This window comes from Halorubrum shenae (genome assembly GCF_051194165.1).
In the GTDB taxonomy this organism is placed as follows: domain Archaea; phylum Halobacteriota; class Halobacteria; order Halobacteriales; family Haloferacaceae; genus Halorubrum.
In genome coordinates this window covers 1-53,816 of the sequence record NZ_JBLZNI010000001.1, presented here as the reverse complement: position 1 = coordinate 53,816, position 53,816 = coordinate 1, and the positions used below count along the sequence as shown (strand labels likewise).

59 protein-coding genes are annotated in these 53,816 nt (G+C 66.4%); 29 read left to right on the top strand and 30 right to left on the bottom strand.

The annotated features are described in order from the left end of the window. Positions 1-2 precede the first annotated feature (2 nt). Complete coding sequence (locus ACNS88_RS00295; protein ID WP_435092777.1) at positions 3-1,487, bottom strand: sodium:solute symporter family protein; 1,485 nt, start codon at positions 1,485-1,487, stop codon at positions 3-5. Further along, entirely contained in the window at positions 1,484-1,738 is a 255-nt protein-coding gene (locus tag ACNS88_RS00290) for a DUF3311 domain-containing protein (RefSeq protein ID WP_435092776.1), read from the bottom strand. The genes ACNS88_RS00295 and ACNS88_RS00290 overlap by 4 nt, the downstream gene beginning before the upstream one ends. 175 nt (positions 1,739-1,913) lie before the next feature. Between ACNS88_RS00290 and dnaG the strand changes: the two genes are divergently transcribed. Then, positions 1,914-3,380 (top strand): DNA primase DnaG, encoded by a 1,467-nt coding sequence (gene dnaG / locus ACNS88_RS00285; RefSeq protein ID WP_435092775.1) that lies wholly within the window; start codon positions 1,914-1,916, stop codon positions 3,378-3,380. 285 nt (positions 3,381-3,665) lie between these two features. Here the strand turns inward: dnaG and ACNS88_RS00280 are convergent, their stop codons facing one another. Then, positions 3,666-4,406, bottom strand: coding sequence for a hypothetical protein (locus ACNS88_RS00280; protein WP_435092774.1), 741 nt, complete (start codon positions 4,404-4,406; stop codon positions 3,666-3,668). A 445-nt stretch (positions 4,407-4,851) separates the two neighbouring features. Here ACNS88_RS00280 and ACNS88_RS00275 point away from each other — a divergent pair, with 445 nt between their 5' ends. From ACNS88_RS00275 to ACNS88_RS00255, 5 genes are all read left to right on the top strand, one after another. Beyond that, positions 4,852-5,298, top strand: coding sequence for a PepSY domain-containing protein (locus ACNS88_RS00275; protein WP_435092773.1), 447 nt, complete (start codon positions 4,852-4,854; stop codon positions 5,296-5,298). 160 nt (positions 5,299-5,458) lie between these two features. Then, the gene (locus ACNS88_RS00270) at positions 5,459-5,692 is read left to right on the top strand and encodes a hypothetical protein (RefSeq protein WP_435092772.1); all 234 of its coding nucleotides are present in this window, start codon (positions 5,459-5,461) and stop codon (positions 5,690-5,692) included. A gap of 42 nt (positions 5,693-5,734) precedes the next feature. Next, positions 5,735-6,274 (top strand): winged helix-turn-helix transcriptional regulator, encoded by a 540-nt coding sequence (locus ACNS88_RS00265; RefSeq protein WP_435092771.1) that lies wholly within the window; start codon positions 5,735-5,737, stop codon positions 6,272-6,274. A gap of 363 nt (positions 6,275-6,637) precedes the next feature. Then, complete coding sequence (locus tag ACNS88_RS00260; protein ID WP_435092770.1) at positions 6,638-7,015, top strand: hypothetical protein; 378 nt, start codon at positions 6,638-6,640, stop codon at positions 7,013-7,015. Positions 7,016-7,124: 109 nt separating this feature from the next. Next, positions 7,125-7,706 carry a hypothetical protein gene (locus ACNS88_RS00255; protein ID WP_435092769.1) on the top strand — a complete coding sequence of 194 codons (582 nt, stop codon included), beginning with the start codon at positions 7,125-7,127 and terminating at the stop codon, positions 7,704-7,706. Between the two features lie 314 nt (positions 7,707-8,020). On the opposite strand, the gene ACNS88_RS00250 is transcribed toward ACNS88_RS00255, so the two are convergent. The 4 genes from ACNS88_RS00250 to gatD all read right to left on the bottom strand — a co-directional run bounded on the left by ACNS88_RS00250 (position 8,021) and on the right by gatD (position 11,676). Further along, positions 8,021-9,001, bottom strand: coding sequence for an A24 family peptidase (locus ACNS88_RS00250; RefSeq protein WP_435092768.1), 981 nt, complete (start codon positions 8,999-9,001; stop codon positions 8,021-8,023). Between the two features lie 84 nt (positions 9,002-9,085). After that, positions 9,086-9,301 (bottom strand): hypothetical protein, encoded by a 216-nt coding sequence (locus tag ACNS88_RS00245; RefSeq protein WP_435092767.1) that lies wholly within the window; start codon positions 9,299-9,301, stop codon positions 9,086-9,088. A 24-nt stretch (positions 9,302-9,325) separates the two neighbouring features. Continuing rightward, positions 9,326-10,393 (bottom strand): GNAT family N-acetyltransferase, encoded by a 1,068-nt coding sequence (locus ACNS88_RS00240; RefSeq protein WP_435092765.1) that lies wholly within the window; start codon positions 10,391-10,393, stop codon positions 9,326-9,328. After that, positions 10,390-11,676, bottom strand: coding sequence for a Glu-tRNA(Gln) amidotransferase subunit GatD (gene gatD, locus ACNS88_RS00235; protein WP_435092764.1), 1,287 nt, complete (start codon positions 11,674-11,676; stop codon positions 10,390-10,392). The genes ACNS88_RS00240 and gatD overlap by 4 nt, the downstream gene beginning before the upstream one ends. Positions 11,677-11,806: 130 nt before the next feature. Between gatD and deoC the strand changes: the two genes are divergently transcribed. After that, complete coding sequence (gene deoC, locus ACNS88_RS00230) at positions 11,807-12,478, top strand: deoxyribose-phosphate aldolase (protein ID WP_435092763.1); 672 nt, start codon at positions 11,807-11,809, stop codon at positions 12,476-12,478. A gap of 91 nt (positions 12,479-12,569) precedes the next feature. Beyond that, complete coding sequence (locus tag ACNS88_RS00225; protein ID WP_435092762.1) at positions 12,570-12,800, top strand: hypothetical protein; 231 nt, start codon at positions 12,570-12,572, stop codon at positions 12,798-12,800. 108 nt (positions 12,801-12,908) lie between these two features. Here the strand turns inward: ACNS88_RS00225 and ACNS88_RS00220 are convergent, their stop codons facing one another. Both ACNS88_RS00220 and ACNS88_RS00215 read right to left on the bottom strand, forming a co-directional pair. Then, complete coding sequence (locus tag ACNS88_RS00220; protein WP_435092760.1) at positions 12,909-13,313, bottom strand: helix-turn-helix domain-containing protein; 405 nt, start codon at positions 13,311-13,313, stop codon at positions 12,909-12,911. Positions 13,314-13,426: 113 nt separating this feature from the next. Continuing rightward, positions 13,427-14,314: a universal stress protein gene (locus ACNS88_RS00215; RefSeq protein ID WP_435092759.1), complete on the bottom strand. Its 888-nt coding sequence runs from the start codon at positions 14,312-14,314 to the stop codon at positions 13,427-13,429. A gap of 162 nt (positions 14,315-14,476) precedes the next feature. Between ACNS88_RS00215 and ACNS88_RS00210 the strand changes: the two genes are divergently transcribed. Then, on the top strand, positions 14,477-14,650 hold the full coding sequence (locus ACNS88_RS00210) for a hypothetical protein (protein ID WP_435092757.1): 174 nt from the start codon (positions 14,477-14,479) through the stop codon (positions 14,648-14,650). 47 nt (positions 14,651-14,697) lie between these two features. Here the strand turns inward: ACNS88_RS00210 and ACNS88_RS00205 are convergent, their stop codons facing one another. Genes ACNS88_RS00205 through ACNS88_RS00195 form a run of 3 tightly spaced genes read right to left on the bottom strand, consistent with a single transcriptional unit; the run spans position 14,698 to position 17,320 of the window. Further along, positions 14,698-15,498, bottom strand: a complete 801-nt coding sequence (locus ACNS88_RS00205) for an ABC transporter ATP-binding protein (protein ID WP_435092756.1) — start codon at positions 15,496-15,498, stop codon at positions 14,698-14,700. Next, positions 15,486-16,289 (bottom strand): ABC transporter permease, encoded by an 804-nt coding sequence (locus ACNS88_RS00200; RefSeq protein WP_435092754.1) that lies wholly within the window; start codon positions 16,287-16,289, stop codon positions 15,486-15,488. Before ACNS88_RS00200 ends, ACNS88_RS00205 begins: the two co-directional genes overlap by 13 nt. Continuing rightward, positions 16,289-17,320, bottom strand: coding sequence for an ABC transporter substrate-binding protein (locus ACNS88_RS00195; RefSeq protein WP_435092752.1), 1,032 nt, complete (start codon positions 17,318-17,320; stop codon positions 16,289-16,291). The genes ACNS88_RS00200 and ACNS88_RS00195 overlap by 1 nt, the downstream gene beginning before the upstream one ends. A gap of 281 nt (positions 17,321-17,601) precedes the next feature. On the opposite strand from ACNS88_RS00195, the gene ACNS88_RS00190 reads away from it, so the two are divergent. Together ACNS88_RS00190 and ACNS88_RS00185 are read left to right on the top strand one after the other, a co-directional pair. After that, complete coding sequence (locus ACNS88_RS00190) at positions 17,602-18,513, top strand: 1,4-dihydroxy-2-naphthoyl-CoA synthase (protein WP_435092750.1); 912 nt, start codon at positions 17,602-17,604, stop codon at positions 18,511-18,513. 33 nt (positions 18,514-18,546) lie between these two features. Next, complete coding sequence (locus tag ACNS88_RS00185) at positions 18,547-18,846, top strand: tyrosine-type recombinase/integrase (protein WP_435092748.1); 300 nt, start codon at positions 18,547-18,549, stop codon at positions 18,844-18,846. Between the two features lie 362 nt (positions 18,847-19,208). Here ACNS88_RS00185 and ddfA read toward each other — a convergent pair whose 3' ends face one another. From ddfA to ACNS88_RS00170, 3 genes are read right to left on the bottom strand one after another with little or no spacing between them, the layout of a single operon-like run. After that, complete coding sequence (gene ddfA / locus ACNS88_RS00180) at positions 19,209-19,493, bottom strand: DdfA family disk-determining factor (RefSeq protein ID WP_435092746.1); 285 nt, start codon at positions 19,491-19,493, stop codon at positions 19,209-19,211. 39 nt (positions 19,494-19,532) lie between these two features. Continuing rightward, a complete protein-coding gene (locus ACNS88_RS00175) occupies positions 19,533-20,813 on the bottom strand; it encodes an RNA-guided endonuclease InsQ/TnpB family protein (RefSeq protein WP_435092744.1) in 1,281 nt (426 codons plus the stop codon). Beyond that, entirely contained in the window at positions 20,814-20,939 is a 126-nt protein-coding gene (locus ACNS88_RS00170; RefSeq protein WP_418284163.1) for a hypothetical protein, read from the bottom strand. Positions 20,940-21,192: 253 nt separating this feature from the next. Between ACNS88_RS00170 and ACNS88_RS00165 the strand changes: the two genes are divergently transcribed. Continuing rightward, positions 21,193-21,510 carry a DUF7344 domain-containing protein gene (locus ACNS88_RS00165; RefSeq protein ID WP_435092742.1) on the top strand — a complete coding sequence of 106 codons (318 nt, stop codon included), beginning with the start codon at positions 21,193-21,195 and terminating at the stop codon, positions 21,508-21,510. A gap of 90 nt (positions 21,511-21,600) precedes the next feature. Here the strand turns inward: ACNS88_RS00165 and thiL are convergent, their stop codons facing one another. Next, entirely contained in the window at positions 21,601-22,494 is an 894-nt protein-coding gene (gene thiL / locus ACNS88_RS00160; protein ID WP_435092740.1) for a thiamine-phosphate kinase, read from the bottom strand. 273 nt (positions 22,495-22,767) lie between these two features. Here thiL and ACNS88_RS00155 point away from each other — a divergent pair, with 273 nt between their 5' ends. From ACNS88_RS00155 to aceA, 3 genes are read left to right on the top strand one after another with little or no spacing between them, the layout of a single operon-like run. After that, positions 22,768-23,097 (top strand): hypothetical protein, encoded by a 330-nt coding sequence (locus tag ACNS88_RS00155; protein WP_435092738.1) that lies wholly within the window; start codon positions 22,768-22,770, stop codon positions 23,095-23,097. Further along, entirely contained in the window at positions 23,094-23,219 is a 126-nt protein-coding gene (locus ACNS88_RS00150) for a hypothetical protein (protein WP_435092736.1), read from the top strand. The genes ACNS88_RS00155 and ACNS88_RS00150 overlap by 4 nt, the downstream gene beginning before the upstream one ends. Before the next feature lie 5 nt (positions 23,220-23,224). Beyond that, on the top strand, positions 23,225-24,268 hold the full coding sequence (aceA, locus tag ACNS88_RS00145) for an isocitrate lyase (RefSeq protein ID WP_435092734.1): 1,044 nt from the start codon (positions 23,225-23,227) through the stop codon (positions 24,266-24,268). Positions 24,269-24,319: 51 nt separating this feature from the next. On the opposite strand, the gene ACNS88_RS00140 is transcribed toward aceA, so the two are convergent. Then, the gene (locus tag ACNS88_RS00140) at positions 24,320-25,597 is read right to left on the bottom strand and encodes a CaiB/BaiF CoA transferase family protein (RefSeq protein ID WP_435092733.1); all 1,278 of its coding nucleotides are present in this window, start codon (positions 25,595-25,597) and stop codon (positions 24,320-24,322) included. A 178-nt stretch (positions 25,598-25,775) separates the two neighbouring features. Between ACNS88_RS00140 and ACNS88_RS00135 the strand changes: the two genes are divergently transcribed. From ACNS88_RS00135 to ACNS88_RS00120, 4 genes are all read left to right on the top strand, one after another. Beyond that, on the top strand, positions 25,776-26,570 hold the full coding sequence (locus ACNS88_RS00135) for an SDR family oxidoreductase (RefSeq protein ID WP_435092731.1): 795 nt from the start codon (positions 25,776-25,778) through the stop codon (positions 26,568-26,570). Between the two features lie 86 nt (positions 26,571-26,656). Further along, positions 26,657-27,580, top strand: a complete 924-nt coding sequence (locus ACNS88_RS00130) for an AEC family transporter (protein WP_435092729.1) — start codon at positions 26,657-26,659, stop codon at positions 27,578-27,580. A 99-nt stretch (positions 27,581-27,679) separates the two neighbouring features. Further along, positions 27,680-28,027, top strand: a complete 348-nt coding sequence (locus ACNS88_RS00125) for a cupin domain-containing protein (protein ID WP_435092727.1) — start codon at positions 27,680-27,682, stop codon at positions 28,025-28,027. After that, positions 28,027-28,896, top strand: a complete 870-nt coding sequence (locus ACNS88_RS00120) for a fumarylacetoacetate hydrolase family protein (protein WP_435092725.1) — start codon at positions 28,027-28,029, stop codon at positions 28,894-28,896. Before ACNS88_RS00125 ends, ACNS88_RS00120 begins: the two co-directional genes overlap by 1 nt. Before the next feature lie 63 nt (positions 28,897-28,959). Here the strand turns inward: ACNS88_RS00120 and ACNS88_RS00115 are convergent, their stop codons facing one another. Then, positions 28,960-29,124, bottom strand: a complete 165-nt coding sequence (locus tag ACNS88_RS00115; protein ID WP_435074622.1) for a DUF7838 family putative zinc beta-ribbon protein — start codon at positions 29,122-29,124, stop codon at positions 28,960-28,962. Between the two features lie 445 nt (positions 29,125-29,569). After that, complete coding sequence (gene arcS, locus ACNS88_RS00110) at positions 29,570-31,372, bottom strand: archaeosine synthase subunit alpha (RefSeq protein WP_435092723.1); 1,803 nt, start codon at positions 31,370-31,372, stop codon at positions 29,570-29,572. An 89-nt stretch (positions 31,373-31,461) separates the two neighbouring features. Between arcS and ACNS88_RS00105 the strand changes: the two genes are divergently transcribed. After that, positions 31,462-31,908, top strand: a complete 447-nt coding sequence (locus ACNS88_RS00105; RefSeq protein WP_435092722.1) for a pyridoxamine 5'-phosphate oxidase family protein — start codon at positions 31,462-31,464, stop codon at positions 31,906-31,908. A 31-nt stretch (positions 31,909-31,939) separates the two neighbouring features. On the opposite strand, the gene tgtA is transcribed toward ACNS88_RS00105, so the two are convergent. The 6 genes from tgtA to ACNS88_RS00075 all read right to left on the bottom strand — a co-directional run bounded on the left by tgtA (position 31,940) and on the right by ACNS88_RS00075 (position 39,287). After that, positions 31,940-33,448 (bottom strand): tRNA guanosine(15) transglycosylase TgtA, encoded by a 1,509-nt coding sequence (gene tgtA, locus ACNS88_RS00100; RefSeq protein WP_435092720.1) that lies wholly within the window; start codon positions 33,446-33,448, stop codon positions 31,940-31,942. A gap of 61 nt (positions 33,449-33,509) precedes the next feature. Further along, on the bottom strand, positions 33,510-34,292 hold the full coding sequence (locus ACNS88_RS00095; RefSeq protein ID WP_435092718.1) for a Nif3-like dinuclear metal center hexameric protein: 783 nt from the start codon (positions 34,290-34,292) through the stop codon (positions 33,510-33,512). 50 nt (positions 34,293-34,342) lie between these two features. Beyond that, entirely contained in the window at positions 34,343-35,323 is a 981-nt protein-coding gene (locus ACNS88_RS00090; RefSeq protein ID WP_435092716.1) for a carbohydrate kinase family protein, read from the bottom strand. 98 nt (positions 35,324-35,421) lie between these two features. Further along, a complete protein-coding gene (locus ACNS88_RS00085) occupies positions 35,422-36,693 on the bottom strand; it encodes a DHH family phosphoesterase (RefSeq protein WP_435092714.1) in 1,272 nt (423 codons plus the stop codon). A 77-nt stretch (positions 36,694-36,770) separates the two neighbouring features. Further along, on the bottom strand, positions 36,771-37,235 hold the full coding sequence (locus ACNS88_RS00080; protein WP_435092712.1) for a universal stress protein: 465 nt from the start codon (positions 37,233-37,235) through the stop codon (positions 36,771-36,773). 456 nt (positions 37,236-37,691) lie between these two features. After that, positions 37,692-39,287: a heme-binding protein gene (locus ACNS88_RS00075; protein WP_435092710.1), complete on the bottom strand. Its 1,596-nt coding sequence runs from the start codon at positions 39,285-39,287 to the stop codon at positions 37,692-37,694. A gap of 148 nt (positions 39,288-39,435) precedes the next feature. On the opposite strand from ACNS88_RS00075, the gene ACNS88_RS00070 reads away from it, so the two are divergent. Then, positions 39,436-40,626, top strand: coding sequence for a lycopene cyclase domain-containing protein (locus tag ACNS88_RS00070; protein ID WP_435092708.1), 1,191 nt, complete (start codon positions 39,436-39,438; stop codon positions 40,624-40,626). 33 nt (positions 40,627-40,659) lie between these two features. Here the strand turns inward: ACNS88_RS00070 and ACNS88_RS00065 are convergent, their stop codons facing one another. Beyond that, on the bottom strand, positions 40,660-41,475 hold the full coding sequence (locus tag ACNS88_RS00065) for an SDR family NAD(P)-dependent oxidoreductase (protein ID WP_435092706.1): 816 nt from the start codon (positions 41,473-41,475) through the stop codon (positions 40,660-40,662). Positions 41,476-41,597: 122 nt separating this feature from the next. Between ACNS88_RS00065 and ACNS88_RS00060 the strand changes: the two genes are divergently transcribed. Further along, positions 41,598-41,804 carry a DUF8149 family protein gene (locus ACNS88_RS00060; protein WP_435092704.1) on the top strand — a complete coding sequence of 69 codons (207 nt, stop codon included), beginning with the start codon at positions 41,598-41,600 and terminating at the stop codon, positions 41,802-41,804. A 163-nt stretch (positions 41,805-41,967) separates the two neighbouring features. Here the strand turns inward: ACNS88_RS00060 and ACNS88_RS00055 are convergent, their stop codons facing one another. Together ACNS88_RS00055 and ACNS88_RS00050 are read right to left on the bottom strand one after the other, a co-directional pair. Then, positions 41,968-42,198 (bottom strand): hypothetical protein, encoded by a 231-nt coding sequence (locus tag ACNS88_RS00055; RefSeq protein ID WP_435092702.1) that lies wholly within the window; start codon positions 42,196-42,198, stop codon positions 41,968-41,970. Positions 42,199-42,302: 104 nt separating this feature from the next. Further along, positions 42,303-43,076, bottom strand: a complete 774-nt coding sequence (locus ACNS88_RS00050) for a GTP cyclohydrolase III (protein WP_435093635.1) — start codon at positions 43,074-43,076, stop codon at positions 42,303-42,305. A 136-nt stretch (positions 43,077-43,212) separates the two neighbouring features. Here ACNS88_RS00050 and ACNS88_RS00045 point away from each other — a divergent pair, with 136 nt between their 5' ends. Continuing rightward, positions 43,213-44,004, top strand: coding sequence for an HAD-IIA family hydrolase (locus tag ACNS88_RS00045; protein ID WP_435092701.1), 792 nt, complete (start codon positions 43,213-43,215; stop codon positions 44,002-44,004). Positions 44,005-44,313: 309 nt separating this feature from the next. Here the strand turns inward: ACNS88_RS00045 and ACNS88_RS00040 are convergent, their stop codons facing one another. Next, the gene (locus tag ACNS88_RS00040; protein WP_435092699.1) at positions 44,314-45,558 is read right to left on the bottom strand and encodes an RNA-guided endonuclease InsQ/TnpB family protein; all 1,245 of its coding nucleotides are present in this window, start codon (positions 45,556-45,558) and stop codon (positions 44,314-44,316) included. A gap of 247 nt (positions 45,559-45,805) precedes the next feature. Here ACNS88_RS00040 and ACNS88_RS00035 point away from each other — a divergent pair, with 247 nt between their 5' ends. The 4 genes from ACNS88_RS00035 to ACNS88_RS00020 all read left to right on the top strand — a co-directional run bounded on the left by ACNS88_RS00035 (position 45,806) and on the right by ACNS88_RS00020 (position 49,208). Continuing rightward, entirely contained in the window at positions 45,806-47,155 is a 1,350-nt protein-coding gene (locus ACNS88_RS00035; RefSeq protein WP_435092697.1) for a DUF92 domain-containing protein, read from the top strand. Between the two features lies 1 nt (position 47,156). Beyond that, a complete protein-coding gene (locus ACNS88_RS00030; protein ID WP_435092695.1) occupies positions 47,157-47,621 on the top strand; it encodes a GNAT family N-acetyltransferase in 465 nt (154 codons plus the stop codon). A gap of 61 nt (positions 47,622-47,682) precedes the next feature. Next, complete coding sequence (hisI, locus tag ACNS88_RS00025) at positions 47,683-48,066, top strand: phosphoribosyl-AMP cyclohydrolase (RefSeq protein WP_435092693.1); 384 nt, start codon at positions 47,683-47,685, stop codon at positions 48,064-48,066. Next, a complete protein-coding gene (locus ACNS88_RS00020) occupies positions 48,066-49,208 on the top strand; it encodes a DUF7118 family protein (RefSeq protein ID WP_435092691.1) in 1,143 nt (380 codons plus the stop codon). Before hisI ends, ACNS88_RS00020 begins: the two co-directional genes overlap by 1 nt. Before the next feature lie 35 nt (positions 49,209-49,243). On the opposite strand, the gene ACNS88_RS00015 is transcribed toward ACNS88_RS00020, so the two are convergent. Then, positions 49,244-50,746, bottom strand: coding sequence for a lipopolysaccharide biosynthesis protein (locus ACNS88_RS00015; RefSeq protein ID WP_435092690.1), 1,503 nt, complete (start codon positions 50,744-50,746; stop codon positions 49,244-49,246). Between the two features lie 481 nt (positions 50,747-51,227). On the opposite strand from ACNS88_RS00015, the gene ACNS88_RS00010 reads away from it, so the two are divergent. After that, positions 51,228-52,373, top strand: a complete 1,146-nt coding sequence (locus ACNS88_RS00010; protein WP_435092688.1) for a glycosyltransferase family 4 protein — start codon at positions 51,228-51,230, stop codon at positions 52,371-52,373. Positions 52,374-52,728: 355 nt separating this feature from the next. Then, complete coding sequence (locus ACNS88_RS00005) at positions 52,729-53,571, top strand: glucosamine inositolphosphorylceramide transferase family protein (RefSeq protein WP_435092686.1); 843 nt, start codon at positions 52,729-52,731, stop codon at positions 53,569-53,571. Positions 53,572-53,816 lie beyond the last annotated feature (245 nt).

Genomic DNA, 53,816 nt, shown 5'->3' with positions numbered 1-53,816 from the left:
GTTCAGTCGCCGGCGACCGCGAACCGCGAGGCGTCGCTGTCGGCGGTCGGCGCGGTGACGAGCGAGACGCCGACCGTGAGGAGCGCAGAGAGGACCATCAGCCCGAGCGCTACGTCCCAGCCGCCGGCGACGGTGCGGGGCAGCGTCGGCACGGAGGCGACGACCGCGGACAGCACCACCGCGAGGTACGCGACTTGTGGGACGAGCACGCCGACGATCATGCCGGTGCGCGTCGTTCGGTCCCAGTAGAGCGCGCAGATCACGGGGAGCGCGAGCAGCGCGAATCCCGAGAAGGCGGTGCCGCCGACCTCGATCAGCGTCCCGGGCCGGAAGAGGCTCGCGACGAACGCGAGGAGGGCGAAGACGGCGACGCCGATCCGAGCGATCCACGCCTCACGGCGCTCGGAGGCGTCGGCGTTGATCACGGGTCGGTACACGTCGCGGGTGAAGTACGACGAGCCGGAGAGCAACATCGAGTCCGAAGAGGACATCATCGCGGCCATCGCGCCAGCGATCACGAGCGCCGCGAACCACGCCGGCGTGTACTCGTTCAAGACGACGGGGAGCACGTTGGCGTCGGCGGGCACCTCGACGGGCATCCCGACCGCCCACGCGCCCAGCATGAACGCGGGGAGGAAGAGGAGGAGGACGAGCACCGGCCACAGAACGAACGACCGCTTCAGCGTTTCGCCCGACTTCGCAACGAAGAACCGCTGGTTGATCTGCGGGAACATCGTCACGCCGAACGCGATGGTGATCGCGGTGGAGATGATGAAGCCGGGCGAGTAGAGCCCGCCGCCGAAGCTCCCGAACTCGGGCTGGGCGTCGAGCATCGCACCGGTGGCCGCGCCGACGCCGCCGATCGCCGAAACCACCCACACGGCGGCGATCCACACGATAGAGAGCATGAACAGGCCCTGGACGGTGTCAGTCCACGCCACGCCGCGCATCCCCGCGAGGACGACGTAGAGGATCATGAACGCGGTGACCAGCGCCGCGCCGCCCCAGTACGGGACCGCGCCGTCGGTGAGTCCCACCAGCGCCTCGCCAGCGCCCATCTGCTGAAGCATGACGTACGGGAACAGCCAGAGGAGGCTCACCCCGGCGACGAGCGCGCGCAGTCCCACGGAGCCGAATCGGTCGCCGAGCATCTCTCCGAGCGTGACGTAGCCGTTGCGGTCGCCGATCAGCCACTGCTTGTAGCCGATCGCGTACCACAGCACCGCGAACAGTACCCCGTCGAGCGTCCCCATCACGATCAGCCACTCCGGACCGGCGGCGAACGCGAGGTTCGGTCCGCCGAAGAACGTGAACGCCGAGAGCAGGGTCGCGAACGTGGTGAAAAGCAGCACGACCGTTCCGATCGACCGGTTCGCGAGGTAGTAGTCCTCAGCGGTGGTCTCGGAGACGCGGTAGGCCACGAGGCCGACCGCGAGCGCGAACAGCAGGTAGCCGACGATGATGCCGAGCGACAGCCCAAGCGTCATCGCCGATCACCCCTGAGCGTCGAGTTTGGTTCCGACTCCGGACGGCGACCCATCCCGCGCTCCCACGCGCCGCTCCGGACGAACAGCGAGAACAGGACGGTACACAGCCCGAGCCACGCCACGTGCCACCAGATCCACACCGGTAGCCCGGCGACGACCCGATCGACTCCCCAGAGCGGCCACGGCACCGCGAAGGCGACGAGGACCGCGAACGTCGGTATCCACACGAGATCTCTCCGCGATCGACTCATGTAGAACCACATTAGGATTCCTCGATTAAATACTATTGGGATAGTTCGATATTGAGTACCGAAGAGAATTTTTCTTCAATAAATAGCGACGCAGGCGCGTGCGATAACTATTTTCGCCGACAGACATAATGCCACACGGGCGGCGTACGCCGCCGATCATCACCATTCACCCATCATGAAAGACACCGAAAAATACCTCATCCACGCCACTATCGCGGCCGACGGCGTCGTCGAGCGGAGCGACGTCGTCGGCGCGGTGTTCGGCCAGACCGAGGGGCTCCTCGGCGACGAACTAGACCTCCGTGACCTCCAAGAGTCCTCCCGGGTCGGGCGGATCGACGTCGCCGTCGAGTCCGAGAACGGGCAGTCGTTCGGCGAGGTCACAGTCGCATCGAGCCTCGACAAAATCGAGACCGCGATCCTCGCCGCCGCGCTGGAGACGATCGACCGCATCGGTCCCTGCCACGCCTCGGTGGAGGTGACGAGCATCGAAGACGTGCGGGCGGCGAAGCGCCGCGAGGTCGTCGAGCGCGCCAAGGAGCTGATCGCCGGCGGCTTCGAGGAGACCAGCCTCAGGAGTGACGACATCCTCGAAGAGGTCCGCGAGGCCGCCCGCGTCGAGGGTATCGTCGACTACGAGGGGCTCCCCGCCGGCCCCCGTGTCGGCGACTCCGACGCCGTCATCGTCGTCGAGGGGCGCGCTGACGTGTTGACCGTCCTCGAGTGCGGCATCAAGAACGCCGTCGCGGTCGAGGGGACGAACGTCCCCGACGCGGTAGCGGACCTCACCGCCGACCGCACCGTTACGGCGTTCCTCGACGGGGACCGCGGCGGCGAGCTCATCCTCCGCGAGCTCGCGCAGGTGGGCGACGTCGACTACGTCGCGTTCGCTCCGCCGGGGGAATCGGTCGAGGACCTCGACCGCAACGCCGTCTTCGAGGCGCTCCGCGGGAAGGTGCCGTACAGCAGCCTCGTCGACGAGCCGAACCTTCGCGAGGCGGCCGCGGACGACTCCGGAGACACCCCGCTCGAAGAGAACGGGACCGGTCTCCCCGCCGGCGCTTCCGACACCCCCCAGAGCCGGGGCAAGAACGCAACTGGGAGCGAACGAGCGAGCGATCGCGGAGACGCCAGTGTCGTCGCCGACGGGGCCCGCGGTGCGACGGGGGGCGGACTCGTGGAGGCAGTCGAGGACACCCCGGCGGGAGCGGCGACCGACTCGGAAGGGGCTGACGCGCAAGGGCCCGACACGAACCCTGAGAGCGGTAGCGACGGAGCGACTGACGACACCGCTGCCGACGACGCCGAAGCGGGAGGTGACGCGTCGCTCGACGAGGAACCGCGCTCGATCGAAGAGCACGTGCAAGAGATCGTCGACGCCGGCAGCGACCGCGCTCGGCTGCTCGGTGACGACCGCGGCGTCCTCGCGGAGGTCGACGCAGGCGACGCCTTCGACGCGGTCGAGGACGCAGAAACCGCCCCGCACACGGTCGTCGTCGACGGGCTAATCGATCAGCGCCTGCTCGACGTCGCCGCCCAGCGCGGCGTCAGCGAGTTGCTCGGCCGCGAGGTCGGCGAGTTCGTGAAACGGCCCGTGGGAACGCGAGTGCTCACGGTCGGCGACCTCCGCGCCGGGAGCTGAGGGCAGCGCGGGACGTCTCCGGTGTGAACGGATTCGTTCGTGAACCGCTTCTGTAAGTCCGATTCCTCGGACAGAACGCGGCATGAAACAGTCGTTTGATGAAGACAGAGTACCGACCACGGAGAGTTTTGTTAATCCAATGGGGGGTTTCGAGACTGTGCGAGATACAGAGCGCGTATCTCGCACAGAACCATTCCCGATTCGATCAGAGTGGATCGGTCAGTACAGCAGACTCACGGATCGATCAGTACAATAGAGACACATCTCACTGTGACATCACGGTGCCTACTCACCGATGGCAGTCACAATATGGAGTACCAGAACGACGGCAGTGACAACGGTCAGTGATCGGTGGATCCACAGCCACCGCGAGAATACCACCTTTTTCGACAGTGTAAGGACGTTTCTGAGGATCGCAGGTGATTCGCCGCCACGGCCAAGCCGGATCACGTGCCGGTGTAAATAGTATCCGTATAGGCCACTGATGACCTCGATGGCGAGTAACACTCCGACAGCGAAGCCGAGTCCTTCCCATTCCTCGACACCGAAAAAGTGTGGGACAGTGAGGGCTGTCCCGAGAAGCATCGACCACTCGTGTGCGGGGAGCAGGTATCGTCGGTATTGAGTTGGGACAACAGATGTTCGTTTGGCGAGCATATATCCTCCAAGCCCAATAGTCAATATCACAACACCGAGTTCGACAAGTCCCATATATGCCGATTCCTGTGCCTCTTCACCGAGCCCCCACCAGTCGCCGATGACAGACCCTCCGCCTTCTTCTTCCTCTCCGTCTTCTATTTCGCCTTCTTCATCCTCCACTTCGACTTGTTCAATCTGCACTGTATCGGGAGATATGACCTGCTGCCCGAGATGGTCTGAAGCGCCTTCGAGATCTTCGGACGATATAGTGTCCGCTCCGGGAGAAGAAGACACTGGGTGCGCAACCACAACGCCACTTGTTCCAACAATTAGTATAAGAAGAATACACCCGATGAGACCACGCCGAAGACTTCCTTGAAGATTCATCTTTCGTGCCTCCAAATACGGGTAAATGACTCCTGATAAAGTATCGTTTGGTATATGAGTTCAACAGTGGTACACGTCTTTAACGACTGAGTATAGTGTATCTCACAGTCTGATTAGTATTGTTTCAATAGTTTAGTTTACAATAAGACGGTGAGCCGCAGCCGGTCCAATTTCGCTTTGTCCAAACTGAACCATAAATGTGTAGTGAAGAGGTGTTTGATGGGTATATCGTCTATGTCTTTCAGGCGGTTCCTGACTGGGTTTGGGTAGATATCGACCCGTACTGGTACGCAAGTTGTCTTTTGTGACCGGTCTGATCTGATCGAATTTGAGGACAATTCTATATATATGGTTAACACGAATTCTATAAATAATAATCCTGATGTACTGGGGTGCTAGAGGCGTGTACCACTGCTAGACTCATATACCAAACGACACTTTACACGTGGTTCCCAATAGTCGTAGTGAGGCCACGAAACTGATGGAATCTAAGAGTCGGACCACAATCGGAGCCGTCGTCGTTGCACTCACCTTGCTCGCCGTCGTCGGCAGCGGGGTAGCATTCGCCCAAGGCACCGGATCGTCACTCGTATCGGACGTTGATGATGACGATTCGATCCCAGCGAGTAACGTCACACTCTCTGAGCAAGAAGCGATTGATATCGCAACTGCCGAAGCCAATGGGACCGTCAACGAAGTTGAACTCGAAAACGAGGGTGGCGCACCTGTCTACGAAGTTGAACTCGTGACGACAAACGGCTCAGAAATCGAAGTTGCCGTCCACGCAGACGATGGCACGGTCCTTGAAACCGAGACCGAGGACGACGAAGATGAGCGCGAAGAAGAGGAGATGGACGACGACGATGAGTACGAAGACAGCGACAACGAGTAAACTGTGATATCGGTCCCTAAACTGACTGTCAGAACCAGCTGTCGCGTGTGACCATCGCAGCAAATAATTAGATAGCTCCCACACCCAATTTTATCAGATGACGGAGATTGAACTGTTTGAACCGGAAACGTTCATCCGGGCTCTCACGCTCTTGGTGACGATGGCCGTAGTCCTCGTTACCGCGCTCGCCTACTACCGCACCCGGGTCCGTCGCATTCTGGTCCTTGCTCTGCTCGCGGCGCTACTCGCAACCGATCTCTTGTTAGAGGTCGGTGACGAGTTCTTTGAGGAAGGTATCCCGTACTTCGAGTTGCTCACGAGCCTGTTCGCACTGGGAATTGCACTCCTCCTGTTATCGACAGTGGTGTGGCGCTTCGACTGGCAGCCACGATGACGCGCCTGATCGCCATTCCCGGTTCACAGGGACGGAACTCAGATGGTTAGACGCCGATCTGACGACGGCGGGGAAGACATCCTTGAGCTAGAAACACGCAAGGAAATCTTCGAATACGTCAAAGCAAGCCCGGGCATTCACTTCAGCCAAGCGAAGCGCGATCTCGACATGGAAACAGGGCTCTTACAACACCATCTCGACACGCTCGAAAACTACGACGTGCTCATGAGTGAGGACCATCAGGGTAAACGTCGGTTGTTCGTCGCCGAGGAACTCAATAACGAAGAGCGTGAGATACTGTCGTCGCTCCGGTACGAGACGACCCGCCATGTCCTGTTGTTCTTGATACAAGAGGAGACGGCCCGGAATGGGGCAATCGCCGAAGAGCTCGGCGTGGCACCAGCGACGGTTTCTTGGCACGTGTCACGCCTCGTTGAAGAGGAGATTATCTCCGAGGTTCGGGATGGCCGAACGACGCTCTACACTGTTACTGACGAGGAACTGACGATGCAACTCCTCGTCAGATATCAGGAAAGTTTTGTTGACAGGGCGGTCGATAATGTCCTTGACTTCTGGGGCTGACCCAGTAATCTGTGGTACAAACAAGCATGGAAAAGACAATTTAATCTCCGTTACGCTGCGCAACATATGCACTTGTCTCCCGCACAGCCATCGCAACAGTTGTTAAACTGGTTGAACTTCCGGCGACCAACACGCAAGTCTACTACACGGCGTATTCTCTCAGTCGAACCTGAAAAAAGCGACTTCAGTAGTGTCGCCTTGTCCCAGAAGTCGCTGCGCCGCTCAGTACAATCGAAGAACCGTTCAGTACAGAGCGAATTTGACAGAACATTCAGGATTTATGAAAAGACATTTTGGTGATGGTTTGATTGTATAGGTATGCAGCGAAGGCGAATTCTACGGGCGATCGGAGTCTGTTCTGGTATGCTGCCGCTCACAGGCTGCGTGGAAATGCTTCCAAGCGGTAATACGGGCCTTGAGTACCCAGGTGGGACACTGGTTGTTGAGAATACCGGTGACAGCCCTGTGAGAGTCTCTGTAAACACAAAATTGGAGCAGTTCGATGCCGCACTTGACACGGAAATCGATGGCGATGAAACGGTTGTGCGTCGTGAATTTATCACCGCCGAACCGGGTGACATCGTGACTCTTGAAGCTCTCCTCGGAGAGACTGGGGAACAGATGAGTTTCCAGTTTCTCCCCGCAGGCGGTGACGAAGGGAATCCGCCAGAAGTAGCTCACCTTACTTTCGAGACTGCTGTCGAAGCGAGTGCAACTTGGACCGCGACAAGCAGGACATGAATCGGTCCAATAAGACGGGGTATTTAATGAAGCCTTCCCCTTTGAATCGGCAGATGCTATTTCAAGTTTGATACACCGGTTATAACCGTCGGTGAGGTCACCCGTGCGTATGGCCCCTAAATGGTCACGACGAAAGACCCTCCACCTCTCCAGTGCAACAGTCCTCACCGGCCTTGCTGGTTGCAGCGCCGCCGGCTTTGACGCGCGGCCACAGGTCGATTCGTCGCTTGGAACGACTACTTATGATGTGATTATTGATGATCAACCAACTCCTGAGAGGGGTGTCCCCGGGGTCTGGGGGATAATACTCGCCCATCCAGACGCCGCACGCAAACTCATCAACTGGGGAGCACTCACGCCAGCAGAAGGCGACAGCGGCCCCGGAACGGAGTTCCGCACGTTCGACCCGGATCGGCAGTTCATGTCGGTTATTGTCGGCGTCCTTCCAACGGGTGACGGCCTCATGGACTATAGTGAAGAGAATAAGAATCTCGTCGAAGATGTCGTTGATGAATTCACTGACGACTCCGTCTACCAAAACGGGCGACTCCGATACGACGTAACCTCATACCAAGCCTTCCCACCGGATCCGGACACCCCTGAGTATCATTACGACTATTCGTTCACTCTCTGGCGTCTGAACGGTGCCGACCGACCAACTGAGATAACTGTTAATTATCATGATCCCTGAAACAATTCAGTATTTTTGATGACCATCGTAGAGATTCAGTTGTCAATAGGCAAGCGCATTCTATCGGCTGATTCAGGATTTACATGGAGAAAATAACGCAGTTCCCACGCAGACTCCAACCTCTGAGTCGGTCACGCTAATTGTGACAGAGAATGGGTAGGTTGAAGATGTCAGTGCGAGATGGATCCTCTGTATCTCACACAACGCTCTTGACGGGCAATGATCCGATCCAACGTTGAATCGAACGTACGCCCCTTATTCTGACAGAAACCGGTTCGGAATGTGTTGATCGCTGCGGATTCAACCAGATCCTCTTAAACCCACCCGACAGCACCGAGGACCGCGAACAGCGCGTCGCCGAACGTCAGCGAGACGACCAGCCCGATCACCATCGGGACGACGAACGGCATCCCCGGCGACACCAACACGCGGTCCTTCTCGGCGACGACCGCCAACCCGCCGCGGAGCGTTTCGGCGTCGGTGCCGTACGCGCCGTGATCGATTTCGTCGAGGAAGCGCTCGGCGGCCCACGGGTCGGCCGCGACTGATTCGTCATCGGCTTCGATCGTCGTCCCCCCGTCCGTCCGCGGTCCGACGTGCGTCCCGCCGTCGGTCGGGTCGTGCGTCTCGCCGACGCTGTCAGGGTCGCGGAGCCGGTCCGAGTTCTCGCGAAGGCCCGCGAGCGTTGCCCCCCGCCAGCGCAGGTACATCCGGAGCGCGTCTAGATCGAGGCCGTTCCGGGTCGTCCCCGCGTCGTCCTCGAACAAGCGTCCGTGGCGGTCCGGCAGCGAGTCGGTCGCCACCGGCCGCGCGAGGAACATCGTCGCCGAGCGCTCTCCCTGGAGGAGGTTGATCCCGGCGAGGCCGATCGGGTACGCGAGCGCGATCAGGACGGTGTTCGTGAGCACCGTCAGCGAAAACACGCCGATCTGGGTCTCGACGAGCGGGAGTTTCGCTCCGGCGACGGCGTACTCCGGGAAGGTGGGAAACAGGACCGCGATCGCGATCAGCGCCTTCGCGTCGGCCCCGCCGAACGCGCCGAGGTACCAGAACGCGTAGCCCAGCGGGGCGACGAACAGCAGGCTGATAGCGGCCTGAACGAGGAACAGCCGTCCCTCGACCCCCGCGAGGGGCCATATCGCCGCGATCTCCCAGAGTAACAGCAGCGCCCCGAACGCGTACAGCGGGGGCCACAGTCGGTTCGGGAGGCGTCGTGTCCGGACGTCCCGCAGGGCCGCCCACGCGAAGACGGGGACGACGAACAGGCGGAGGGCGTCCGGCAGCGTCGCGAACATGTCCCCACGGGCGGCGCGGGCGCAATTAGGCGTTCGGGTTCGCGTATCGCGATCGATAGCGCGGAGCGGAAGCGGCCGGCGAGGTCACCGCGCCGGCCCCGCGTCGCGATGGAGATATAGGTACGCGAGCACCGGAACGATGGTGAACACGAGCGTCGAGAGGCCCCAGAGGACCGCGTAGCGGCTCCCGCGCGCGCTCGCGTCGCGGTAGATCCACACCGCGGCGGCGACGACGACGCCGTAGATCACGAGTGTGAGCGGGAGTGACCACGGAAGCGGAACGCCGGAGAGAAGCGTCATTGTCGTCGATTCGCCCGCCGCCATTTATAAATCGTCGGTCGTGCCCGAACCGGTGAGATCCGCGGCCAACACGAAGTCGGGTTCGGCCGCCACCGGCACCCGGTTCGCGCCGGTGTCGCTCACGTGCTCGACCGTCTCCGGGATCAGCACCCGAGTGGCGTCGGCGTCGACCGCGGCGGCGTCCGCGGCGATCGCGCGGTACAGCGTCCCTGCTGCCTCGACGTCGCGCCACGCGGCGACGCCGTAGGTTGCGGTCCGAGTCGTCTCGCCGTCCGTCTCGCGCTCCGTCACGCGAGTTCGGACCGCGAAGCCGGCGAGCGCGTCCGCGTCGGCGACCGCGAGCAGTCGGTCCTCGGCGGCCGCGGTCGCGAGTCGCTCGCGGGTGAGCGCCGAGCACGCCCACGACTCGTCGGGATCGAGCGTGAGCCCGCGCAGGTGGTCGCGGGCGTCGCTCTCGTTCCAGAACGCCCACGCGGCGTTGGGGTCGGGATCGTCGAGGGCGTCGAAATCGGTCGCATCAACATCGGAGGCGTCCGGTACCGGCTCTGCAAACCGAAACTCCGTCGCGGGCTCGAAGCCGACCGTGCGCGATTGCCCGAGCCCCATGACGTTCCACGAGAACACCATGTTGCGACACACCCGCGCGCCGCGCTCTCTGGCCCAGTCAAGCGTGGCCGCCGAGAGCGCGGTTCCGACGCCGAACCCGCGGGCCGCGGGGTCGACGCGGATCCCCTGTCCCCACGCCTCCCACTCGGAGAGCAGGACGCCTTGGATACAACCGACGACCGCCTCCGGCTCGTCCGGGGCGGCCGCGCCCGACCCGTCTCCCTCAACGAGGGTGTCGCCCGATTCGCGATCGTCGCTCGCTTCGATCGCGTCGCTCTCGGCGACCGCGTCCGGCGGCAGCGTCGCGACGAAGGTTGCGCTGTCGGGGTCGTCCGAGGCGGCCCACTCCGGGAACACGCGGGGGATGTAGTCCTCTTGGCGCTCGCCCCACGTGTCCCGTGTGAACGCTGCGACCGCATCGGCGTCGGCGGAGCGAGCCTCGCGGACGACGGGGGTGAGCGTGGACTCCCCCTCCGAACTCGTCATCGCCAGGGCTGGGACTCCTGGGTCAGCTCGCCGGCGAGGTCCCGGCCCATCGCCTCGGCGGGGTCGGACAGATTCGCCAGCGCCCACATCAGCTTCACCTTCGCGGTGCCGGGAAGGGTGTCCCCGGCCTCCACGACGCCGGCGTCAAGCAGGTCGCGGCCGGTGTCGTACACGCGGTCGCAGACGCGGCCCGCGAGACACTGGCTCGTCATCGCGACGACCGTACCGTTCTCGACCAGTTCCTCAATCCGTGGAATGAGGTCGGTGTGGACGTGACCGAGCCCGGTCCCCTCGATCACGACGCCGTCTTTTCCGTCGAGGTACTCCCACGCGGCCGGGTCCATGCCGGGCGTGAACTTCACCAGTTCCACGTCGCTGTCGAGGTCGGGCGCGGTCGCGAGGTCGACCTCTCCTCGCGGGAGCGGCTCGCGGGTCCACTCGATGGCGACATCGGCCGCGTCGCCGTCGGCGCCCGCCTCGGCCGCGGCCTCGTAGTCGATGCGGCCGAGGGGCGCGGCGCCGACCGTCTCGAAGGCGTCGCGGCGGGAGGTGTGGTTCTTCCGGACGCGGGTCCCGCGGTGGAGCGCGCAGGCGTCGTCGGACTGGGCCGCGTGCATGCAGACGAGCGTCTCGGCGTGGTCGGCCTTCGCGGCCTCGACCGCGCACACCGCGTTCATCACGTTGTCGGAGGAGGGACGATCCGCGGAGCGCTGGCTCCCGGTGAACACGATCGGAACGGGGGAGTCGAGCATGAAGGAGAGCGCGGACGCGGAGTACTGCATCGTGTCGGTGCCGTGCATCACGACGACGCCGTCGGCACCGGCTTCGATCTCCTCGCGAACGGCCTCGGCGAGCTCTCGCCAGATATCCGGTTCCATGTTCTCGGAGAGGATGTTGGCGACGACGCGGCCCCGGTAGTTCGCGCGCCCTGCCAGATCCGGGACGGCCCGGAGCACGTCCTCGGCGTCGAACTGGGCGGTGACCGCGCCGGTCCGGTAGTCGACGGTGGAGGCGATGGTCCCGCCGGTGGAGATGAGCGAGATCGTCGGCAGGTCCTCGTCGAACGTGATTTCGGAGGCCTCGCCGCCGCCCGCGTCGGCGCCCTCGTCGACGTCGCGGGCGCCCGATTCGAGCACTTCGACGTCGGCCTCGTCGCGGTCGATACCGACGTTGTACCCCCCGTCGAGCTTGACGACGAGGTGGTCGCGAGTCGTCGAGGGGAGCAGTACGCCCTCGTTCGTGACGTCCCCGCGGTCGACGCGGACGCGATCTCCCGGTTGCATACCACCCGGTTCCCCTGCGGCGGACTTGAATCCAACCGTTCGGCGGTCCGGGGAGAGTCGGTGTTCGACTGGAGTCATCGCCGAGACCGGACCCAGCACGTCTTTTACCGGCGCCCCCGACCGTGCGTACATGGACCACAACGAGTTTGCTGCTAGCATCGACCACACCGTACTCGGCCCGGAGACGACGTGGGGAGACGTCGAGACCGTCCTCGACGAGGCCGCAGCCCACGGGATGAACGCCTGTATTCCGCCCTGTTACGTCCCCGAGGCCGCCGACTACGGGAACGCCCCGGAGACGATCGCGACCGTGGTCGGCTTCCCGCACGGCCAGCACGCGCCCGAGGCGAAACGCGACGAGGCGGTCGACGCGTGGAACGACGGCGCCGACGAGATCGACATGGTGATTAACGTCGGCCGGCTGAAGGCCGGCGAGACCGACGCCGTCGTCGCCGAGATGTCCGACGTGGTCGCCGCGGTGCCGATCCCGGTGAAGGTGATCATCGAGACCGCGCTCCTGAGCGACGACGAGAAGCGCCGCGCCTGCGAGGCCGCCGTCGACGCCGACGCCGACATGGTGAAGACCTCGACGGGGTTCGCCGACGGCGGCGCCACCGTCCCCGACGTGGAGCTGATGAGCGAGTACCTCCCGGTGAAAGCCTCTGGCGGCGTCGGATCCTACGATGACGCGATGGCCATGTTCGACGCCGGCGCAGCCCGGATCGGCGCCTCTTCCGGCGTCGCGATCGTTGCGGGCCACCCCGAGAGCGAGGGCGAAGAGGGCGACGCCGACGGGAACTAGCGTCCGAGCGACGGCGGACCCCGTCCGTCGCGTTCTCTCGTCGTGGGAACGCCGTCTCACCCATTTATATGGAGAACTCGTATAAGTGGGCATGAGTCATTCGACCGGACCCGAATCGGGCGGACTGGACGTTGACGCGGCGTTCAAACTGTTCGGCGCGGTAGGCATCCTCATTTCTGTCGCGCTTATCGTCGGCATACTCGTGCTGACCAACCCGTTCGGCGGGCTCGTCACGACCTCGCCGGCGGTGTTCGGGAGCCTGCTGTCGGTGGGGCTGCTCGCTGCCGTCGGCTACGCGACCTACGCGCTGCGCCGGCGCTAGGGGGCAATCCGGACGATCGGCAGGGAACTGGAGAACGGAAACGGCGAAAGCGCGAGGGACCGGGCAGCGGAAACGGGAGCGGTGGTGTATCGGCGACCGATCGTCGGATCAGTTCGGTGCGGTGGCGGACTCGGTCTCAGACTGGTCGTACTTTTCCTCGAACTCTTGAATGAGCTGGCCCATCTTCGCATACCAGTCGTTGAGCATGCGCTGCATCTCGTCGGTGATCTGCTCGGGATCGGTCGGGGAGTAGACGTGGTAGTACCCCCCCTGATCGTAGTTGATCTGCTCTTTGGTGATGAACCCGGTCTGGAGTAGCCGCTGGACCGACCGGTAGGCGGTCGAGCGCTCGCGGTCGACCTCCTCTGCGACCGCGTCGATAGTCATGGGCTCGTCGCTGGTGACGAGCGCCCTGAAGCACTCTCGATCGAGCGGCTTGAGCCCGTGAAAACACTCGAGTAACCCCTCGCATTTCATATCGCTCTGGAGCTGTTCGGACAAGGAATCCGGCATATTGTTACTGTATAGTATAAGTCGTACTGATAAAAGGCTTGTGTGTGGATACCACAATCTTGCAGTATTCTGCCGATCGAATCGGGTGAACGATCGGCCGTGAGATCCGCTCCCTACGCCGTGCGCGGCGGGGGCACGAGGAAGACGTTCCCGGTCGCGCGGGCGACGATTTCCTCGGAGACGCTTCCCAACAGCAGCCGACGGAGCCGGCTGCGTCCGCGAGAGCCGACGAGCAGGGTGCTCGGGTCGTACTCCGTCTCGGCGGCGAGAATCTCTTCGGCGGGGTCGCCGCGCCGGACCTCGGTGCGAGCGTCGAGCCCCCAGTCCCCGAGGCGGTCGGCGAGGTCGGCGAGGCGAGCGGTGGGGTCGACGTCGCCGCCCGCATCGTCCTTCGGGGATTCGACGTGGACGAGCGTCACCTCCTCGGTCGCGTACTGGAGGTACTCGAACGCCTGAAAGGCCCGCTCGGCGTTCTCCGAGAAGTCCGTCGCGAACAACGTCCGTTTAAATAGGTGTCGTCGGATCGGGGCCGGCTCGTCGACGCCGCGCTCGATGCGGTCGACGAGCAGCGGGACGACAGTCGTGCGGGCGAGGTTGCGTGCTGTCGACCCGATCACACGGTTCTCGAGCGGGCTCTTCCCGCGGGAGCCGACCATGATGAGGTCGGCCGCGACCGACTCGGCGATCCCGTTGATCCGGCGGTGTGGCGTTCCGCGGACGACGTGCGCCTCGACCTCGAATCCCGCGTTCTCGATCGTGGACCGGTAGTTCCGCAGCGCCTCTTTCCGTCGCTTCTGGAAGTTCATGCCCGGCATTCCCGAGTGGACGTTCGAGGGGACGACGGTCACGAGGTGGATCCGATCGACGCCGATATTGTCGAGACAGGAGAGCCCCGTCTCGGACTCGACCATCGTCTCGCTGGCCGCGGACAGATCCGTCGCGATCACCGCGGACCTCCCGCCGGGAGGGGAATTTCCGGTCGCCGTTGAGCCGTTAGTCATCGCCGCCCTCCGAGGGCGATCTGTCGTCGGGCTGGTTCGCGGTTCTTGTTGGTATTTCTCATACCGCACAATACTCACTTGCGAGCGATAAATCCCCCGGTCGGAGCGCGGCGGGACCGGGACGGCGAGAGGTATAACCCGACGGCGGTCGAACCGACAGCCATGAGCGACGAGCCGATCGAGGCCGCGGTCGAACGCTTCCTCGACGAGACCGAGTCCTCGCTGGACAGCTACGACCAGGGGTACGCGGACGCCGACGCGACACTCACGGTGCTCCGCACGAACATCGACGAGTTGGCCGCTGCCGTCAACGACAGCGACGAAGGAGCGGAGTAGGCGGCGGGGAAAAGGCGGAGTCGGGGGCAACGAAAGCGAGTCGACGCTCAGGGCACCGCGCCGATCAGCTCTCGCACGCGGGAGACGTACTCGCCGAAGGCGGGGTCGCCGCGCTCGCGCGGACGCGGCACGTCGACGTCGACGATCTCGTCGACGCGGCCGGGCTCGGCCGCCATCACGACGATCCGGTCGGCGAGCGTCACTGCCTCGGCCACGTCGTGAGTGACGAACAGGACGGTCTTGCCGGTCGAGGCCCACACGTCGAGCAGCTCGCGCTGCAGCATCTCGCGCGTCTGGGCGTCGACCGCGCCGAACGGCTCGTCCAGCAGGAGCAGTTCGGGGTCGACGGCGAGCGACCGCGCGATAGCGACCCGCTGTTTCATCCCGCCAGAGAGCGACTTCGGGTACGAGTCGCGGAATCCGGTGAGCCCGACGAGGTCGAGCATCTCGTCGACCCGCCGCTCGCGCTCGGCCGCGCTCCGGTCGATCCGCTTGAGCCCGAACTCGACGTTCTCCTCGACGGTGAGCCACGGAAACAGGTGGTACTCCTGAAAGACCACGCCCATGTCCGTCGTGGGACCGGTGACGGGCGCGCCGGCGAGTCGGACCGCCCCGTCCGTGGCGTCCGTGAGCCCGGCGATGATCCGGAACAGAGTGGTCTTCCCGCAGCCGGACGGGCCGACGACGCAGACGAACTCGCCCGACCCGACCCCGAAAGACACGTCGTCGAGCGCTCGCACCGAGCCCCCGCCGTCGCCGTCGTCGTACGTCTTGCCGACCGCGTCGACGGCGACGCTGGGATCGGCCGACTCGGCCCGCGATCCGGAGCCTCGGTTCACGCCTGCCATGCTAACACCCGCCGCTGGACCGCGCGGAACGCCGCGTCGACGGTGAGGTACAACAGGCTCAACACGAGGATGTACGCGATGGCCCGATCGACGCGGAGGTTGTTGCTCGCGCGGAGGATCTCGCGACCGACGCCCGGCACGGAGAAGATCTCCGCGGCGATCACGAGCATCCAGCACCGGCCGAGTCCGGTGCGGATCCCGGTCATGATTCCCGGCAGTGACGCCGGCAGGACGACCGACCGGATCATGTCGAGGTCGCCGCGCACGCCCAGCGTGCGCCCCACGTCGATCAGGTCGTCCGAGACCTCCTCGACGGCGCCGTAGCTCGCGTAGAAGTTGATCCAGAACCCGCCGACGGCGATGATGAACGCCGCGCCGGCGTGGTTGAGCCCGAACCACGCGATCGCGAACCCGATCAGCGCCAGTGGCGGCACGGGACGGAGCACCCGGACCAGCGGGGCCGTCACGTCGTCGAGCAGGCCGCTCCACGCGAACGCGACGCCGGCGCCGATACCGAGTCCGGTACCGGCGATCGTGCCGGGGACCCAGTGACGAATGCTCGACGCCAGCGCCGCGGTCATGGTTCCCGAGACGAACTGACCGCGGAACTCCGCCGCGACCGCGACCGGCGAGGGCAACACGATCGCCGGCTGGGTGAGCGAGACGGCGTACCAGAGCACGACGAAGCCGGCCAGCCCCGCTGCGCCCCGGAACAGCCGCCACGGGTCGTCGAGGCCGAGGCCCGTCTGTAGCCCGCTCCCGTCGAACTCCAGTCCGGTGTCGGTGGCCATCAGAGCGAGTCGTACACGTCGAAATCGAAGATTTGGTCGTTCGTGAGCTGTTCGTCGATCTGCCCGTTGCTCGCGGCGAACTCGGAGAACACCGGGGTCGCCTCACTGATGGACGCGGGGTCGGTGACGAAGTTCGACAGCGGCGAGTCGAGGGCCGTCCGCGCCCGGTCGGCCGGCATCCCGATACCGGACTCGACGTGTCGGGCCGTCGCGTCCGGGTTCTCGCCGATGAACTCGGTGGCGCGGACGTGCTGTTCGAGGAACTGCGCCGCGAGCGGCGAGTCCCGGACCGCGTCGCTCATCAGCGTGACCGCGGCCGGCTGTCCGGGGAGAATCTCGGCGGCCGTCCGGAGCATCGTGACCGAAGAGCCCTCCTCCTGAGCGATCGTCGGTACGGGCTCCATGATCGAGGTCCCGTCGATGTCGCCGCCGTTGATCGCCTGCCAGACCGCGTTGGCGCCGTTTATCTCCCGGATCTCGATGCTGTCGTTCGCCTCGGGGTCGACGCCGGTCTCTCGGAGCCAGTACCGGAGCAAGACGTCGGGGACGCTCCCCTGCGGGAACGTGCCGAACCGGAAGGGGCGGCCCCGCTCCTCCTCCCACATCGCGAACGCGTCCGCCCCGTGTTCCTCGAAGGTGTCGTGGAACGAGGAGTCGGCCATGACCCCCATCGGCTCGCGGATGTTCGCCGCGGTCACCTGTGCGGGAATCTCCTTGTCGATCACGATCATCGCCGGGACGATGCCGAACATGGCGACGTCGATGTCGCCGCCGGCGAACGCCCGCACGATCGCCGGGCCGTCGGTGAACTCTCGCCCGTCGATCTCGGCGTCGATCCCCGAGAAGTAGCCCTCGCCCTCCATCACGTACCACTGGAGGTCGGGGTAGATCGGCATGTGCGCGACAGTCAGTTCGTCGAGTCCGGCGTCGCCGTCGCCGCCGCCGAGACAGCCGGCGAGACCGACGGCGGCAGCCCCGCCCGCGGCCGTAAGAAAGGACCGTCGCGAGGCGCCCGCGTTTCGCTCGTACATACCGATCCCAGGGGTCGGACGTGCAATACCCCCGCGCCACCAGCAACTGGAGCGCATACCGGTGACGGCGCATGTCGGCTTAAAAAGCCGTCACGACCGGTTTGAGGTGAATTACGACGGGATACACCCTCGCAGCACCGTCCCCGCTCGGCGCAATACTTGCGCCACCGGTCGGTGAGATCGCCGTGGATCTCGACCACCGCCGCCGATCCGCCGCCGATCCGCCGCCGATCCGCTACCGACCCGCCGTCGTTTATGAGGCCCCCCGTCAACACGCGCGTATGGTCTCGGAGATCTTCGACCCCGACGCGTGGGAGCCGGTCACGGACGAGTTCGATGACGTCACCTATCACCGCGGCGTCGACGTGCCGGTCGTCCGTATCGCGTTCGACCGCCCGGAGGTCCGGAACGCGTTCCGACCGGGCACCGTCGACGAGCTGTACGCCGCGCTCGACCACGCGCGCAAACAGGCCGACGTGGGCTGCGTGCTCCTCACCGGCAACGGCCCCTCTCCTGATGACGGCGGCTGGGCGTTCTGCTCGGGCGGCGACCAGTCGGTGCGCGGCGGCTCGGGCTACGAGTACCGCGACGACGACGAGGCGGGCGACGAGGACGATCCGCTCGTCAAGGAGGCGCGCGCCGGGCGGCTCCACATCCTGGAGGTCCAGCGGCTGATCCGATTCATGCCCAAGCCCGTCGTCGCGGTCGTGCCGGGCTGGGCGGTCGGCGGCGGCCACTCGCTGCACGTGATCTGTGACCTCACGCTTGCCAGCGAGGAGCACGCGAAGTTCCTCCAGACCGACCCCGACGTGGCCTCCTTCGACGGCGGGTTCGGCTCGGCGTACCTCGCGAAGCAGATCGGCCAGAAGAAGGCCCGGGAGGTGTTCTTCCGCGGGAAGACCTACTCCGCCGAGGAGGCCGAAGACATGGGGATGGTCAACGAGGCGATCCCGCACGAGGAGCTGGAAGACGTCGCGATCGAGTGGGCCGACGAGATGACGAAGAAGTCGCCCACCGCGATGCGCATGCTGAAGTACGCGTTCAACATGACCGACGACGGGATGGTCGGCCAGCAAGTGTTCGCGGGCGAGGCGACCCGCTTGGCGTACATGACCGACGAGGCGCAGGAGGGCCGCGACGCCTTCTTAGAGAAGCGGGAGCCGCAGTTCCGTGACTACCCGTGGCACTACTAAACTGAGACGTATCCGGTCGGTCACAGCTCAAGAGTGGTACTCGAAAGGAACAGGAACTGTAGAAATATCAGTACTCGGTGGATCAACGCCAATCGTGACGCTCTCGCAACTGCGGGGAGTCCCTACTTGTTCCCAACCAGTCATTCAAAGCGTATCTCGGCGGCATATATCAACCAGATCGTGAAAGACGCCGCAGAGGCCGCTGGCTTGCAAGATAATGAGGTGTTCGTTGACGCCGCTGGAAGGAGCCGTAGAAAAGTGACTGCGCACGTACTCCGTCACAGCTACGCAGTCCAGTCACTCAAGAATGGCATAGATACACGGACATTATAGAAACTGTTAGGCCATGCACAGATCGAGACGACGGAAAAGTATCTGCGTCTTTCGAGAGATGATATTCTCGAATCGGCGCGTCAATACGGAGCCGGTTCGGAGTAGTTTCCTAACCAAACTCGGAGTGGAAAGGGCACGAGATTACACTTCAACGGCTCTGTTGAAATTCTATTCTTCAGATATAAAATGGGCTGAAACAGACGGTCGCTGAAGACCGCACATCGATTGCGGGATGTTCCACCAATACGAACGCATTTCCAGTTATCGTGGTAAATACACGGCGCGTATCTCACATGACAGAACCCCTGAGATTGGGCATTAGATTCGTTCAAAATAGAGGGTGTTTTCTCACCTGTATAACCTTACTCCAAATCGCTGAGACGGATCGTTCCGTCAGCGTCCACGGAAACCACCACGTTCTCGTACTGGAACGTGATTTCTCCCTTCTGACTTCGGTCGGTCCGGGATGAGGCGAACAGGGCATCGAGTGCGTCCGGTTCAATAACCGAGTAGAGCGGGTCGAGATCAGTCGTTTCGACTTCGTAGAACGTGGAGACGGCCTCGACGACTCGTACAGATACGGAACCATTCCTCGGATCGAACGCCGACTCGAAATCTACCGCCTTCGTACCATCAGCATGTGCCATACTGCGATGAGGAGGTAGTATAGTGTGAACTACCCCACCCTACCGCTCGCCTGACGGCTCGCGCTTGAGGGTGGGGCTTCCTGTTTCCACGACGCGCTTTGCAGATACAGGCGTATCCACAGGGAGCGCAGTCTCCACAGGCGTTGACGAGAGCAAAGCTCTCGTCCGCACATCAGAATCGCTCTGCGATTCTGAGGACGTTGATTCGGAGTGAACCACTCCTACATCTTCAAGACCGCGAGAAAGAATGTTCCACGCCGCGTTCGCGTCCCTGTCCGCCTCAAACCCGCAGGCGGGACAGGAGTGTTCACGAACCCACAGCGGTTTGTCCGTCTTGACACTACAGGACGCGCACTCCTTCGTCGTATCTTTCGCGTCAACCGCGACGAAGTGCGTTCCCTCACGCTCGCACTTGTATTCGAGCATCCGCAGGAACGTCCCCCACGCCGCACCCGCTCGGTTCCGTGAGTTCCCCGGTAGCTCGACCAAGCCCTTCGCGTCCAAGTCCTCGACCGCCACAAGGTCATATTCTCGGGCGTAGTAGTTCGACAACTTGTGGAGGAAGTCTCGTCGCTTTCGCTTGAGATTGGCGTGTCGTTCGGCCACGACCTGCCGTTGTTCCTCCCAATTCGCAGAGCCGTGTTCCTTCCGCGAGAGGTCGCGTTGGGCGCGTTCCAACCGTTCACGTTCGTCGCTGAAGTCGGGACTCTCGATGGCATACCCGTCGGTGTCGTGGGCGTACTTGAGAATCCCTACGTCGATACCAACGACCTTCTCGGGCGTCTCTGGTTTTTCAGGCGTGGCATCCTCCACGCTGATGCCGAACGTAGCGTACCACTCGCCCGTGGATTCTCGTTTGACCGTGACTTGTTTGATGGTCGCGTTCTCGGGAATATCGCGGTGGAGGTGAATCGGAATCTCGCCAATTTTGCTCAACCACAGGACAGACTGACCACTCGTATTCTTGAGTTTGAAGCCAGACTGATTGTAGGTGAGCGACCGATATTCCCGAGGCGGTTTCCACTTGAGTATTCCCACGGTGCGTCCGTTCTCCTTCTGTGCTTTGAGCGTGGAGAGGTTGTCGTAGACGCGCTTGACGACCATCTGCAACACTTTCGAGTGAACGTCCCCGAGGTCGTCCCACCACGTTTTGAGATCGGGGAGTTGTCCCTGCACCTTATATCGGGCGGGAATCTCGTCCACCTCGTTGAGTTTGTAGAGGACGTGGTTGTAGAGTTGCCTACAAGTATCGACGTGGGACAGAAGCGTCTCGGTGAGGGCTTCCGGTGGGTTGAGTCGATACTTGTAGTTGTACTGCATCTATGGCTCTCGTTCCTCGATGAGTTCGTCCAGTTTCTCTTGAACGAACGAGGAGAGGTTCAGGTGGTTGTCCTGAATCCACTCCTCTTGATCGTCACGGATGGAAATATTTTTGCGAGTCGTCACAACACACTATACACAAATTGCACAAATAAGAGTTGCGATTGTGTGGGCCTGTGGGCCGGTCGTCGCGGAATGTTTGTGAGACTATGACGGCACTGTATCCCCTCCCTACTGCGCTACTCGGTCGCTGCGCTCCCTGCGTTGCTCCTTGAGGAAGGGGACTTAGCGCCTGAAAACAGTTAAACATTCCATAAAAGTGTCAATCAGTATGTTACTTTATACTAACTATTTCAAGAGTGGTGTACGAGCCAAGATGATGCCAGAGTACACCCCTGATGAAATCAATCAACGATTCGAACTGTTAGGTCAGTACGACCGCCGATGTGTCATTCGCTTCCTACAAGAAGCCGAGACGGATCACGTATCGGTCGATGATGTGGTGGATCACCTCCAAAAGCACGGCCGGACGACAGACGAGCGTGACAAACTCAAAATGACGCTAAACCACCACCACCTTCCCAAACTCGCCTCGACTGCCGTGGCTGATTTCGATTCCCGTTCCGAGACGCTCCGATACCAAGGTGATGAACTCGTCGAAACACTCCTCGAAGTAGCACCGGAGACAGGCCTTTGAGAGCCTCTCGCCTCAAAGACGCGCGCTGTCAAACCTCATCGAGGGGGGTCCCGTGGCACTACTGAGAGACCGAACTCTCGCCGCCCGTTCCTACCCGTGCGTGTACCCGCGGTCGGAGAGCGGGTCGCCGTCGGCGGTCACCCCGTTCGCGGCGTCGACGACCTGCCCCACGCGGGTCAGCCCGCCCGGACACGCCTCGCGGGCGGGTCCGACCGCTTCCTCGGGGACCGCACAGACGAGTTCGAAGTCCTCGCCGAAGTGCGCGGCCAGCTCGAAGCGCTCGGCCGACCCGTCGGCGACCGCGTCGACGGCGGGGTGAACGGGAACGCTGTCGGGATCGAGTTCGAAGCCGACCTCGCTCGCCTCCGCGAGCTGGTGGAGCGAGCGCGCGAGCCCGTCCGAGGAGTCCATCATCGCGGTCGCCCGGCCCGCGAGCACGAGCCCGTCGGCGACGCGGGGCGTGAACCGGAACAGGTCGTTGGCGCGTTCGACCGATTCGTCGTCTCCGCTTTTAAATAGCCGGAGCGCGGCCGCGGAGCGCCCCCACTCGCCGGTGACGCAGAGCGCGTCGCCAGGGCGCGCGCCCGACCGCGTGACGACGCCCGCGTCGGTGGCGTCGCCGATCGCGGTCGAAGCCGTGGTGAACTCGTCGTGGCTGTCGAGGTCGCCGCCGACGTACTCGGCGTCGACCGCCTCGCAGACGTCGACCGCGCCGGCAACGAAGCGGTCGAGCTTCTCCTCGTCGAAGGTGGCGTCGGCGTAGACCGCGACCGCCGCGGTCGCCGCCGCCCCCATCGCCGCCACGTCCGAGAGCGACGCGCCGACCGCGCGCCACCCGGCGGTGTACCGCGTCGTCCCGGGCGGGAAGTCGGTCCGCTCGTGGAGCATATCGGTCGTGATCACTGTGTCGTCCACGACGGCGGCGTCGTCGCCCGCGTGCGGGAGGCCGGCCGCGAGCGCCCGAAGCGCGTCTCGCTCGTTCACGATACCGGTGAGTCGGGCCGGAACGGAATATAACTGATCGATCCGGGCGCCGCGGCCTCGACTCCGGTCCGCCCCCGTCTTGCGGATAGTTACCAAGAACCATTTAAATGGGTAATACACATTAACGTATATTATCATTATCAATCATTATGTTTATTACCCACCATCCGAACGTACCGAGTGCAATGACAGTATCCGTACGCGGACACGCAGCACCCCGACCCGCCGACAGCACGATCACTAGACGACCGCCGCAACCGCCCACACGACCCGATGACGACACCTAACGACACCACGCCCACCGACGAACCGACGACTCGAACGACCGACCGAACGACGACCGACCGATCTGCGACCGATCGAACGACGACGGATCGGCGCACCTCCGACACTTCTCTGCGGACGATCCCCGGGCGCATGCCGATCACCGAAGAGGCGGGCGCCCCGATCGTCCCGACGACCCGCACGACGACGACGGAGTCGACGGCGACCGACAGCCCTCGACGCCCGAGTCCGCCGCCGGCCGACGGCGAGCGGGACGCCCCGCTGGTCCCCGACCTGCGACCGACGCGTCGCTCGCGGACCGACGGGGGGTCGCGATGAGCGCCGTCCCCATGGCGGGGACCGGGCGCGGACCGCGACCGGACCCGACGACGTTCACGCGGCGTGCGACCGACCGATTCGACGACGCGACCGACCGATTCGACGACGCGACCACGGAGTGACATCAATGAATCCCAACGAACTCGACGACGACGTCTTCACGAGAGAGATCGACAACCCGGCCGGCCGGCAGCTCCGCGAGCTGTTCGAGGAGCAGGACTACACGTTCGCGCCCGGAATCTATCACGCGCTCGACGCCCGCCTCGCGGAGATGGCCGGCCTCGACGCGGCCTACATGAGCGGCTACTCGACCGTCCTCGGCCAGTTCGGCTTCCCCGACCTGGAGATGGTCACGATGAGCGAGATGGTCGAGAACGCGAAGCGGATGGTCGAGGCGACGAACCTCCCCGTCATCGCCGACTGCGACACCGGCTACGGCGGCGTCCACAACGTCCGGCGCGCGGTCCGCGAGTACGAGAAGGCCGGCGTCGCCGCGATCCACATCGAGGACCAGACCTCCCCGAAGCGCTGCGGCCACATCGCCGGCAAGCAGATCGTCTCCCGCGAGCAGGCGCGCTCGCGCTTCGAGGCCGCCGTCGACGCCAAGCAGAGCGAGGACACCGTCATCATCGCCCGCACCGACGCGTACGGCTCGGCCAACGGCGACTGGGAGGAACACCTCGAACGCGGTCGGATCTACGCCGACGCGGGCGTCGACCTCGTCTGGCCCGAGATGCCCGACCCGTCCCGCGAGGACGCGGTCGAGTACGCCGAGACGATCCACGAGACCCACCCCGACCTGGATCTCGCCTTTAACTACTCCTCCTCGTTCGAGTGGGGCGCACAGGAGGACCCGCTCACCTTCCAAGAGCTGGGCGATCTGGGCTACCAGTACATCTTCATCACGCTGTACGGGCTCCACTCGGGCGCACACGCCGCTTACGAGGACTTCGAGAGCATCGCGCAGAACGACGAGGAGGCGCAGTTCGACCTCGAAGAGCGGTACATCGGCCACGAGACCGAGAGCCACCACGAGCTCTCCTTCGTCCCGCGGTATCAGGACATCGAGGCCGAGTTCGACCCCGACGCCCGCGAGCGGCAGGAGGAGTCGGCGGGCTTCACGGACGAGGAGAGCGACCCGATCACCGCCGAGAGCAACGACGACGACTGATCGTAGCGCCCAGCAACGGACGATCCACCGCCGGATCGCGACGCCCGCCGGTCACCGATCCGGAATCGCCCCCCGTTTTTTCAGCTCGACGATGTCGCCGTCGCCGTAGCCGTAGGCTCTGAGGACGGTCTCCGTGTGCTCGCCGAGCGAGGGCGGATGCCGCCGGACCGTCGTCGGCGTCCGCGAGAAGTGCATCGGCGAGGCCGGCACCCGCATCGGTCCGGCGGTCGGGTGGTCGAACTCGGCGACCATGTCCCGCGCCGCTAGCTGGGGGTCGTCGAACACCTCGGCCATGTCGCGGACGGGGCTCGCGGGGACGCGGTGCTCGTCGAGCCGATCGAGAGCGTCCCCGGTCGTGAGCTCCGCGAACGCGGCGTCAAGTTCGGGATCGAGCGCGTCCCGGTTTCGGACCCGCTTCTCGTTGGTCTCGAACCGCTCGTCGGCGAGCAGGTCGGGGCGGTCGAGCGCCTCGCAGAGCCGGGGCCAGAACGCGTCGGACGCGCAGGCGACGACGACGTACCCGTCGCGCGTCTCGAACGCCTGATACGGTGCGATGTTCGGGTGTTTGCTCCCCATCCGCCCCGGCGGCTCGCCGCTCGCGAAGTAGTTCGCCGCCATGTAGCTGGTCCACGCGGCCTGTCCGTCGAGCAGGCTCACGTCGATCTTCTGGCCCGTTCCGTCGCCGAGCTCTCGTTCGAGGAGGGCCGCGAGGATCGCCTGCGTCGCGTACATCCCCGCGCCGATGTCGGCGAGCGCGACGCCGATCCTGACCGGCGCGCCGCCATCGACCCCCGTGATCGACATGAAGCCGCCGCGGGCCTGCATCATGATGTCGTAGGCGGGCTTGTCGCGGTCCGGGCCCCACTCGCCGTACCCGGAGATGCCGCAGTAGATCAGCTCGGGGTTCTCCTCGGCGAGGTCCGGGTAGTCGAGGCCCCAGTCGGCCATCTTGCCGACCCGAAAGTTCTCGACGAGCACGTCGGCCTCGCGGGCGAGATCGCGGAACACTGCCCGCCCCGGCTCGCTCGCGAGGTTCAGCTCGACGGAGCGCTTGTTGCGGTTGACGCTCGCGTAGTAGGCGCTCTGGGAGCCGTCGCCGTCGTCCTTGCGGTCTCCATCGCCGCTACCCTCTCCCTCACCGAAGGCCGGCGGGCGCCACGTCCGCGTCTGGTCGCCCTCGTTCGGGCGCTCGATCTTTATCACCTCGGCGCCGAGGTCGCCGAGCTGCATGGTGCAGAACGGTCCCACCAGCACCCGCGAGGCGTCGAGCACGGTGAGTCCGTCGAGCGGCCCCGCGTCGCCCTCGGGGTCGCGCGCTTCACCGACCACACGTGATCACCCTCGATATCGGCCGCCGTGTCGCGTCCATGCCTCCCGACTCGGACGGACGGGTTATGAGCCTCTCGGCGTGGAGCGGGAGTCGCCAGTCTGCCGTCTCCAGATTCCCCCGCCGGCGATGCCCGCCGCGTCGCCAACGGTTAAACCGGCCGGCGCCGTTCGAACCCGTATGGATCTCGACATCGAGGAGAACGTCGCGCTGACGACGGCATCGAGCAGCGGTCTCGGCTTCGCGTCCGCACAGGCGCTCGTCCGAGAAGGGGCGAACGTGGTCATCAACGGTCGCGACGGTGACCGTCTCGCGGAGGCGAAAGCGGATCTGGAGGCGGAAGCCGCCGGCGACGCCCGCGTCGTCGCCGTCGAGGGCGACATCACGGAGCCGGACGACCTCGACCGACTCGTGGAGACGACGCTCGACGAGTTCGGTCGGCTCGACCACCTCGTCACGTCCGCGGGAGGACCGCCGTCGGGCGCGTTTCTCGACACCGACGACGAGGACTGGGAGGAGGCCTACGAGCTGCTCGTGATGAGCGTCGTCCGGCTCGCGCGGACGTGCGCCGAGCCACTCGCCGACGGCGACGGCGGGACGATCGTCACCATCACCTCGCGGTCGGTGAAGGAGGCGATCGAGGGGCTGGTGCTCTCGAACGCGGTGCGGATGAGCGTGATCGGGTTAGAGAAGACGCTCTCGAAGGAGCTCGGCCCGGACGTGCGCGCGAACGCGGTGTTACCCGGCTCCCACGAGACGAGCCGGATCCGGGAGCTGGTCGATCAGGCTATCGAGCGCGGCGAGTACGACTCCTACGAGGAGGGGCTCGCCGACTGGGTCGACAACCCCCTCGACCGCATCGGCGACCCGGTCGAGCTGGGGAACGCCGTCGCGTTCCTTTCCTCGCCGCGCTCCGGGCACGTGAACGGGCAGGCGATCGTCATCGACGGCGGCGGCGGGAGTTCGAACCTCTAGTCGGGGCGGTGCGGCTGGTTCGCCTCGTCGCATCCCCCGCCCGCTACCGCAACCGTGAACCGGCGGGATCGCATCGCTCCGCGTAGATGGAGGTCCTCGTTCGGCTCATCGGGCTGCTCGCGTTGCTCCTCGCGGGGACGGGCCTCCGGCGGGTCGGCGTCCTCGACGCGGGCCGCACGGAGCTGCTCAACCAGGCGGCGTACTACGTCGCGCTCCCGGCGCTGGTGTTCGTCGCGACCTACGACCAGTCGATCGGCGAGATCGTCTCGTGGGAGTTGTTCGTCGCCGTTTTCGCCGCGCTCCTCGGGACGGCGCTCGTCGCGTCCGCCGTCCACCGAAATCGGTCGCCGAGCGGGCGCCGCAGCGTCGCGGTCGTCCAGTCGTACCACTCGAATCTGGGCTACCTCGGACTCCCGCTGGTCGCGGCGACGTTCGACGCCGAGGTGACCGCGATCGCGAGCGTCGTCCTCGGCATCGGCTCGCTGGTGCAGGTGCCGCTGACGGTGGTCCTGTTGGTGTCGATGAACGGGACGAACGCCGAGGGGGCTTTGGGGCGACACCTCACGTCGCTCGCGGGCAATCCCGTCCTCATCGCGCTCGTCACCGGAATGGCGATCGGGTGGTTCGAACTCGGCGTGCCGACCGCGGCCGCGACCGGCCTCGACTGGGTCGGGTCGCTGGCGCTCCCGCTCGCGCTGCTCTGTGTCGGCGCCACGCTGCAGGTCGACCCCTCGACGATCGACCCCGGCGCGACCGCCTCGGTGGTCGGGCTCAAGGTGGCGTGTATGCCCGCCATCGCGTGGGGCGCCCTCGCGCTGCTCGGCGTCAACGCCGCGACGGTCACCGCCGGGGTCGTGATGCTCGGGACGCCGACCGCGGTGTCGACGTACGTGTTCGCGACCGAGCTCGGCGGCGACGCCAGGTTCGCCTCGCTGAACGTGTTCGTCACGACGGTCGCGTCGGTCGCGTCGCTGACCCTGCTGATCGAGCTGGTCGGCACCGTGGCGTAGGGGGGGTCAGCGGGTCGGCTCGCTTCGGCTCGCTTCGACTCGCGAGCGCGTTCCGCCGCGATCCAAAGCGATTTGCTCCGGCGCGCTCAGGGTCGACCTATGGAACACGTCGCGTTCGACGACGCGGAGACGTACGAGCCGGAGGACGGGTGGGCGCGCGCCGCGCTGGCCGGCAGCGACCGATTCACCTTCGAGTGGTTCGAGAAGCCGGCGGGGCACTCCTCGCCGATGCACGACCACGAGAACGAGCAGGTGTGCGTCTGTCTGGAGGGCGAACTCGTCGTCCACACCGAGGAAGCGTCCGTCACGCTGGCGCAGTACGACTCGGTCCACCTCGGCGCGTGGGAGTCGCACCGCGTCGAGAACGCGACCGACGAGCGCGCGGTCGGCCTCGACGTGTTCGCTCCGGGCCGCGGCTTCGACTTCTGGACGGACCGCGAGGAGTGATGGCGGGCGACGCGTCGCGATCAGCGTCGGGCGCGGACGGCGGAGGGCCGACTCGGATCGCGCGGACCGTCGAGGGACGACCCCTGCTCGGCGACCGGAACGGCTTCGTCCCGCTGGCGGCGGCCGGAATCGACGGGGTCGACGATGCGCTCGGGGCGGCGTGCGGGACGTCAACGCTGCCGTCGGTCGGCGATCTCCCCGCCTCGCCGGTGCCGGCGGAGCAGCTCTCGTTCGGCGTCCCGTTCGACCCCGGGAAGCTGTGGGGGATCGGGCTCAACTACGCCGACCACGCGGCCGACCTCGACGCGGTCCGGCCCGCGGAGCCCGCGAGTTTCATGCAGCCGGCGACGACGCTGACAGCCCCCGGCGGCCCGATCCGGCTGCCGCCGACCGAGGAGGCGGCCCGCGTCACGGCGGAGGCGGAACTGGGCCTCGTGATCGGTCGGACCTGCACCGGCGTCGACGAGGCCGAGTTCGGCGACGTGGTCGCCGGGGTCGTCCCCGTCATCGACGTGACCGCCGAGGACGTGCTCCAGCGCAACCCGCGGTTTCTCACCCGCGCGAAGAGCTACGACACGTTTCTGGTCGTCGGCCCGTGGGTGTCGACCCCGGTCACCGTCGACCGGCTCGCGGGGACGACCGTGCGGACCGTGATCAACGGCGAGACGGTCGCGGAGAACACGGTCGGCCGGATGCTGTTCTCGCCCGAGGAGCTCGTCGGCGTCCACTCACGCGTGATGACGCTGGAGCGCGGGGACCTTATCTCGACGGGCACGCCCGGCGCGGGCGTGATCGAAGCCGGCGACACGGTTCGCGCGGAGATCGACGGCGTGGGCGTGTTGGCGGCCGACGTGGTCGGCGGCGACTGATAGCGGAAGCGGAGAGAAGAGGAGAGACAGTTCGGAGGTGAGAACCAGGCGGGATCCCGTGAATCAGGCCGCCAGCGTGCTGATACCGTTGATCTCGACGTAGCCGTACCCGCACTCGGGGCAGCGCCACTTCGTCTTCTCGCCGAGGTGGAGCGTCATTGCCGCGGTCCGGTAGAACGACTGCGTTTCTCCGCACGAGGGACAGTCAACGTCCTTTTCAAGGGCCATGTGCGCGGATCCGTTCGGCGCGGTTTTGAAGCTACTGATTCAGTGGTTGTACTCGGCTGATCGCTTTTAAATTGTTCCTGATAGATCGACGGTGAACACCGCCAAAGCCCCAGCCGGTGAAGACGCCGCACGCTCGCTGCGCTCCTCAGTCGCTCGTTTCACTCGCTCCCTGCGGTGCTTGTGTCGCCTGCGGCGTCTTCACCGGCTGCCCCTTTGAGTCCCACCCCGCACGGCACAGCCCCGCACCTCACCCCTCCCCAGCCTCGTCGCCGGCGCTGCGCGCCGGCTGCATGAGGGACCTCCGGTCCCTCTCTGCTCGCGGCGTCCCTCGCGTGTGCGGCTCGCGGGCCGATGGCCCGCTCGCCGGCACGCGCCACCGCAGAGCTATTTATAAATGGCCGTCGCCGCCATATCGATTGCGTATACATAACTCCCGCCGCCGTCGCTACTTCTCGTCGACGTGCCGGACCTCGCTGGCGACGCCGCGCGTCGAGTCGACCATCTCCGGGCCGGACATCTCGGCGCGCCCGACCGCGAACGCCTTCGGCCCCTCGATGACGACCTCGTCGCCGACGCGGATGTCGTCGTCCGCGTCGACGACGCCCGGCGCCAAGACGGAGCCGTGGGGGACGAACGGGTCGATCTGGACCCGCTTGGCCGGCGCGTCGCTCACGACCCAGTGGCGCGCGCCGGCCAGAGTAAAGGAGAGGGTCCCGTACTGCGGCACCATCGTCGCGAGCTGTTCGCCCGGCTCGCCCTCGCGGCCGGCGTCGGGGTCGTCGCCCCACACCTGGAGTTTGGGGTAGCGCCCGGTGGTGCGAATATCGGCCGTACCCGGGCCGCCGAACAGGTCGTCGCCGGCGCCGTCGCCAAGCAGGTAGTCGGCGAGCGCCCGGACCGTGTTGTGCTCGCGCTCGCGCTTGCTGTAGGCGGGCTCGCCTTGGAGGGCAGCGTTCAGCTCCCCGAGCGACTCGTCGCTCGTCGGGTGGCCGACGCAGGTGTACTCGAAGGGGATGTCGATCGCGGGGTCGCGCTCGACGCGCTCGCAGATCTCGCGGTAGCCGTCCTCGGGGACGTGCGCGATCACTCGGGAGTAGTCGTTCCGCTCCAGATATCGGCGGAGCACCTCGGTGACGAACTCGATCTCGTCTTCGCTCCAGTCGCCCGTGACCACGGCGTCGTAGTGCTGTGCGGGGTACGTCGTCTCGAGCTCCTGGGGCACCACGCCGATGGGCGAGGTCATCGAGACGGTGTGGCCGCGCCACTGGATCGCGTCGTGGAACTGCCCGTGGCTCTGGGAGTCGCTGTACGGCTTCGTGGCCGAGCAGGGGACGAGAACGAGCGGCTGGTTCGTGAACCGATTGCGGTACCGGCTCGTGACGCGGTCGGCGAACCGCCGGATCTCGACGCGGTCGAGCGTCTCCGCGGTCGCCGCCGTCACCTCGGCGTCGCGCATGAGGGGCGTCCGCTCTTCGAGGTACCCCCACTGGTCGTCGAACTCGCGGAACGCCGCCGTGAGCCACTGCTCGTGACGAGTCTGCCCCTCGATGTAGTCCCGCAAGCGACCCGCCCGGATGCGCTCACGGACCCGCCGGAGCTCGGCGCGGAGGGCGTTGACGTTGTGCTCGGCGCAGTCCGCGCGCGTAAACTCCTCGCGGGGCTGCGCGCAAGCGGGGCAGGCGCACGGCAGCTCGTCGAGGTCTTCGAGGAAGTGCTCGGCGTCGGCGGTGAGATACTTCCCCTGTGTCCCCTTCGTCCGCGCGAGCGACGCGTCGACGAGGTCGACGCCGGCGTACGCGAGGAGCGCGACGTTTCGGGGGGTGGCGACGCCTGAAAGCGTAAGGGCGGTGTCAGCCGGCAGGGCTTCCTTCGCCGCCACGATCGCGTCGCGAAACGCCTCGCCGTGGCCGACGAACCCGGAGGCGTCCGCGAGGACGTAGGCGTCGGCGCCGAGGTCGCGCGCGCTCTCGCTGTCGACGACCGCCGCGGCAGGGAAGTCGACGTCGGGGTGATCCACCGCGAACGACTCGCGGACCTCTTCGCGGGTGCCCGCGGGAAACGCTCGGTGCGGCAGAACGGTGAGCGACGCCTCGTCGCCGTCGGGGACCTCGCGGGCGCCGGCCCAGAGGCTTCCCGCGTCCTCAACGAAGGGGTCCGCGAGCGCCGGCGTCGTCACCGGGTCGGCGAGCCGGAGCTCACCGAGCCGGGCGGCGCCGTCGCGCTCGTGGACCTCGAAGTAATCGGTCATACCTCCTCTCGCGGGGGGACGGTGAATTCTCTTGTGTTCCGCGGTCGCCCCGGCCGAACCGTTAGGTTCCCCGCGCTCGTACCGTTTCCATGGACATCACCGGCCCGTGGGACCGCGACCGCGTCGACGAGTTCCTCGACGAAGCGCAGATTCCGGTCCGCATCGGCTGTCGCACTCCGGGCGACGCCCCGTGGATCGTCTCCCTGTGGTTCTCGTGGGACGGCGCGATCAACTGCGCGACGAGCGCGAGCGCAGACCTCGCCGACTTCCTCGCACACGATAACCACGTTTCCTTCGAGGTGTCGACGAACGATCCCCCGTATAAAGGCGTCAGGGGACGGGGACGCGCGACGGTGTCGCCGGACGCGGACAAGGAACTGCTCCGCTCGCTGTTAGACCGGTACCTCGGCGGGACCGACAACCCGACCGGCGATCAGCTTCTCAAGCCGGAGCGCGAGGAGATCCGGGTACGGATCGAGCCGGAGCGGCTGCACTCGTGGGACTACAGCGGACGGATGGAGCCGGAAGAGCGCTGATCGGGGAGCGAGCGCGATCGGGGTCGGAGCCTCAGCGACCGAGGTGCTGCAGATTCTCAATCTCGACGCGCTCCGGCACCGCGTCGACGGCGCGCGGCACCCAGTCGTCGTGGCCGAGCGTAATCTCGGTATCGGGGTTCGACTCGGCGAGGCTCGTGACGCCCTCAGCGGCCGCGAGTTGTGCCGCGCCGTCGATCCGCTCCGGGATCTCTGCGGTGAGCGGGTACGTCTCGGAGAGCGCCCGCGGGAAGGGACCGAACGGGGGTTTCACGCGCCACACCGCGTCGTAGTCGTGGGTCGACGGCGCGTCCGACTCGGTGAGGAGCAGGCGGTCGGGGACCGCGAGCCGCGAGAGCCGGTCGTGGTGCCGGCGGACCTCGGGGCGGCGAGCCGACTCGTGGGAGGTGTAGAAGAACGCGTCCTTCGAGACCGGATCGGTATCCTCCAGCTCGTCGGCGTGATCGAGAAGGGTTCGGAGTCCGTCGAGCATCGCCGGGTGGCCGCGAGCGCGACGGTCGACGAGCTGGAGGAGGTTCCCGGACCGGATCGCGGCCTTCACCCGCCGCAGCTCCTCGAAGGTGACGTGGAGGTTGTGCTCGGCGAGGAGCTCCTCCGCGGACCGGTCGGCGTCGGCGCCCTCCCCGCCGCTTCCGTCTATCTCTCGAAGCTCCCCGGGCGTGTGCTCGGCGCAGACGGGACACGAGCAGGGGAAGTACTCCATCTCCTCGAGGTGTTCGGTCCCCGAGACCGTCAGGTACCGGCCGTCGCGGGCCATCAGCGCGTAGGCGGCCGAGTCGAACAGGTCGCAGCCCGCGGCGACCGCCAGCGCGAGCATCATCGGGTGGCCGGCGCCGAACAGGTGGACCGGCGCGTCGGGGTCGAGCCCGCGCTTCGCGGCGCGGACCGCCTCGACGACCTCGGCGTAGCGGTAGGAGTTTAAAAGGGGAACCATCGCGCCGACGGGAAAAACGTCCAGATCGGTCGCGCTCGCGTGTTTCCCCGCCTCCTCGCGGAGGTCCGGGAACGTCGACCCCTGTACGGGGGCGTTGACGAGCATCTCGCCCGTCTCCGCGGCTTCGGCGTCAACGAGCGCCGTCTTCGTCGTCTCCAGCTCTCGCTCGGCGCGTTCGCGGTCGACATCCGGGGGAGTGGGCACGTCGACCGGGGTGGCCACGTCGCTGCCGATCCGTCGCTGGAACTCGATGATCTCCTCGGTGGTCACGTCGATGTCGCCGTACTCGGCGAGCTGGAAGGAGCCGGAATCGGTCATGATCGCGCCGTCGAACCCCAAAAAGTCGTGGAGTCCCTGATCGAGGACGCGGTCGCGGATCCGGTCGGTGCTCCGGATGATGTAGGAGTTCGTGATCAGCATCTCCGCGCCGAACTCCTCGGCGAGCCGCCGCGGCTCGACCGTGAGGACGTTGGGGTTGACGACCGGCAGGAGCGCCGGCGTCTCGACGGTCACCCCGGCGCGGGGGACCTCCAGCCGCCCGATCCGTCCGGCGGCGTCGTGATCCCGAATTTCGAAGTGATCGCGCATACCCGGAGTCCGGGGACGCGGGCGGTAAGGGTTGCGTTCGGGGGCGACGAGTCGATACTCCTCAGAGCCCGGTCGGATGACTCACGTACGTCGTCTCCACCCCCCACTCCTCCGTCAGCGCCTGTAACGACCGAACGCCGAACGTCTCGGTCGCGTAGTGGCCGGCGAGGAAGACGGTGAGACCGGCCTCGCGCGCGTCGTGGTAGACCTGCCTCTTCCCCTCGCCCGTGACCAGCGCGTCGGCGCCGGCGGCGGCCGCCTCGTCGAGCCAGTCGGTCCCGGAGCCGGTGACGACCGCGACGCGCTCGATCTCGTCGGGCCCGAACTCGATGACCTGCGTCGGCGACTCCGCACCCTCGCCGTCCGGCTGCCCCTCGAACCCGTCGAGCGTCTCGCGGATCGACGCCGCCGACCGCGGCGCGTTCGTCTCGCCGATCGTCCCGATCGTGATCGGCCCGATCTCGCCGAACGGCTCGCGGTCGTCGAGGCCGATTTCCGCCGCGACGCCGGCGGCGTTGCCGAGGTCGGGGTGCCCGTCGAGCGGGAGGTGTGAGACGTAGAGAGCGATGTCGTGGTCCGCGAGCGCCGCGACCCGGTCGTAGGTCCGGCCCGTGACGCGGTCGATCCCGCCCCACGAGATCCCGTGGTGGACGACGAGAACGTCGGCGCCCGCGTCGGCCGCGGCCTCGATCGTCGCGTCCGCGGCGTCGACCGCGAACGCGACGCGCTCTATCTCCTCCCGGTCCGATCCGACCTGTAACCCGTTCGCGCTGGCGTCGACGTCGGCGTACGCAGTCGTGTCGAGCCGGTCGTCGAGCCGCCGCACGTACTCGGAGCGCTCCATACCGAGGCGTGCGCCGGGTGGAAAATAAAGCGCGCGGGTCCCGCCGGGAGTTACGCGCTCTCCGCGACGAACGCCTCGACGGCCTCGCGGTCGGGGAGCGCCGTCATCCCCCCGCGGTCCTGCACCGAGAGCGCGGCCGTCGCGTTGGCGAACGCGAGCGCGTCGGCGAGGTCCGACGGGTCGCCGACGTCGCCTACCCCCGCGACCAACCGGCTTATCAGCCCGGACGTGAACGCGTCGCCGGCCCCGGTGGCGTCGACCGCCTCGACCGAGAATCCTTCGTGGCGCGTCGTCGTCTCGCCCCACGGCGCCGCGGCCATGCTCGCCGCGACCGCACCCGCGGACCCGAGCGTGACGACCGCCGTGTGCGGTCCGAACTCCAGTAAGTCTCTGGCCAGATCCTCGCCCTCGTGCGAGGAGATGCCGGTCGCCGCCACGTCCTCGTCGCTGGCGAACGCCACGTCGGTGTCCGCGAGGATGTCGCGAACCGCCTCGACCACCGCGTCGCGCTCCCCCTCCGGCACCAGGTCCGGGCGGTAGTTCACGTCGAACGAGACGGTGCAGTCGCGCTCGTCGGCGACGGCCGCGAGCTCGCGCATTGCCGTCCGACCCGTCGGGTGCGTCAGGGCGACGCCACCGACGTGAACCCACGAGACGGACGCCAGCGCGTCGGTCGGGACCGCGTCCGGCTCGAACCCGAACGTCACGTCCCGCGAGCCGTAGAATCGGAACCGCCGACCGTCGACGCCCGGAGGTGAGACCACCGCGAGGGTGGTGTTGCCGCCGAGGCGCCGGGAGAGTGTGTCCGAGACGCCCTCCTCGTCGAGCGTCTCCCGGAGAAAGTCGCCGAACGGGTCGTCGCCGAGCCGGGTCCAGAACGCCGGGGGCACGCCGAGCCGCGAGAGCCCGACCGCGACGTTGGCCGGGGCGCCGCCCGGTCGGTGGGTGAAACCGTCTACGTCACGCAGCGTCTCGCCCGCCCCGGGAAGCAGGTCGACGAGCGTCTCTCCGGCCACGAGAATGTCCGTCATGGGTAGAGGGAGGGGCGCCGTCCGGTATGAACGTTCGCGGTTCGCCGGCGGGCGTGGCGACGGGGCGGCGGAAGCGGCGACTCGCTCGCGGGCGATCCCTACTCGTCGCCGTCGGAGTCCGACTCGTCGGCCGCCGCCGCTTCCGCGACCTCCTCCGCGACCGCCTCGAACGCCGCGAGGATGACCCGCTTGCAGGCCTGCCCCTCGGTGGTCCAGTGGTGCGCGTAGTCGAGCATGTCGTCGTAGATGTCGGGCTTGCAGCCGGCCGCCTGCGGGTGCCCGCCCCCGTTCACCTTCCCGGCGACCTCGTGGGCGTGTTGGAAACCCTCGGAGCCGCGGATCGACGCGGAGCCGGCGGGCTTGACGATCACCGCGCCGTCGGCGCCACGCTCGCGAAGGGCCTCGGCGACCTCGTTCTGCGAGCAGCGACCGTACGTCACCGCGATCGTCCACTCGCCGATCTCGTGGGTGACCGCGCGGTCGACGGCGGCGTCGATCCGGGCCTCCTTCTCGACGCGCCGGTCGGTGACGTACTCCCGGACGGTCTCGGGGAGGTCGGCGCCGTACGCGCCCACGATCGTCGTGTACTCCTCGCTGCCGGCCCAGTAGGAGTAGTCGGCCAGGTCGTCGGAGCGCGGGTCCTCCTTGAGCCAGAGGTCGTGGTCGCGCGTCACGGTCGCCAGCTCGGCCCATCGGTCGTCGAAGTCGTGATCGAGCGAGCGGAGCGCCACGTCGGCGGTGCACTCCTCGTCGGACTCGCCGACGACGAGGTCGACGCCGAGGTCGCGGACGGCCGCGGCGGTCGACTCGTCCCACTGGTGGTGGTCGAACCACCGGATCGAGGCGGTCGACTCCGCGAGCGCCTCCAGCGGCTCGGCGATCCACTCGTAGTCGTCGGGACAGAGGTCGCAGACGAACAGATCCACGTCGTCGTCGGCGTAGGCGAACACGCGTTCGAGCGACGTGTCGATGGAGTACGGTCCCGCGGCGACCAGCCCGACCGGCGACTGGGTGTGGGCGTCCTCGGTGGGATCGTCGGTATCGGCGTCTGCCGACGCTTCGTCGTCGCCCGCTCCCTCGTCGGGCTCTTCGTCGTTTCTCTCCCCGTCTCCGAGCCGCGCCGCGATGGCCGCCTCGAAGTCCGCGGGGTCGAGCGCGGCGTCGTACGCCTCCCGGATCATCGCCGCGCAGGCGAGCCCGTCGGCGTCGCCGTCGGCGATAACGACCGCCTCGCTTCCCTCGATCGTCTCCTTCGCGCGTCGCTCGGCGCGCTCGTCGTCCAGCGAGTCCGGGTAGAAAAAGCCCTTGCCGGGCAGCCGCGTGTACCGCGAGCGGGGGATGTCCCCCTCGTCGATGAGTTCCTCGTCCATACCGTTGAGCCGGGCGGAAGCGGGAAAACTCCGCCGTTCTCTGGCCGCCGAAAGACGTGGCCGCCCGTCGGAGCCCCTCAGATCGTCGTCCGGCGCGGGTTCTCGTCCGTGAGCTGGCGGACGGTGAGGACGGGGATCGGACACGTCCGGACGACGCGTTCGGCGACCGAGCCGATGAGGAACCGGTTCTCACCGTGTCGCCCGCGCGTGCCCATCGTGACCACGTCGGCGTCGATCTCCCGCGCGTACTCGGAGATCTCCGGAGCCGGTCGGCCCTCCCGAACCTCGGCCGTGATGTCGAGGTCGGCGTCGCGCGCGGTCGCAGCGTCGGTCACCTGATCGAGTGCGGCCTCGCCGTGGTCGTCGAGCGCTTCGCGGAGGTCGTCGCGGACCTCGTCCGGCGTGGACTCGACCTCGCCGCTGTCGACGACGTAGACGGCGTGGATCTCCGCGTCGAACCGTATGGCGACGTCGACTGCGACGTCGACGGCCCGGCGGACGCTGTCGGAGCCGTCGGTCGCGACCACGATCGTGTCGAACATATCCACTCGTTCGCCGAGGCGATAGTTAAAAACAGGCGGTTGGGTTCGGCGGTGCGGCGGGGAGGGCAAGCGCGGCAGCGAATGACGGTTATAAAGGATCCACACGGTGCGGTGGCGCGCGCCTCCGAGCGGCCGAAGGGCGCGAGGAGCGCCGCGCGAGGGAGTCGCTGGCCCCGAAGCGAAGCGGAGGGTGCCAGCGACGAGGCTGGGAAGGCGTGAGGCTGCGGTGCTGTGCGGTCGGGTGGGACTCAAAGGGGCAGCCGTGAGGCGGTCGCAGGTGACGTAAGGACCGCAGGGAACGAGCGAAGCGAGTGACCGAGGACCGCAGCGAGCGTGCGACCGCCTCACGGCTGGGGCTTTGGCGGCGGTCGCCGCCCCGTCGATCGCAGACACTTAAAAGCGACCAAGCGTGTCCTCACAAAATCCGCATAAATCCCGCTCCGCGTCCCGTCTCGCCTACGCCAAGAACACGTGCCGCGGCCGATCCGCCAGCACCTCGCGGCCCCACTGAACCGTCTCGCGGAACTCGTCGGAGCCGAAGAACGTCATCGCGTCCTCCTTCGCGTGCCACTGGCTGGCGATGAACATGTCGTTCTCGTCTTCGACGTTCATCATCAGGTCGGTCTCGACGTGACCGTCCATCTCCGTGAGGATGTCCCCGATGTCGTCGAACGTGTCGGTGAAGTCCTCCTGATGCTCCGGCTTGACCGTGTAGAACATCCCCATCGTGCCGAAGCCGGACTCCTCGCCGGCCCGGGCGACGACGCCCGGCAGCTCCGAGAGGAAGCCCGCCGCGGTCTCGGCGGCGGAGCCGGTGTCCCAGATGGAGACGACCGCGGCGCGGTCGGTCACGCGCCCCTCGTACACCGCCGTCTTCACGTGGGTGCCGTAGTGATCGAAGTTGCCGCGGAGCCCCTCGACCTCGTCGAACAGCTCGTCCATGTCGGCCTCGCTGTAGAGTACCGTCGCGTACACGTCCTCGCCGTGGGGCTTGCCGGCGTAGATGTCGAGATCCGCGAGCTCGCCGCGGATGTCCTCGTCGGCGACGTCGCCGTCCGCTTCCTCGCCGTGGGGGTGGTCGCCCTCGCCGCCCGCGTTGTCCTCGCCGTGGGGGTGGTCGCCGTGTGCGGGCCCGCCGGCGGCGCCGGCGTGATCGTGGCCCTCGCCGTGGCCGTGACCGTGGTCGCCGCCCTCGCCGTGATGGCCGCCCTCGCCGTGGCCGCTGCCCTCGGCGTGACCGCCGCCTTCGCCGTGGCCGCCGCCCTTCCCCTCCGGCGTCGGTACGGTCTCGCCAGCGAGGTACGCCCCCAGATCCGCGGGCGGGAACCGGCGACCGATGTAGAACTCGCCGAACTCGCCGTAGCGCGAGGAGGCGGGGTCAAAGCGCATCTCGTAGACGATGTCCTTGATGTCCGTCGGGTCCGAGCCGAACAGCGTGACGCCCCACTCGTGGCTGTCGAAGCCGACGGAGGAGGCGATCACCTGTTTGATCTTCCCGGCGTACTCCTTGCCGACCTCGCCGTGGCCGGCCATGAGGTCGGCGCGGTCCTCGAACGAGAGGTCGTACCAGTTGTACTCCTCTCCGCGCCGCTTGCTCATCGGGTAGAAGCAGACGTACTCGTCGTCGGGGATCTCGGGCGTCATCTTCCCCTCGATGTAACTTTTAAGTCCCGTATCGACCGTGTCGGGGTCCTCGAAGTACTCGTCGGAGACGTAGCCCGAGACCTCGGTGACGGAGACGTAGGAGGTCGTTCGCTCCGTGAAGTTCGCGAGCGCGGTGTCCTCGAACCGGCGCTCGATCGACGACAGGTCGTCGAGCGTCGGACGGAAGTGGACGAACAGGAGGTCGGCCTTGTGTCCGATCACGGAGAACAGCCCCGACTCGCCTTCCTCGGCGTCGGCGATCAGCTCCCGGTGGTTTAAAAAGGTCTTCCCCTCCTCGATCGCCCGCTCTCGCTCTCGTTCGGGGGCGTCACGCCACGCGTCCCAGTCGATGGACCGGAAGTCGTGCAGCGCGAACCAGCCCTCCTCGGTCTGTGGTGCCTCGACCATACGTTGGCTTGGGTCGCCGGGACTTAGGAGTTTGCGAGTCGGCGGCGTCGTCGCTGTGTCTCCGCGACCGAAGTCGTTTCGACGAGTCGAGATGTCTCACTTGTGAAACCTCCAACAAGATTAATCATCATTAGCGCATTGGTGGCGCATGGCAATCGCTCGGCACGAACGCGGACGACGAGCGGACCTCCAGGCGCTGCTCTCGCAGGTCCATCCGGTGTTCATGTTGCCGCCGCTCGCGGCCTCGTGGTTCGGCGCGGCCATCGCCGGCGAGTTCGCGCTCTCAGTGGGAGCGATTCACATGACCGCGATCTTCTTCGCGGTGTACACGGCGCACGTGAAGGACGGCTACGTCGACTTCCATCGGCGCGGCGAGGACGACGACCACCCGATGACGGTCCGCGGCTGTCGCCTCTGCCTCCTCGGCGCCGGCGTCGGCTTCGCCGCCTGTACGCTCGCGCTCGGCGTACTCGTCGGTCCGGGCGCCGCGCTCGTCACCCTGCCGACCTGGTTCGTCGGGTACCTCCACGCGCCGCAGCTCGACACGAACCCGCTCACCACGACGCTGGGCTACCCGACCGGTATCGCGCTCGCGCTGCTCGGCGGGTTCTACGTCCAGACGGCCGAGCTGACCGCGACGATACTCGGCTTCGCGCTCGTCTTCCTCGTGACGCTCGCCGGGGTGAAGATAATCGACGACGAGCAGGACTACGCGTACGACCGGTCGATCGACAAACGGACCGTCTCGGTGCTACTCGGCCGACCGCGAGCCCGAACGCTGGCGTTCTCCCTGCTGATGACCGGGCTCGTCGGCGTTCTCTGGGGGACGATCGGCGGACTGTTTCCCCCGTCGGCGCCGGCCGCGGCGCTCGCGTTCGGCACGATCGCGCTGGTGGCCAGTCGGGCGGGCCCGACGATCGCGACGATGCTCCTGATCCGCGGCGCCTACGTCTTCCTGGCACTCCTGCTCGTGGCCGTCTGGTTCCGTCCGCTGTCCGGCGCCGCGCTTCCGGACATCACCGTTCTCGGGCCGTACACGTACCTCGCCACCGAGGTCGTCTTCGGAGCGGTCGCGTTCGGCCTGCTCCGCTACGCCGGCGCGCTCCGGCAGGCGGCCCGGACGGTCGCCGCCCTGTATCCGATCGCGTACCTCTGGGACTGGTACACGCTGGAGGTCGGCGTCTTCGAGATCACGATGCGCACGGGGTACGACCTGTTCGGAATCCCGATAGAGGAGCATCTCTTCATGATCGTCGTGCCGGCGCTCGTCCTCGGCCTTCATGAGACCATCCGGACGCTCTCGGTCGAGTCGGACGAGGCGACGGATAGAGACGATTGAAGAGCGGGGACGGCGGGATCCCGATTGTCGCCGCTACCGGTCGATGAGCCGTCCGAGTATCCCGCTCGGGAGCCCGGCGCGGACCAGCCGATCGTACAGCCGATCGGGGAGCACCGCGGCGGCCCGCGGGAGCCATCGCGCGCGGCGGCTCACTCGGTAGACCGCCCGCGGTCGCTCAGTCGTGGTCGCGACGACGACGCGTTCGACCACGGTTTCCAGGTCGGTCGCGGCGGGCGAGTACCCCTCGAACGCCCGGTACGCCTCGGCGTAGGGGCCGTCGGGATCTGCGTCCGCGTTCCGCTCCGCGATCCCCGCGGCCGCGCGCTCGTTGAACCCGGTCGGAACCGGGCCGGGCTCGACGAACGCGACGGTCACGCCGTGGGGCTCGACCTCGCGGCGGAGGGAATCGACGTACCCTGACAATCCGGCCTTTGCAGCGCTGTAGGCGCCGTGGTAGGGGAGCGCGGTCGACCCGACCATCGACCCGACCACGACGATCCGACCGCCGCGCTCGCGGATCGACGGGAGTGCGGCCCGGACCACGGTGTGAACCGCGGTCAGGTTCGTGTCGAGCTGGCGGCGGAACGACTCGGCAGTCGTGTCCTCGACCGCCGCGATCTCGCACCCTCCGACACAGGAGACGACTCGGTCCAACTCGCGGTCGGCGAGCAGCGTCTCGACCGCGTCGCCGTCGCGCAGGTCGAGCGCGTGGGTCTCGACGGTCTCGGAGAGCGCGGCCAACCCGTCGGCGTCGCGGTCGAGCCCGATCACGTCGTGGCCGGCGGCCGCGAGCGTTCGCACGACGCCGCCGCCGATCCCGCCGGCCGCCCCGGTCACGAGGACTCGCATGCGGAGCGGTTGCGCCCGGAAACGGGTGACGCTGGCGATTCGGGGCGGGCGCGGAGTCGAAGAGCGACGCCTCGGACCGCACCCCCGAAGGCATATACCGCCGACCCGCGACTACTCGACGTATGTCCACAGACGAACCGTCCGTCCCGATCGTGTGTACCGAGTGCGAGACGGAGACCAGCGTCCCGCTGTCCGACGTGGCGGACGCGCTCACCAAGCACAACGACGGGAAACACGACGGGGAGGAGATTGCAGAGGTCAAGCCGGCGCTAAAAGACCAGCTTGCGGACCTCGTTGCGGAGGATCTCGGGCTCTTCGACGAGGCGTGACCGGAAGACCCGGAGCGAACCGCGAGAGCGACCGGACGCGATCGAAGGCGGTCGACGGGCGCAGCGAGATCGTCAATCGTCGCGAAGCCGCGAGACGGCGATCGCCGGGAGCCGGTCCCAGTCGCGAACGCGGGTCCCGCGGGCGGTCCGTCCGCGGGCGCGGTCAGTCGTCCTGTGCGAGCGCACCCTTCGGATGGCCCTTATGCTGGAGGTTCCGGTTGTCGCGCTTTCGCGTCGCCGTCGCGGGAATGACCTCGTCGACCCTGTCGCGCGGTCGCCCGGTGTAGCCGTGATCCGGGTGCTCAGCACAGTGAGCCATCGCGTCGTGAGGACCTTCCCACGGCCCCTCGTGGCAGCCGTCTGCCGTGCAGACGAACACTATGTCATCGGACATGTTATTCGCCTGTTGAGACTGGCTATATAAAAACGTCACAGCCAAATTATCTAGATCGATAACAAAACTACTCGGGCGGGAAGCGAGCGCCGCAGATCCGGCGGTCAGTCGCTGACGACCGGCGCACCGGACAGTTCGACGCTCGTGCCGTCGTCGCGACAGGCTTCGAGCGCGTGCTTGGCCGCATACCCCGCCTCGTGGGGAGAGGCCCCGCGACCGACGCCGACCTGCAGTTCGATGCCGGCGTCGTCGTTGACGTGCGCGATCGCGTCCGTGAACGCCCGTTCGGGGAGGTCCGGACAGACGGCGATGACGTTGTCGCCGCCGACGAAAAACGAGAGGGCGCCGTGGGTCTCGCGGAGATACCGAGTCAGGGAGCCGTAGGCGCGCTCGACGTTCAGGAACGTGTCGAACTCGTTGAGGCGGTCGGTGTATTTCCCAGTCACGTTCACCACGTCGAAGTGGGCTATCTGGAGGTCTGACGGGTTGGTCTCGGTGAGGTAGTCACCGGCGAGCACCTCCGTCCGACTCTCGTCTTGCGCGCTCCCCTCGGTCTGGAGCAGGCGGTTCGCCGCCTCTACGGCGTCGATCGGTCGCTCGGCGACGCCGGTCCCGAGACTGACGCTCACGGGATACCGGTTCCCGATCGACTCTTGGAGCGCCGCGTGGGTCGCGCCGTCGAGGCCGTTCGTCACGGCGATCATGTTGTCGTAGCGGGTCGAAAAGACGTACGCGTCCCGCGGACCCATAAACTGGGCAACATCGGCAAACAGCCGCGACTGAAGTGCTTGGAGATCCATTTCCCGGCGCGGCTCCGGCGTCACCGTCCACGGCCCGTAGTTATCGATCTGGACCAGCGTCACCTGGGTCGTCGTCACAGTGACCATAGGTTGGGAACCGCCCCGCTTTACGCTTCCGTTATCCCGAAGGTGGAACGGGTCCCGGATATGGAACGAGAGCTGCGAACCAGCGAGGCGGCGCAACCCCTACGGCGGTGGCGCCACGAATCCTCCCATGGAGTTCAGCGGCGCCGTTCTGGACGTGGACGGCACGGTCGTGCGAGGCGACGATCCGATTCCCGGCGCGCCGGCGGGCTACCGGCGGCTCCGCGAGTCCGGGATCGAGACGTTGTTCGTTTCGAACAACCCGACCAATGCGCCGCCCGCTTACGTCGATCGACTCGGCGCCGCGGGCTACGAGGTCGACGCGGACCAGGTGTTCACGGCCGGGACCGTGACGACGCGGTACCTGCGCGAGCGCCACGCGGACGACGAACTGCTATGTATCGGCGATCCGGGGCTGGTCGATCAGTTCGAGGCGGCCGGGCTCGCGACGACCGACGATATCGACGCCGCAGACGCGCTCGTCGCTTCGATCGACCACGAGTTCGACTACGACGATCTCTGCACGGCGCTGTGGGCGCTCGACCGCGACATCCCCTTCATCGGCACCGATCCCGACGTCGTCATCCCGACGCCCGATCGCGATATGCCGGGATCCGGAGCCGTGATCAACGCCATCGCGGGCGTCGCCGAGCGCGAGCCGGACGCGGTCCTCGGGAAGCCCTCGGAGACGGCGATCGAGATGGTCCGCGAGCGGCTCCCGTACCCCCCGGAAGAATGTCTCGTCGTCGGCGACCGCCTCAACACCGACATCGCGCTCGGCGAGCGCGCGGGGATGACCACCGCCCTCGTCCTCTCCGGGGTCACCGACGAGGCGACCCTCGCGGACGCGAGCGTCTCCCCGGACTACGTGCTCGAAGACCTCGGCGAGGTCGACCGCGTGATCGACCAAGTCGACGACTGACGACGCGACAAACACCCGAGCACAAAATCCCACGCTGAGACGTTTTGCGCCGGTATCGCAGCGGACCACTTTCGCAGTGTGGACAACATTTATAAGCGCCAACACCGACCGGACGAACATGAGTGAGGTTACCTCGCACGAAGATCGGACGGGCGACGACGAGGAGGACCCGGAGCAGTCCGTTCGCGTGATCGAGGGACACGCGGTACAGTTCAACGAGTATCGCTAGTAAACTACCCTACCCTACTTCGCTCACCCCATACGGGGTTCGCTCGTTGAGGGTAGGGCTTTGATGTGGACTCCCAGCAATCAGTCGCCAGCAATGGGCTGGTGACTCTTGCCGTTCAACGTCCCACCATTCACACGCACGTCTACTGGTGCGTCTCCGCTCCCCGACTTGGGCGAGGAACGAAGTCTGTGTTGTCGCTTTCGGGCATAGCGTAGCCCAATATTCTTCGCTGCATTGTAGTCTGCGTTGACCTCGTAGCCACACTTCTGGCAATAGAAGTGTTCGCCGTCACGGTTCGATTCGTGCGTGAACCCACAGTCCGTTCGAGAACAGCGTTGGGACGTGTGGTTCGGCTCAACTTGCTTCACGGAGACGCCCTGTTCGGGCGCTTTGTACTCCACGTACTCGGCGAGGCGTCGGAACGCCCAGATGTGGTGCCACTTCGCCTGTGGAAGTTGCTCTCGGATATCGGCCAAGTCCTCAAAGACAATAACACCGCAATCGTGATCGACAGCTTCCGAGACGATTTCGTTGGCAACGGTGTGGATGTACTGTTTCCGCCACGCTTCTTCGCGCTTTCCGAGGCGAAGCAGGGCGTTGTGCGCGGCTTGCGTCCCACGCTGTTGCATCTCACCACGTCGCTTCTCGAATTCACGGCACCAGTGATCGTATTCGTCGCCCTGCCAGAACGTGCCGGTCGAAGCTACTGCGAGGCTGTTGACGCCGAGGTCGATACCAAGAACTGTTTGGTGCTCGGTATCTTCCGAAACCTCGGACTCGTCGGTATCGTACTTCCGCGTCGTGATGTGGAAGTAGAACTCGTCAGTCGCCCTGTCGTATTGCAGTGTGCTCGCCCGAAACTCGTAGTCCTCCGAGAGAACGTACTGCTCGTAGGGAGTCGGGCTATCCGCCGGAAGTTCAAACTCGCACTCGACGCGCCCGTTGACGGTTGAGAGAGACACGCGGTTGCGGTAGAACGTCGCGCTTCGCTTGTCGTAGACCATGCTCCACGACGTGAACTCCGGCTGGCTCACCCGCTTGCCCTGTTTCCACCGTTCGACGCACCCTTTCGTCGCTTGGACGGCGCGTCGGATGGCCTCTTGAACGAGGTTCGCAGTAAGATCAGTTTCCTCTCGCAGTTGTTCGTAGAGCGCGTCCCGTGCGGTCGAGTTCGCCGTAACGCAGTTGAGGTAGGAATCGTCGTCCCAACAGAATTCAGCGGCACGATTCGCACAATGAAGGAACTGTCGCGCGGATTCGTGGAGGTCGTCGCGCCGCTCATCGGGAACGACGAGTTTGACTGGCGCGGTTCGACGCACCTCCATGTTTCAGATTGCTACCCGACGGTACTTATATGCTAGGGAGTCAGGTAGCAACTGTCCTGTGGTTGCGTCGTGCGTTGTCGGTTTCCTCTCCGACCTACTCGCTCGCTGCTCTCGCTCCTTGAGGTCGGAGGCTCCACCTCGAATTATGCTGAATCCGCCGAGCGGCCGCGTAGCCGCGGTGAGCGTACCCTGACGGCGACGGGGCGGTGTCGGGAGCGTTAAGTGCGCGTCGGGGGAACCGGAGGGTGTGATACGGAGGCTTCGACGGGCGAGTGTCTTCGCCGCGGTGGCCGCGGTCGCCGTCCTCGCGCCGGCGCTCGGCGACGCCGCCGCGGTGCCGTTCCTCGCCGCAGCCGGCCTCGCCTTCTTCGGGGTCCGCGACGGCGAGTGGTTCGAGACGCTCGCCCTGCCGGGCGATCGCGAGGAAGAGCGCCTCTACGGCTTCGTCGCGTTCGCCCTCGCGGCCGCCGGCCTCGCGCTGTTCGCCTCCCTCCCCCGCGCCCCGCTCCCGTACGAGGCGTTCGCCGCGGCGGCGCTCGCGGTCGGCTGCGGTCGCCTCGGCCGCGCGGTCGTCGCCGGACGTTCCACCGACGAGTTCTCCCTCGTGGCGGGGTACGTCGCCGGCGGGACGCTCGGCGCCCTCGCCGGACAGGTCGCCGTGCTGCTCCAGACCGACGGCGTGGGGCTCGCCAACGGACCGAGCCTCGTCGAGGGCCTTCCGAGTGTCGTCTTTCTCGCGGCTGTCGCCGCGCTCACGGCGGCGCTCATCAGATCGCTCGTCTTCGACCGGGACGCGCACATCACGGTCATCCTCGTCGCGTTCGCCGTCTGGGGGTTCGTCGCGGTGGACCCGACGGTCACCGTCCCGCTCGTCGCCTTCGGGCTGGCGGTGACCGGCGCGCTCGGCTACGTCTCCTTCGCGCTGGGGACGGCCTCCGTCCCCGGTATGCTGACGGGCGTGTTGTCCGCGCTGCTGGCCGTCGTCCTCGGCGGCGTCGGCTGGTTCGCCACGCTCATGTCCTTTTACGCGATCGGCGGATTGGCCTCGAAGTACCGCTTCGACGAGAAGGCGAACCGGGGGGTCGCACAGGAGAACGAGGGCGCCCGCGGCACCGGGAACGTGCTGGCGAACTCCGCGGTCGCGCTCGTCGCCGTCGTCGGCTACGCGGCGACCGATCACGTCGGCGTGCCGGGCGCGCTCTTCGGCTTCGCGTTCGCGGGCGCGACCGCGACCGCGATGGCGGACACCCTCTCCTCGGAGATCGGCGGGCTCTACGACGGTCCCCGCCTGGTGACGACCTTCCGCCGCGTCGATCCGGGCACCGACGGCGCGGTGACGTGGCAGGGCGAACTGGCCGGGGTCACGGGCGCGCTCCTCGTCGCCGGCCTCGCCGCGCTCTGGATGCCGGTCGGGGGCGCGGTCACCGGCGGGGGAATCGTCGTCCTCGCGGGCGTCGCGGGGATGACCGTCGACAGCCTCCTCGGCGCGCTGATCGAGGGCGAGCGCATCGGGAACCAGGCGGTGAACTTCCTTGCGACGCTGTCGGGGGCGATCGTCGCCGTCGGCGCCGCGGTCGCGCTCGGGGTGGGCCTGTGAGATGACAGGGGAGCCACTCGGAAACAACCACGGCGACGGCGACAGCCCCGCTCCCGATCCCAGAGTCCGCGCCGCCCGCCCGGCCGACGCCGCCCAAATTCGAGAGCTACAGGACCACCTCAGACAGCCAAACCCCGACCTGCTCGAGTACGGGCTCGCGGTCGGCTCGGCGCTCGTCAGCGTGGCCGACGGGCGGCCGGTGGGCTACTTACTCCCGGTCGACGCGCCGAACCGTCCCGGCGTCCACATCGCCGAACTCGCGGTCGCTCCCGACTACCGACGGGACGGACGCGCCCGCGGGCTGCTCTCGTCTGTGCTCGGCGACGCGACCGGTCCCGTGACGCTGCAGGCCCACCCCGACAACGACGCCGCGCTGTCGCTGTACGAGGGACTGGGGTTCGAGGTCGTCGACCGACGCGCCGACGCGTACGCCGACGGCGACGCCCTGGTGTTACGCCGGGAGTAGGAGCCGGTGACGAGTGAGGACAGACAAAAGGCCTATTCGAGCCCCACGCGTCGGGCGAGACATGACTAACGCCGATGCGGGAGCGGAACCGATCGAGGTCGACTTCGGCGAGGACGGGCTCGTCCCGGCGGTCGCGCAGGACGCCGACTCGGGCGAGGTGCTGATGCTCGCGTACGTCTCGCCGGAGGCGCTCGAACAGACCCGCGAGACGGGCGAGGCGCACTATTACTCGCGGTCGCGCGACGAGCTGTGGCACAAGGGCGGCTCCTCCGGTCACACCCAAGAAGTCCGCGAGGTCCGAGTCGACTGCGACGCCGACACCCTGCTGTACCTCGTCGACCAGAACGTGGGGGCATGTCACACGGGCCACCGCTCCTGTTTCCACCGGACGATCGACGGCGAGCACGTCGGCGAGCGCGTCTTCGACCCGGACGAGGTGTACTGATGCCGGACGGGGACGCCCCCGTCCGCGAGGCCGGCGAGGCGACCGCGACGCTGCGCGAGCGGTACGACGAGCTCGCCCGGATCGAAGCCCGGATCGCCGACCTCGGCCGGGACCGAGTCGAGACCGCCGCCGACACGTACCGCCGGGCGCACCGCGTGCTCGACGGATACGAGGAGGACGCGGTCGGCACGGGAGACTTCGGCTCGTACGTCCAGTTCCGGGGGGAGTTCGGGGAAGCGGTCGACGCCGACGACGACGCGCTCGCGACCGACGCGTTCGCCGCCGCGGACGAGGCGGTCGACAAGCGCCGGCTCTCCGAGGCCGACTTCGCGGCCGCCCGCGACGCGTTGGAGCCGGCGGGCGAGTACGTCGACCTACTCGCCGACCGCGACGAGGCGCTCCACGACTACCGGGCCGCGCGCAAGGCCGCGCGGGACGCGAAGAAGGCGCTCGACGCCCGCCTCGAGGAACTGCGAGCGGTCGCCGAGATGGCCGACGCCGACCTCGACGCCGACGTGACCCGGATCCGGGACCCGATCGAGACGTACAACGAGGCGGTCCGTGAGGCGTTCGACTCTTTTTATAAGTCGGCGTCGGCCCGAGACGTCTTCGCCTTCCTCGACCGCGCTGACGGCACCCCCTTCGTCGACGCTGACGTGCCGCCGACCGACCTCCGCGAGTACGTCGACGAGTACGACGCGGGCGAGGAGCCCCTGCCGACGCTCTTGGAGTACGCCGACTACTCGAACTCGAAGCTGGAACACTACGTCGACGACCCTGGCGCCCTCCGGACCGCGGTCGCGGTCCACCGCACCTACGTCGAGCGGCTCGACGCCGAGCCGCTGACGCTCGACTGGCCGCCGGCGGGCGGCGGCGAGCTGGCCTACGAGATCGACGAGCTGATCCCCCTGGTCTCGCGGGTCGCCGACGACGAGACGGTCGCGACGCTCCGGTCGATCCGCGACCTCTCGCGCGAGGACGCCTACGAGCGCCTCCGCCGTGCGGCCGCGGTACGGGACGCGCTCGGCGACCCGGAGCTGGACCTTTTAAGAGATGGCGTCATCGACGATCGGGTTCGCGAGGCGGAGCGAACGCTGTCGATCGCCGAGGACGTACTCGCGGAGACGGAAGGCGGCGCGTAGCGGGTACGAGAGTCCGGGACTTCGCCGCGACCGCGTCACCCCCGGAGCCCGTCGCTGATCATCCGCAGGTTGCGCTCGATCCCCCAGTCGAACTGGCGTTCGAGCAGGTACGCGACCGCGATGTACACCACCGCGCCCGACGGAACCAACACGAGGAACTCGACGAGCGGGGTCAGGTTCGTCGCGGACGCCCCGTACCACAGGGTGACGAACATCACCGAAGCGGCGACGAACGGGTAGAGATACTCGGCGTACAGCTGTCTCTGCCGGGCGTTGACCATCCGCGCCGAGAGGTACACGTCCAGCGGAAGCATCGGGAAGGCGTACACCCCGACGACGACCAGCGCTGTCCCCTCGATCCCAAACCTCGCCGTCGCCGGCCAGATGAGTACGGCGATACACGCCACGCGGAGCAGTCCGGTCTTGACGATGTAGTCCGGGCGGTTGAGCGCCTTCCAGATGGCGCCGAAGTTCCGCGTGATCGCGTGTAACAGCCCGTACAGCGCGAGTATCTGCATCGCCGTGATCATCGGTCGCCACTCGTCGCCGAGGACCGCGGGGACGAAGCTCGGCGCCACGACGGCGATACCGAACGACAGCGGGAACGCGATGAACGCGGTCAGACGAGTCGTGTGAAGCAGCGCTCCGCGGAGTTCGTCGAGGTCGCCCTGAAGCCGAGAGTACGCCGGAAACGTGATCTCCGAAATGATCCCGGAGACCTCGGACGCGGGCATGTCCGCGAGCCGGTACGCGTACTGGTAGAAGCCGAGAGAGGTCGCGTTGAGGAACCACCCGACGAAGGCGTCGTCGCCCTCGCTGTAGACGAACCCGACGATCGACGCGCCGGTGATCCACTTGCCGTAGTCGATGAGGCGGCGCGCGATCGCCATATCGAAGGTCGGCCACGGGCGGTACTCGTGGAGGACGTACGAGAGGAGGAACTTGGAAAAGGACCTACCGACGGTCGCGAACACGAGCGCCCAGACGGTCGGCGAGTACAGCGCGTACCCGACGCCGACCACGAACTGCACGACCGATCCGCTCGATTTGAAGACGAAGTCCTTGTGAAAGGAGAGGTCCTTCTGGAAGTAAACGACGGCGGGGTTCCGAAGCCCGTACAGCAGTGCGCTTAGCCCGAGTACGCGGATCAGGTTCGTCGCACCGGGCTCGTCGAAGAACCCGGCGATAAACGGCGCCACGAGGGCGAGCACGCCGAAGATGAGGAGCCCCCGTGCGGCCTCCAAACACCACGTCGTGTTGAGGTACTCGTCGACGTTCTCCTGTTTGTCTTGAATGAGGGCCGCGTTGATCCCGATATCGGTGAAGCGCCGGATCGCGGAGAGGACAAGCAGCGCGATTCCCATCAGCCCGAAGGCGCGCGGATCGAGCAGTCGCGCGAGAACGATCAGCATCAGAATCTGTGACAGCCGAACTGCCATCTTCGTCGCCGTCACCCAGATCCCGCTTTTGACGGTTCGCTGGATGACAGAGCCCGAGGGGATCGCGCGTTTGACGAGTTCTCGGAGACGGTCTCTCATGAACTGCCGCGCCCGGTCGACCCGAGGCGTACGGCGGCTTTGCTGGAGCGGTTCATACCCGAACACCACGCGACGAAGGCATTGTTATGCCGCTCGTAACGCTCGACTTCGAACGGATGAGTACGGTCGGTTCCGACCGCACTCGGGTACTCCGGTTATCCGTATCGACGCCGGAACCGACGAGCCAGTGGTCGCATCGGGAGTGGTCGACGTTTCGACGTCGCGGCGAGCGACGACTTCGTATCGACCATCGAGACGAGTTGGTCGAGGACCGAGACACGGGAGCGTTCCGGGAGACCGATCATAGCCGCGCGTTAACGAGACGGCCTGTTTTCCGGTGCCCCGGTTGGGAAATCATACTTATTCGGGAGTGTCACCAACGGCGATACATAGTGGCACACTCACGAACTGACCGGCGCGCGCCACAGTTTACACCTGACGGGGCGTCCGCCGAGAGACCAGTCGGTCGATTCCGAGGCCGATGACCGACGGCGACGACTTCACGCTGCTGTTGATGAGCGGGAGCTGGTACCCGGAGAACGCGTATATGACGCTGCTCGCGGACGCGCTCCGCGAGACCGGCGTCGAGGTCCGGACGCCGCCGCTCCCGCTGTTTTTCCCGCTCACGCGCGCGGTCCTCGCGAACCGAGACGCCGACGCGATGCAGCTCGACTGGATCTACGACTACTACGTGACGACCGGGACGGGGTTCGGTCCCGCGAACGCGCTGGTCTCGTTCCTGCGGGCGGCCGCGTTCCTCGTCGACGTCGCGCTCGTCTCGCTGCTCGGCGTCGGTATCGTCCGGACGGTTCACAACGAGCGTCACCACGAGGGGTTGTACCCCCGAACAGAACGGATCGTCAACGAGTGCGTGTTCGCCGTCGCCGACGCCATCACGGTCAAGTGCAGTGCAGCGGCCGACGCGGTCGCGGCGGCGTACCGCGTCCCGACGGCCGACGAGATGGCGGTGATCCCCGACGGGAACTTCGTCCCGGCCTACGAGAACGACGTGTCTCGCGAGGCGGCCAGACGCGACCTGGGGATCGACGACGACGCCTTCGTCGTCCTCTTTTTCGGGCTGATCCGCGAGTACAAGGGCGTCCCGGACCTCGTCGAGGCGTTCGCCGACCTCGACGCGTCGGACGCGGAGCTGTGGCTGGTCGGGAACCCGCACGACGACCGGATCGAGGCGCAGGTTACGGCGCTCGCCCGGAGCGACCCGCGGATCGAGACCCGACTCGAATTCGTCCCGGACGAGCGGATCCAGTACTTCCTGAACGCCGCCGACGTGCTCGCGTTACCGTACCGCAGGATACTCAACTCGGGGACGGCGCACCTCGGGCTCTCGTACGGCCGACCGGTGGTCGCGCCCGCGATCGGCTGCCTCCCGGAGACGGTGCCACCGGAGAACGAGTTCCTCTACGATCCGGCCGACGACGACGGCCTCGCGGATGCGCTGCGGCGGGCGTACGACCATCCGGACCTCGAGTCGATCGGGCGAGCGAACCACCGGCACGCCCGATCACAGAACTGGGTGCAGGCGGCTGAGGCGCTAACCAGCGTCTACCGAGGGACCGTCGACGACGGTCGACGCCTCGACCGTTCGATCCGCGCGAACGAGTCGTAGACGATTCCGGTGAAATACGTCCGATCTGGGTGAATTTCGGCCGATTCAGGGTCCGATTGTCCGGTTAAGTGTAGCACTAACAATACGTTGCAACGACATGTTCGCTGATATGGTGATATCTCACATATCCTCCTCGATCAAAAGGCGACCGGTCGTCGTCCGGACTGCCTGGTGGGCGGGTAAACTGGCTAACCACTACGCACCGAGGCTGATCGCGCGGGCTTCGAACGGGGGAGAGCGGGCCATCACTGGGGTTCACCCACCGAGTAGCGGAGATGATATCGCGATACCGAGCGAGACCGCGGGACGTGAGCCGCCGAACCTAGAGGAGTATACGGGGACGGCGCACAACCCGGTGTTGGTCGCCGGTGACGTGACGGACTACGGCGCGGTCGACTTCGTCGCCGACCCGTTTCTCTTCCCCGGTACCGATAGGTGGCACATGTTCTTCGAGATCTTCAACGCCGACCGGGACCCGGACGCCGTGATCGGCCACGCGACGAGCCCCGACGGGATCCGCTGGGAGTACGATCAGGTCGTCCTGAAAACGGGGAAACACCTCTCGTTCCCGTACGTGTTCGAGTGGGAAGGCGACCACTACATGATCCCGGAGACCGGCGGCGCCGGGGACGGGATGGTTGAACTGTTCGAGGCGGTCGACTTCCCCACCGAGTGGCGCCGTCACGCGATTCCGGTGTCCAGCGACCACGAGTCCGACGACGCGGTCGTGTTCCGGTGGGACGGTCGGTGGTGGGCGCTCGTCGGCGACGACTCGATCGAGGGCGCCTACCTCTACTACACTCAGTCGCTCACGCGGGACGACTGGCACGCGCACCCGGAGAACCCGGTAATCACCGACCGGCCCACCGCCGCGCGTCCCGGCGGTCGACCGCTGGTGACCGACGACGGCGTCGTTCTGTTCTACCAGGACTGCGCGGACGCGTACGGCGAGCGGGTCCGCGCCTACGAGATCACGGCGCTGGACACGGAGACGTTCGCCGACCGCGAACTGTCCGCCTCGCCGATCCTCGAAGGAACGGGCGCGCCCGTCGGCTGGAACTCCGGACGCATGCACCACGTCGACCCGTGGTGCGTCGACGGTCGCTGGATCTGCGCCGTCGACGGCAACGTGAACTATCCCGGACTGTTCACGAACGACCACTGGTCGATCGGCGTGTTGATCGCCGACCCCGACTGAGATGATCAGTCGGGACCGAGGAGAAAATCCGGGCTCGATCGCTACAGAGACGGGTCGTCCGGATCGGCGCGCGCGGGTGACATCCTCCTCGCCGTAAACGGAGAGGGATCGGAGATCCCTCAGGCAGTCGGGCAGAGCCCGACGACGGCGAGGCTTCCCGTCCCGCAAGTGGGATATTTGCTGGTCTACGACACGACCTGTTCTCGCGGTGCAAAGCATCCGCTCTCGCGGTCGAACAGGTATGT

Bases quoted from the DNA above. Each gene is read 5' to 3' on its own strand.
- ACNS88_RS00290 (WP_435092776.1), bottom strand. From the start codon at position 1,738: ATGAGTCGATCGCGGAGAGATCTCGTGTGGATACCGACGTTCGCGGTC.
- ACNS88_RS00250 (WP_435092768.1), bottom strand. From the start codon at position 9,001: ATGTTCGCGACGCTGCCGGACGCCCTCCGCCTGTTCGTCGTCCCCGTC.
- ACNS88_RS00195 (WP_435092752.1), bottom strand. From the start codon at position 17,320: ATGTACGAGCGAAACGCGGGCGCCTCGCGACGGTCCTTTCTTACGGCC.
- ACNS88_RS00295 (WP_435092777.1), bottom strand. From the start codon at position 1,487: ATGACGCTTGGGCTGTCGCTCGGCATCATCGTCGGCTACCTGCTGTTC.
- ACNS88_RS00055 (WP_435092702.1), bottom strand. From the start codon at position 42,198: ATGTCCGATGACATAGTGTTCGTCTGCACGGCAGACGGCTGCCACGAG.
- ACNS88_RS00190 (WP_435092750.1), top strand. From the start codon at position 17,602: ATGGTCTCGGAGATCTTCGACCCCGACGCGTGGGAGCCGGTCACGGAC.
- ACNS88_RS00120 (WP_435092725.1), top strand. From the start codon at position 28,027: ATGGCGGGCGACGCGTCGCGATCAGCGTCGGGCGCGGACGGCGGAGGG.
- ACNS88_RS00010 (WP_435092688.1), top strand. From the start codon at position 51,228: ATGACCGACGGCGACGACTTCACGCTGCTGTTGATGAGCGGGAGCTGG.
- hisI (WP_435092693.1), top strand. From the start codon at position 47,683: ATGACTAACGCCGATGCGGGAGCGGAACCGATCGAGGTCGACTTCGGC.
- ACNS88_RS00070 (WP_435092708.1), top strand. From the start codon at position 39,436: ATGGCAATCGCTCGGCACGAACGCGGACGACGAGCGGACCTCCAGGCG.
- ACNS88_RS00105 (WP_435092722.1), top strand. From the start codon at position 31,462: ATGGACATCACCGGCCCGTGGGACCGCGACCGCGTCGACGAGTTCCTC.
- ACNS88_RS00090 (WP_435092716.1), bottom strand. From the start codon at position 35,323: ATGACGGACATTCTCGTGGCCGGAGAGACGCTCGTCGACCTGCTTCCC.
- ACNS88_RS00280 (WP_435092774.1), bottom strand. From the start codon at position 4,406: ATGAATCTTCAAGGAAGTCTTCGGCGTGGTCTCATCGGGTGTATTCTT.
- ACNS88_RS00255 (WP_435092769.1), top strand. From the start codon at position 7,125: ATGGCCCCTAAATGGTCACGACGAAAGACCCTCCACCTCTCCAGTGCA.
- ACNS88_RS00030 (WP_435092695.1), top strand. From the start codon at position 47,157: ATGACAGGGGAGCCACTCGGAAACAACCACGGCGACGGCGACAGCCCC.
- ACNS88_RS00215 (WP_435092759.1), bottom strand. From the start codon at position 14,314: ATGACTAACGGCTCAACGGCGACCGGAAATTCCCCTCCCGGCGGGAGG.
- tgtA (WP_435092720.1), bottom strand. From the start codon at position 33,448: ATGCGCGATCACTTCGAAATTCGGGATCACGACGCCGCCGGACGGATC.
- ACNS88_RS00225 (WP_435092762.1), top strand. From the start codon at position 12,570: ATGAGTCATTCGACCGGACCCGAATCGGGCGGACTGGACGTTGACGCG.
- ACNS88_RS00240 (WP_435092765.1), bottom strand. From the start codon at position 10,393: ATGACGAGTTCGGAGGGGGAGTCCACGCTCACCCCCGTCGTCCGCGAG.
- ACNS88_RS00165 (WP_435092742.1), top strand. From the start codon at position 21,193: ATGCCAGAGTACACCCCTGATGAAATCAATCAACGATTCGAACTGTTA.
- ACNS88_RS00135 (WP_435092731.1), top strand. From the start codon at position 25,776: ATGGATCTCGACATCGAGGAGAACGTCGCGCTGACGACGGCATCGAGC.
- ACNS88_RS00155 (WP_435092738.1), top strand. From the start codon at position 22,768: ATGACGACACCTAACGACACCACGCCCACCGACGAACCGACGACTCGA.
- ACNS88_RS00200 (WP_435092754.1), bottom strand. From the start codon at position 16,289: ATGGCCACCGACACCGGACTGGAGTTCGACGGGAGCGGGCTACAGACG.
- ACNS88_RS00080 (WP_435092712.1), bottom strand. From the start codon at position 37,235: ATGTTCGACACGATCGTGGTCGCGACCGACGGCTCCGACAGCGTCCGC.
- arcS (WP_435092723.1), bottom strand. From the start codon at position 31,372: ATGACCGATTACTTCGAGGTCCACGAGCGCGACGGCGCCGCCCGGCTC.
- ACNS88_RS00265 (WP_435092771.1), top strand. From the start codon at position 5,735: ATGGTTAGACGCCGATCTGACGACGGCGGGGAAGACATCCTTGAGCTA.
- ACNS88_RS00085 (WP_435092714.1), bottom strand. From the start codon at position 36,693: ATGGACGAGGAACTCATCGACGAGGGGGACATCCCCCGCTCGCGGTAC.
- ACNS88_RS00060 (WP_435092704.1), top strand. From the start codon at position 41,598: ATGTCCACAGACGAACCGTCCGTCCCGATCGTGTGTACCGAGTGCGAG.
- deoC (WP_435092763.1), top strand. From the start codon at position 11,807: ATGGACCACAACGAGTTTGCTGCTAGCATCGACCACACCGTACTCGGC.
- ACNS88_RS00220 (WP_435092760.1), bottom strand. From the start codon at position 13,313: ATGCCGGATTCCTTGTCCGAACAGCTCCAGAGCGATATGAAATGCGAG.
- ACNS88_RS00210 (WP_435092757.1), top strand. From the start codon at position 14,477: ATGAGCGACGAGCCGATCGAGGCCGCGGTCGAACGCTTCCTCGACGAG.
- ACNS88_RS00150 (WP_435092736.1), top strand. From the start codon at position 23,094: ATGAGCGCCGTCCCCATGGCGGGGACCGGGCGCGGACCGCGACCGGAC.
- ACNS88_RS00130 (WP_435092729.1), top strand. From the start codon at position 26,657: ATGGAGGTCCTCGTTCGGCTCATCGGGCTGCTCGCGTTGCTCCTCGCG.
- ACNS88_RS00095 (WP_435092718.1), bottom strand. From the start codon at position 34,292: ATGGAGCGCTCCGAGTACGTGCGGCGGCTCGACGACCGGCTCGACACG.
- ACNS88_RS00020 (WP_435092691.1), top strand. From the start codon at position 48,066: ATGCCGGACGGGGACGCCCCCGTCCGCGAGGCCGGCGAGGCGACCGCG.
- gatD (WP_435092764.1), bottom strand. From the start codon at position 11,676: ATGCAACCGGGAGATCGCGTCCGCGTCGACCGCGGGGACGTCACGAAC.
- ACNS88_RS00270 (WP_435092772.1), top strand. From the start codon at position 5,459: ATGGCCGTAGTCCTCGTTACCGCGCTCGCCTACTACCGCACCCGGGTC.
- ACNS88_RS00075 (WP_435092710.1), bottom strand. From the start codon at position 39,287: ATGGTCGAGGCACCACAGACCGAGGAGGGCTGGTTCGCGCTGCACGAC.
- ACNS88_RS00015 (WP_435092690.1), bottom strand. From the start codon at position 50,746: ATGAGAGACCGTCTCCGAGAACTCGTCAAACGCGCGATCCCCTCGGGC.
- ACNS88_RS00040 (WP_435092699.1), bottom strand. From the start codon at position 45,558: ATGGAGGTGCGTCGAACCGCGCCAGTCAAACTCGTCGTTCCCGATGAG.
- ACNS88_RS00125 (WP_435092727.1), top strand. From the start codon at position 27,680: ATGGAACACGTCGCGTTCGACGACGCGGAGACGTACGAGCCGGAGGAC.
- ACNS88_RS00045 (WP_435092701.1), top strand. From the start codon at position 43,213: ATGGAGTTCAGCGGCGCCGTTCTGGACGTGGACGGCACGGTCGTGCGA.
- dnaG (WP_435092775.1), top strand. From the start codon at position 1,914: ATGAAAGACACCGAAAAATACCTCATCCACGCCACTATCGCGGCCGAC.
- ddfA (WP_435092746.1), bottom strand. From the start codon at position 19,493: ATGGCACATGCTGATGGTACGAAGGCGGTAGATTTCGAGTCGGCGTTC.
- ACNS88_RS00175 (WP_435092744.1), bottom strand. From the start codon at position 20,813: ATGCAGTACAACTACAAGTATCGACTCAACCCACCGGAAGCCCTCACC.
- aceA (WP_435092734.1), top strand. From the start codon at position 23,225: ATGAATCCCAACGAACTCGACGACGACGTCTTCACGAGAGAGATCGAC.
- ACNS88_RS00115 (WP_435074622.1), bottom strand. From the start codon at position 29,124: ATGGCCCTTGAAAAGGACGTTGACTGTCCCTCGTGCGGAGAAACGCAG.
- ACNS88_RS00245 (WP_435092767.1), bottom strand. From the start codon at position 9,301: ATGACGCTTCTCTCCGGCGTTCCGCTTCCGTGGTCACTCCCGCTCACA.
- ACNS88_RS00065 (WP_435092706.1), bottom strand. From the start codon at position 41,475: ATGCGAGTCCTCGTGACCGGGGCGGCCGGCGGGATCGGCGGCGGCGTC.
- ACNS88_RS00260 (WP_435092770.1), top strand. From the start codon at position 6,638: ATGCTGCCGCTCACAGGCTGCGTGGAAATGCTTCCAAGCGGTAATACG.
- ACNS88_RS00205 (WP_435092756.1), bottom strand. From the start codon at position 15,498: ATGGCAGGCGTGAACCGAGGCTCCGGATCGCGGGCCGAGTCGGCCGAT.